Source organism: Streptomyces sp. NPDC051563 (genome assembly GCF_044454225.1).
In the GTDB taxonomy this organism is placed as follows: Bacteria; Actinomycetota; Actinomycetes; order Streptomycetales; family Streptomycetaceae; genus Streptomyces.
In genome coordinates, this window is the sequence record NZ_JBITDL010000033.1 from 1 (window position 1) to 56755 (window position 56755).

48 protein-coding genes, 1 tRNA gene and 2 pseudogenes (1 of these 51 cut by a window edge) are annotated in these 56755 nt (G+C 73.1%); 26 read left to right on the forward strand and 25 right to left on the reverse strand.

Going from position 1 to position 56755, the window contains the following annotated elements:
• Positions 1-98: 98 nt before the first annotated feature.
• On the reverse strand, positions 99-347 hold the full coding sequence (locus tag ACIA8F_RS31410) for a WhiB family transcriptional regulator (protein ID WP_383952893.1): 249 nt from the start codon (positions 345-347) through the stop codon (positions 99-101).
• Between the two features lie 100 nt (positions 348-447).
• Here ACIA8F_RS31410 and ACIA8F_RS31415 point away from each other — a divergent pair, with 100 nt between their 5' ends.
• Complete coding sequence (locus ACIA8F_RS31415; RefSeq protein ID WP_399383873.1) at positions 448-1188, forward strand: TetR/AcrR family transcriptional regulator; 741 nt, start codon at positions 448-450, stop codon at positions 1186-1188.
• Here the strand turns inward: ACIA8F_RS31415 and ACIA8F_RS31420 are convergent.
• Both ACIA8F_RS31420 and ACIA8F_RS31425 read right to left on the reverse strand, forming a co-directional pair.
• Positions 1145-2662, reverse strand: coding sequence for a DHA2 family efflux MFS transporter permease subunit (locus ACIA8F_RS31420; protein WP_399383875.1), 1518 nt, complete (start codon positions 2660-2662; stop codon positions 1145-1147). The genes ACIA8F_RS31415 and ACIA8F_RS31420 overlap by 44 nt on opposite strands.
• Positions 2659-3549: an alpha/beta fold hydrolase gene (locus ACIA8F_RS31425; protein WP_399383877.1), complete on the reverse strand. Its 891-nt coding sequence runs from the start codon at positions 3547-3549 to the stop codon at positions 2659-2661. Before ACIA8F_RS31425 ends, ACIA8F_RS31420 begins: the two co-directional genes overlap by 4 nt.
• 350 nt (positions 3550-3899) lie before the next feature.
• On the opposite strand from ACIA8F_RS31425, the gene ACIA8F_RS31430 reads away from it, so the two are divergent.
• The 3 genes from ACIA8F_RS31430 (at position 3900) to ACIA8F_RS31440 (ending at position 7424) form a co-directional block, all read left to right on the forward strand.
• The gene (locus tag ACIA8F_RS31430) at positions 3900-5384 is read left to right on the forward strand and encodes a S41 family peptidase (RefSeq protein WP_399383879.1); all 1485 of its coding nucleotides are present in this window, start codon (positions 3900-3902) and stop codon (positions 5382-5384) included.
• Positions 5385-5493: 109 nt separating this feature from the next.
• Entirely contained in the window at positions 5494-6699 is a 1206-nt protein-coding gene (locus ACIA8F_RS31435) for a sensor histidine kinase (RefSeq protein ID WP_399383881.1), read from the forward strand.
• Between the two features lie 35 nt (positions 6700-6734).
• The gene (locus ACIA8F_RS31440; RefSeq protein ID WP_399383883.1) at positions 6735-7424 is read left to right on the forward strand and encodes a response regulator; all 690 of its coding nucleotides are present in this window, start codon (positions 6735-6737) and stop codon (positions 7422-7424) included.
• Between the two features lie 115 nt (positions 7425-7539).
• Here ACIA8F_RS31440 and ACIA8F_RS31445 read toward each other — a convergent pair whose 3' ends face one another.
• The 3 genes and pseudogenes from ACIA8F_RS31445 to ACIA8F_RS31455 all read right to left on the reverse strand — a co-directional run.
• Positions 7540-7926 (reverse strand): peptidoglycan-binding protein, encoded by a 387-nt coding sequence (locus tag ACIA8F_RS31445; protein WP_399383885.1) that lies wholly within the window; start codon positions 7924-7926, stop codon positions 7540-7542.
• Positions 7927-8357: 431 nt separating this feature from the next.
• Complete coding sequence (locus tag ACIA8F_RS31450) at positions 8358-8561, reverse strand: hypothetical protein (RefSeq protein WP_399383887.1); 204 nt, start codon at positions 8559-8561, stop codon at positions 8358-8360.
• Positions 8552-9364: pseudogene (locus ACIA8F_RS31455) on the reverse strand (patatin-like phospholipase family protein); the annotation flags it as partial. The gene ACIA8F_RS31450 and the pseudogene ACIA8F_RS31455, both read right to left, overlap by 10 nt.
• A gap of 92 nt (positions 9365-9456) precedes the next feature.
• On the opposite strand from ACIA8F_RS31455, the gene ACIA8F_RS31460 reads away from it, so the two are divergent.
• Entirely contained in the window at positions 9457-10008 is a 552-nt protein-coding gene (locus tag ACIA8F_RS31460; protein ID WP_399383889.1) for a TetR family transcriptional regulator, read from the forward strand.
• A gap of 34 nt (positions 10009-10042) precedes the next feature.
• Here ACIA8F_RS31460 and ligD read toward each other — a convergent pair whose 3' ends face one another.
• A complete protein-coding gene (gene ligD, locus ACIA8F_RS31465) occupies positions 10043-11062 on the reverse strand; it encodes a non-homologous end-joining DNA ligase (RefSeq protein WP_399383891.1) in 1020 nt (339 codons plus the stop codon).
• A gap of 75 nt (positions 11063-11137) precedes the next feature.
• Between ligD and ACIA8F_RS31470 the strand changes: the two genes are divergently transcribed.
• Entirely contained in the window at positions 11138-12208 is a 1071-nt protein-coding gene (locus tag ACIA8F_RS31470) for an ATP-dependent DNA ligase (RefSeq protein ID WP_399383893.1), read from the forward strand.
• A gap of 110 nt (positions 12209-12318) precedes the next feature.
• Here the strand turns inward: ACIA8F_RS31470 and ACIA8F_RS31475 are convergent, their stop codons facing one another.
• Positions 12319-13719: an NAD(P)/FAD-dependent oxidoreductase gene (locus ACIA8F_RS31475; RefSeq protein ID WP_399383895.1), complete on the reverse strand. Its 1401-nt coding sequence runs from the start codon at positions 13717-13719 to the stop codon at positions 12319-12321.
• 217 nt (positions 13720-13936) lie between these two features.
• Between ACIA8F_RS31475 and ACIA8F_RS31480 the strand changes: the two genes are divergently transcribed.
• On the forward strand, positions 13937-14500 hold the full coding sequence (locus tag ACIA8F_RS31480) for an NUDIX hydrolase (protein WP_399383897.1): 564 nt from the start codon (positions 13937-13939) through the stop codon (positions 14498-14500).
• Positions 14501-14525: 25 nt separating this feature from the next.
• Here the strand turns inward: ACIA8F_RS31480 and ACIA8F_RS31485 are convergent, their stop codons facing one another.
• The 4 genes from ACIA8F_RS31485 to ACIA8F_RS31500 form a co-directional block, all read right to left on the reverse strand.
• The gene (locus ACIA8F_RS31485) at positions 14526-15194 is read right to left on the reverse strand and encodes a GPP34 family phosphoprotein (protein ID WP_399383898.1); all 669 of its coding nucleotides are present in this window, start codon (positions 15192-15194) and stop codon (positions 14526-14528) included.
• Between the two features lie 147 nt (positions 15195-15341).
• Entirely contained in the window at positions 15342-17456 is a 2115-nt protein-coding gene (locus ACIA8F_RS31490) for an MDR family MFS transporter (protein ID WP_399383900.1), read from the reverse strand.
• A gap of 38 nt (positions 17457-17494) precedes the next feature.
• The gene (locus tag ACIA8F_RS31495; protein ID WP_399383902.1) at positions 17495-18844 is read right to left on the reverse strand and encodes a 6-phospho-beta-glucosidase; all 1350 of its coding nucleotides are present in this window, start codon (positions 18842-18844) and stop codon (positions 17495-17497) included.
• Positions 18845-18908: 64 nt separating this feature from the next.
• The gene (locus tag ACIA8F_RS31500; RefSeq protein WP_399383904.1) at positions 18909-19898 is read right to left on the reverse strand and encodes a helix-turn-helix domain-containing protein; all 990 of its coding nucleotides are present in this window, start codon (positions 19896-19898) and stop codon (positions 18909-18911) included.
• Between the two features lie 224 nt (positions 19899-20122).
• Here ACIA8F_RS31500 and ACIA8F_RS31505 point away from each other — a divergent pair, with 224 nt between their 5' ends.
• The 3 genes from ACIA8F_RS31505 to ACIA8F_RS31515 all read left to right on the forward strand — a co-directional run bounded on the left by ACIA8F_RS31505 (position 20123) and on the right by ACIA8F_RS31515 (position 22588).
• Positions 20123-20791 carry a helix-turn-helix transcriptional regulator gene (locus ACIA8F_RS31505; RefSeq protein WP_243338946.1) on the forward strand — a complete coding sequence of 223 codons (669 nt, stop codon included), beginning with the start codon at positions 20123-20125 and terminating at the stop codon, positions 20789-20791.
• Positions 20792-20855: 64 nt separating this feature from the next.
• Positions 20856-21413: a toxin-antitoxin system, toxin component gene (locus ACIA8F_RS31510; protein WP_399383906.1), complete on the forward strand. Its 558-nt coding sequence runs from the start codon at positions 20856-20858 to the stop codon at positions 21411-21413.
• On the forward strand, positions 21410-22588 hold the full coding sequence (locus ACIA8F_RS31515) for an MAB_1171c family putative transporter (protein WP_399383907.1): 1179 nt from the start codon (positions 21410-21412) through the stop codon (positions 22586-22588). The genes ACIA8F_RS31510 and ACIA8F_RS31515 overlap by 4 nt, the downstream gene beginning before the upstream one ends.
• A gap of 64 nt (positions 22589-22652) precedes the next feature.
• Here the strand turns inward: ACIA8F_RS31515 and ACIA8F_RS31520 are convergent, their stop codons facing one another.
• Positions 22653-23429, reverse strand: a complete 777-nt coding sequence (locus tag ACIA8F_RS31520) for a hypothetical protein (RefSeq protein WP_399383909.1) — start codon at positions 23427-23429, stop codon at positions 22653-22655.
• A 75-nt stretch (positions 23430-23504) separates the two neighbouring features.
• Complete coding sequence (locus tag ACIA8F_RS31525) at positions 23505-24104, reverse strand: hypothetical protein (RefSeq protein WP_399383911.1); 600 nt, start codon at positions 24102-24104, stop codon at positions 23505-23507.
• Between the two features lie 306 nt (positions 24105-24410).
• Between ACIA8F_RS31525 and ACIA8F_RS31530 the strand changes: the two genes are divergently transcribed.
• Both ACIA8F_RS31530 and ACIA8F_RS31535 read left to right on the forward strand, forming a co-directional pair.
• Complete coding sequence (locus tag ACIA8F_RS31530; protein WP_399383913.1) at positions 24411-25826, forward strand: M20/M25/M40 family metallo-hydrolase; 1416 nt, start codon at positions 24411-24413, stop codon at positions 25824-25826.
• A 26-nt stretch (positions 25827-25852) separates the two neighbouring features.
• Entirely contained in the window at positions 25853-27382 is a 1530-nt protein-coding gene (locus tag ACIA8F_RS31535; protein WP_399384018.1) for a YfcC family protein, read from the forward strand.
• Between the two features lie 128 nt (positions 27383-27510).
• Here the strand turns inward: ACIA8F_RS31535 and metG are convergent, their stop codons facing one another.
• The gene (metG, locus tag ACIA8F_RS31540; protein ID WP_399383914.1) at positions 27511-29226 is read right to left on the reverse strand and encodes a methionine--tRNA ligase; all 1716 of its coding nucleotides are present in this window, start codon (positions 29224-29226) and stop codon (positions 27511-27513) included.
• 254 nt (positions 29227-29480) lie between these two features.
• The gene (locus ACIA8F_RS31545; RefSeq protein WP_399383916.1) at positions 29481-31727 is read right to left on the reverse strand and encodes a hypothetical protein; all 2247 of its coding nucleotides are present in this window, start codon (positions 31725-31727) and stop codon (positions 29481-29483) included.
• Between the two features lie 312 nt (positions 31728-32039).
• Here ACIA8F_RS31545 and ACIA8F_RS31550 point away from each other — a divergent pair, with 312 nt between their 5' ends.
• Together ACIA8F_RS31550 and ACIA8F_RS31555 are read left to right on the forward strand one after the other, a co-directional pair.
• Complete coding sequence (locus tag ACIA8F_RS31550) at positions 32040-32567, forward strand: RNA polymerase sigma factor (protein WP_399383918.1); 528 nt, start codon at positions 32040-32042, stop codon at positions 32565-32567.
• Positions 32568-33379: 812 nt separating this feature from the next.
• Positions 33380-34126: pseudogene (locus ACIA8F_RS31555) on the forward strand (IclR family transcriptional regulator C-terminal domain-containing protein); the annotation flags it as partial.
• A gap of 412 nt (positions 34127-34538) precedes the next feature.
• Here the strand turns inward: ACIA8F_RS31555 and ACIA8F_RS31560 are convergent.
• Positions 34539-36347, reverse strand: a complete 1809-nt coding sequence (locus ACIA8F_RS31560; protein ID WP_399384020.1) for a protein kinase — start codon at positions 36345-36347, stop codon at positions 34539-34541.
• 198 nt (positions 36348-36545) lie between these two features.
• Between ACIA8F_RS31560 and ACIA8F_RS31565 the strand changes: the two genes are divergently transcribed.
• From ACIA8F_RS31565 to ACIA8F_RS31575, 3 genes are all read left to right on the forward strand, one after another.
• Positions 36546-39761: an NACHT domain-containing protein gene (locus ACIA8F_RS31565; RefSeq protein WP_399383920.1), complete on the forward strand. Its 3216-nt coding sequence runs from the start codon at positions 36546-36548 to the stop codon at positions 39759-39761.
• Between the two features lie 84 nt (positions 39762-39845).
• Positions 39846-40409, forward strand: coding sequence for a TetR/AcrR family transcriptional regulator (locus ACIA8F_RS31570; protein WP_399384022.1), 564 nt, complete (start codon positions 39846-39848; stop codon positions 40407-40409).
• A 146-nt stretch (positions 40410-40555) separates the two neighbouring features.
• Positions 40556-41731 carry an agmatine/peptidylarginine deiminase gene (locus ACIA8F_RS31575; RefSeq protein ID WP_399383921.1) on the forward strand — a complete coding sequence of 392 codons (1176 nt, stop codon included), beginning with the start codon at positions 40556-40558 and terminating at the stop codon, positions 41729-41731.
• A 69-nt stretch (positions 41732-41800) separates the two neighbouring features.
• On the opposite strand, the gene ACIA8F_RS31580 is transcribed toward ACIA8F_RS31575, so the two are convergent.
• Both ACIA8F_RS31580 and ACIA8F_RS31585 read right to left on the reverse strand, forming a co-directional pair.
• Positions 41801-42400, reverse strand: a complete 600-nt coding sequence (locus ACIA8F_RS31580) for a GNAT family N-acetyltransferase (RefSeq protein WP_399383922.1) — start codon at positions 42398-42400, stop codon at positions 41801-41803.
• Positions 42401-42470: 70 nt separating this feature from the next.
• Positions 42471-43043, reverse strand: a complete 573-nt coding sequence (locus tag ACIA8F_RS31585; RefSeq protein WP_399383924.1) for a TetR/AcrR family transcriptional regulator — start codon at positions 43041-43043, stop codon at positions 42471-42473.
• A 242-nt stretch (positions 43044-43285) separates the two neighbouring features.
• On the opposite strand from ACIA8F_RS31585, the gene ACIA8F_RS31590 reads away from it, so the two are divergent.
• The 7 genes from ACIA8F_RS31590 (at position 43286) to ACIA8F_RS31620 (ending at position 51074) form a co-directional block, all read left to right on the forward strand.
• Positions 43286-44299 (forward strand): agmatine/peptidylarginine deiminase, encoded by a 1014-nt coding sequence (locus ACIA8F_RS31590; RefSeq protein WP_399383925.1) that lies wholly within the window; start codon positions 43286-43288, stop codon positions 44297-44299.
• Positions 44300-44413: 114 nt separating this feature from the next.
• Complete coding sequence (locus tag ACIA8F_RS31595) at positions 44414-46138, forward strand: ABC transporter substrate-binding protein (RefSeq protein ID WP_399383926.1); 1725 nt, start codon at positions 44414-44416, stop codon at positions 46136-46138.
• Positions 46135-47094 carry an ABC transporter permease gene (locus ACIA8F_RS31600; protein ID WP_399383928.1) on the forward strand — a complete coding sequence of 320 codons (960 nt, stop codon included), beginning with the start codon at positions 46135-46137 and terminating at the stop codon, positions 47092-47094. The genes ACIA8F_RS31595 and ACIA8F_RS31600 overlap by 4 nt, the downstream gene beginning before the upstream one ends.
• Positions 47091-47945: an ABC transporter permease gene (locus tag ACIA8F_RS31605; protein WP_399383930.1), complete on the forward strand. Its 855-nt coding sequence runs from the start codon at positions 47091-47093 to the stop codon at positions 47943-47945. The genes ACIA8F_RS31600 and ACIA8F_RS31605 overlap by 4 nt, the downstream gene beginning before the upstream one ends.
• On the forward strand, positions 47942-49006 hold the full coding sequence (locus ACIA8F_RS31610; RefSeq protein WP_399383932.1) for an ABC transporter ATP-binding protein: 1065 nt from the start codon (positions 47942-47944) through the stop codon (positions 49004-49006). Before ACIA8F_RS31605 ends, ACIA8F_RS31610 begins: the two co-directional genes overlap by 4 nt.
• A complete protein-coding gene (locus tag ACIA8F_RS31615) occupies positions 49003-49854 on the forward strand; it encodes an ABC transporter ATP-binding protein (RefSeq protein ID WP_399383934.1) in 852 nt (283 codons plus the stop codon). Before ACIA8F_RS31610 ends, ACIA8F_RS31615 begins: the two co-directional genes overlap by 4 nt.
• 77 nt (positions 49855-49931) lie before the next feature.
• Positions 49932-51074, forward strand: coding sequence for an agmatine/peptidylarginine deiminase (locus ACIA8F_RS31620; RefSeq protein ID WP_399383936.1), 1143 nt, complete (start codon positions 49932-49934; stop codon positions 51072-51074).
• A 90-nt stretch (positions 51075-51164) separates the two neighbouring features.
• Here ACIA8F_RS31620 and ACIA8F_RS31625 read toward each other — a convergent pair whose 3' ends face one another.
• Positions 51165-51575 (reverse strand): DUF4440 domain-containing protein, encoded by a 411-nt coding sequence (locus ACIA8F_RS31625; RefSeq protein ID WP_399383938.1) that lies wholly within the window; start codon positions 51573-51575, stop codon positions 51165-51167.
• Positions 51576-51749: 174 nt separating this feature from the next.
• Positions 51750-51834: transfer RNA gene (locus ACIA8F_RS31630), tRNA-Leu, on the reverse strand.
• Positions 51835-52126: 292 nt separating this feature from the next.
• Between ACIA8F_RS31630 and ACIA8F_RS31635 the strand changes: the two genes are divergently transcribed.
• Complete coding sequence (locus ACIA8F_RS31635) at positions 52127-53377, forward strand: low temperature requirement protein A (protein WP_399383939.1); 1251 nt, start codon at positions 52127-52129, stop codon at positions 53375-53377.
• Here the strand turns inward: ACIA8F_RS31635 and ACIA8F_RS31640 are convergent.
• Positions 53364-54305: a beta-ketoacyl-ACP synthase III gene (locus tag ACIA8F_RS31640; RefSeq protein ID WP_399383941.1), complete on the reverse strand. Its 942-nt coding sequence runs from the start codon at positions 54303-54305 to the stop codon at positions 53364-53366. The genes ACIA8F_RS31635 and ACIA8F_RS31640 overlap by 14 nt on opposite strands.
• Before the next feature lie 205 nt (positions 54306-54510).
• On the opposite strand from ACIA8F_RS31640, the gene fdhD reads away from it, so the two are divergent.
• Positions 54511-55344 carry a formate dehydrogenase accessory sulfurtransferase FdhD gene (gene fdhD, locus ACIA8F_RS31645; RefSeq protein ID WP_399383943.1) on the forward strand — a complete coding sequence of 278 codons (834 nt, stop codon included), beginning with the start codon at positions 54511-54513 and terminating at the stop codon, positions 55342-55344.
• A 75-nt stretch (positions 55345-55419) separates the two neighbouring features.
• Here fdhD and ACIA8F_RS31650 read toward each other — a convergent pair whose 3' ends face one another.
• The 3 genes from ACIA8F_RS31650 to ACIA8F_RS31660 form a co-directional block, all read right to left on the reverse strand.
• Positions 55420-55695 carry a hypothetical protein gene (locus ACIA8F_RS31650; protein WP_399383945.1) on the reverse strand — a complete coding sequence of 92 codons (276 nt, stop codon included), beginning with the start codon at positions 55693-55695 and terminating at the stop codon, positions 55420-55422.
• Positions 55696-55822: 127 nt separating this feature from the next.
• On the reverse strand, positions 55823-56254 hold the full coding sequence (locus ACIA8F_RS31655; protein WP_399383947.1) for a (2Fe-2S) ferredoxin domain-containing protein: 432 nt from the start codon (positions 56252-56254) through the stop codon (positions 55823-55825).
• Positions 56255-56263: 9 nt separating this feature from the next.
• On the reverse strand, positions 56264-56755 hold the final stretch of the coding sequence (locus ACIA8F_RS31660) for a bile acid:sodium symporter family protein (RefSeq protein WP_399384023.1). Its footprint extends 582 nt past the window's final position; 492 of the gene's 1074 nt are visible here — the last part of the coding sequence; the start codon falls outside the window, past its right edge; it ends in the stop codon at positions 56264-56266.

Sequence of the window (56755 nt, forward strand, 5' to 3'; positions counted from 1 at the left end):
GTTCGCGTACTGGGCGTACGTGGTCGCCCCGGCAGTGCGGCCGGGTGCGGTGCCGGGCGTCGCGGGCCCGGCAAGATCCGAAAGAGACGGCCTAGGGGTCAGGGCCGGCGGCGCAGGGCCTGGCGCTCGGACTCGGACAGGCCGCCCCAGACGCCGAAGCGTTCGTCGTTGGTCAGGGCGTAGTCCAGGCAGGCCTTGCGGCCCTCGCAGGCCCCGCACAGCCGCTTCGCGTCGCGCAGCGAGGAGCCGGGCTCCGGGAAGAAGAAGCCCGGACCCGTCTGGGCGCAGAGGGCGAGCTCGTACCAGGCCGGGGCGGCGGTATCGGTAGCGGTGGTGTTCATCGACATGCCGCAGAGCCTGTCCGCCGGTGATGGACGTCCGATCAACGCCTGATCAACAGCACAGAGTGAACGACCGTGCGTGCGATGACTTGGGTACCATGGCGGTATGGCAGACGGACGCGTGGAGCGCGGGAACCAGACGCGGCGGACCGTCCTGGAACGGACGATGAGCATCGCCTCGGTGGACGGCCTGGAAGGGCTGTCCCTGGGGAAGATCGCCACGGATCTGGGACTGAGCAAGAGCGGCGTGTTCGCCCTCTTCGGCTCCAAGGAGGAGCTGCAGCTCGCCACCGTGCAGGCCGCGCGGGCCGTCTTCGTCGACCGGGTCGTACGGCCCGTGCGGGACGAGCCCGCCGGACTCGCCAAGGTGTGGCGGCTGTGCGAGAGCTGGCTCTCCTACTCCGGCCGGCGGGTCTTCCCCGGCGGCTGCTTCTTCTACTCCGCCTCCGCCGAGTTCGATTCGCGTCCCGGGCCCGTCCGCGACGAGATCGCCAGGATCCGCGGCGACTGGACCCGGTACCTCGTGCGGCTGCTCGACGAGGCCCGGCTGGCGGGCGGGTTCCGCGAGCCGGCCGGGGTCGACGGCGAGGCCGTCGAGCAGCTGGCCTTCGAGATCATGGCGATGATGGAGCTGGCCAACGCGCACTCCGTGCTGCACGAGGAGACCACCTCCTACGACCGGGCCGCCCGCGGCATCCTCGCCCGGCTGCGCGCGGCGACGGCCGCCCCGGAGGAACTCCCGGAGCGGCCGCCCGTACTCGCCTTCCCGGCCGCCGGCTTCTCCGCCGGCGACGCCCCGGCCGTCAGCCTGCCGAGCGCGACCGCTCCGGCCCCGACCGGCCGCTGAGCCGCATCGCGGCGCCCACGACCGCCGCGGCGAGCGAGGAGAGCCCGATCAGCAGGAAGATCCCGCTCCAGTGCTCGCCGGGGCCGCCCCGCGTGAGCAGGGCCGCCGTACCGGCGACGCCGAGCGCCCCGCCGAGCTGGCGGGCCGTCATCAGCAGGCCGGTACCGGCCGCGAAGCGCTGCGGCGGCAGTCCGGCCGAGGCCGTCGTCGACAGGGCGGTCAGCACGACTCCGATGCCGAGACCGCCGAGCAGCGCGGAGGGCAGGAAGATCTGGGCGTACGAGGTGGACTCCGCGACCCAGCCCCACATCAGCAGCCCGTTGGCGGCGAAGAGCAGCGATCCGACGGTGACTGCGGCCCATTGGAGGCGGGCGGGGACCCGGCGGCCGACGACGAGGGCACCGGCCATGGCGAGGACCGCGCCCGGGGTGACGCCGAAGCCGGCCTGCAGGACCGAATAGCCCCAGCGCTCGACCAGGTAGGACGGGCCCATCAGCAGCCACGCGTACATGGCGACGCCGAAGAGCAGGGCCCCGATGTTGGCGCGGGCGAACAGCGGGTCGCGCCACAGGTCGCGGTCGACGGCCGGGGCGGGATGACTGCGCGAGCGGCGCAGCGCGAGGGTGCCCGCCAGGGCCCCGCCGATGACCAGGACGGGCACCTTCGGGTCGGTCCAGCCCCACTCCGTGCCCTGGGAGAGCCCGGCCACCACTCCCCCGATGCCGAGGGCGAGGGCCGTCGTGCCGACGGGGTCGGGGAGGCGGCGTACGGTGCGCGGCTCCTTGGGCATGACGCGGGCGCAGGCCCAGGCCACGGCCAGTCCGAGCGGGACGTTGATCAGGAAGATCGCCCGCCAGTCCCACCAGTCGACGAGCAGTCCGCCGATGCTCGGGCCGACGGCGGCGGCCAGTGCGCCGGCCGCCGACCAGGCGCCGAGGGCGGCGGCCCGGCGGGCGGGCGGGGTGTGGGCGAGTACGAGGCCCAGCGCGGCCGGGATCATCCCGGCGGCCGCCGCTCCCTGGAGGGCGCGGGCCACGATGAGCAGCTCGGCGCTGGGGGCCGCGCTGGCGGCGAGCGAGGTCAGGGTGAAGGCCAGGGTCGAGCCGAGGAAGAGGGTCCGGCGGCCCAGGGTGTCCGCGAGCCGGCCGGCCGCGGCGAGCAGGGCGGCGAACAGCACGGCGTAGGCGCTGACGACCCAGGTCAGGCGGGCCAGCGACACCTCGGGGAAGGCGCGGCGCAGGTCGGGGAAGGCGACGTTGACGACGGTGGCGTCGAGGAAGGCGAGGAAGGTGACGGCGCCGGCCAGCCAGAGCACCCGCCCGGCGCCGGGACCCTCCCCGGCCCCCGGCCCGGACCCGGGGAGGGTCCCGGGCGCGTAGCCGGGCGCGGGCACGGAGCCGGGCCCTGGCTCGGAGCCGGAGCCGGAGGTGGCGAGGGGCGCGGGTGCGCCGGGTTCGGGTCGGGTGGAGGTCATCGGCCGGCTCCTGCGGTCTCGGCCGGGCCGGCCGAACGGGTCTGTGACGGGGTGGCGCTGAGGAACTCGACGGCGGTGGCGATGACTTCCGGGTCGAGGAGGATGCGGCGGTGGCCGAGGCCGGTCGTCTCGACCAGGCGGGCCCGCTCCCCGTAGGCCGCGGCGATGGCGCGGGACTGGGCGGGGGCCGCGGTGTCGTCGTCCGCGTCGTGCACGAGCAGGATCTCCGAGGGGACCTCCTCGGGACGGCTGCACGCGTCGAAGCGGGGCCAGACATCGGGTTCGCCGGGGAAGAGCCGGCGCTGGACGTGGCGCCGCAGGGCGTCCTCGACGGCCTGGTTCAGGCCGAGCATCGTGCGGAACCGCGCGGCGAGGAAGTCGAAGTCGGCGATGGCGCCGATCCCGACGATCCGGTCGGCCCGGATCCCGTCCCGCAGTGCGAAGAAGGTGGACACCACCCCGAAGGAGTGGGCCAGGACGGCCGAGAACTCCCCGTACTGCGACCGCAGTCGGCGGATGATCTCGCGCTGCCGGCGGATGGTGGTGGCCCGGCCGCCGGACGCGCCGTGGCCGGGGGCGTCGAAGGAGACCACGGTCAGGCCCTCGGCCAGCAGCGCCTCGATGAACCCGGCGAAGCGCGAGGCACGCGAGGTCCAGCCGTGCACGATGAGGACCGGCCGGCCGCCGTCGCCCCAGCGGTACGTGGTCACGGGTATCCCGTCCACGACGAGCCGCCCGGTCACGGCCCGGGCCATGACCCCGGCCTCGCCCGGCTTCACCGTCGGCCGGCCGAGCGGCCGCACGAACAGCGCGAACGCCACCCGCCCGACCGGGCCCGGGGCGACCCGGGCGGTGATGTTGAGGGTGGTGCGCAGGAGTGAAGCCATGGGGTGCATGCCCGGTTCTCCGGATCTCCTCAGAGTGGCCAGACGGTGCCGGCTGGCCAGGATGATGGCCAAATATTAGCACGACCGTTCGTGTTGTTATGGATGGATCACGCGGGCAAGCTTCCGGCCAGGGCTGTCCCCGCCCACGAAGGCAGACGACGCCGATGCGCGAACCGGGACGAACTACCCGCCGCATCATGGAATTTGATGACCCCCTCACCGGACGGCCCGGCCGCAGCAGCGGGGGGTAGCCCCCCTCGAGACGGGTGGGCCGCCGGATGTCCCCGGCCCACGGCCGCACCGGATCCTGGCCTGAGTCAAGGAAGACTCAGGCGAACGGGGACAGCACCATGACCGATACGGACACGGCCACAGGCACGGACACAGGCACCCGCTCACGTACCCCCTCACGGAGCGGCCCTCGGCTACGGCGCGCGGCCGCGGCGGCGGTGCTCCTCGCCCTCGCGGTCGCCACCGCAGGCCCCGCCGCGGCCGCCACCGCCGGCGCGGGCCGCCCGTCCACCGGACCGGCCTCGCCGGCCGGACCGGTCGGGATCTGGCGGCTCGACGGCTACGGCACCGTGCTCCGCGTGGAGTCCGGACGGCTCCAGGAGTACCAGGTCACCGGGATCAGCTGCCTGCCCGGCGCCAGCGCGCGGCGGGTACCGGGCAGCGGGAGCTCGGCAGCCTTCCGCTACGCCACCGAGGACGGCGAGGTGCTCACCGTGCGCCCCGGATCGGTGCACGTCGAGGGCTCGGTCGGCGACCGCGCGACCCGGCGCCTCACCTCCCTGCCCGAACGCTGCCGCGAGGCCCCGGAGCCCGGCCCCGCCGCCGACCCGGTCGCCACCTTCGACGTGTTCTGGCAGACCTTCGCGGAGAACTACCCCTTCTTCGCCGTCAAGGGCGTCGACTGGAACGCGGTACGCGCGAGCCACCGCCCCCGCGTGCACGCCGACACCACCGAGGACGAACTCTTCGCAGTCTTCAATGAGATGCTCGCCCCGCTGCACGACGCACACGTCCACCTCTCCGACGGCGGCGACCGGTTCTTCGGCGAAGTACGCCCGGGCACCGTGATGCCGACCCTCGAACTCGAAACCCGCGTCAAGGCGTACATCCAGGAGGTGGCCCTCGGCGGCCGGGCCCCGCAGGAGTTCGCCCAGGGGCGCATCTCCTACGCCGACCTGCCCGACGGCCGCGGCTACCTGCGCCTCTCCGGCTTCGGCGGCTACACCAGGAGCGGTGACTTCGCCTCCGAGAGCGCCGAGCTCGACCGGGTCCTGGAGAGCGTCTTCACCGCCGAGCGCACCGCCCGCCTGCGCGGACTGGTCATCGACCTGCGCATCAACGGCGGCGGCTCCGACGAGCTCGGCCTGCGCCTGGCGGCCCGGCTCACGGACCGCCCGTACTTCGCCTACGCCAAGCGCGTGCGCAACGACCCTGACGATGCGCGCCGGTTCACCCGTCCGCAACCCCTGTACGTCCAGCCCGCGCGGGGCCCCCGCTACACCGGACCGATTGCCGTGCTCACCGGTGGTTCCACCGTGAGCGCGGGCGAGACCTTCACCCAGGCCCTCCTGGAGCGCCCCGGCCGGACGGTGCGCATCGGCGAGCCGACCCAGGGGGTCTTCTCCGACGTCCTCGGCCGCACCCTCCCCAACGGCTGGGAACTCGGCCTGCCCAACGAACAGTTCCTGACCCGCACCGGGAAGACCTTCGACGGCCCGGGCATCCCCGTCGACGTCACCACCCCGGTCTTCACCGAGGAGGAGTTCGCCACCCACCACGACGCCGCCTTCACCGCCGCCCTGCGCCGCCTCCCCCGGGCGTAGGGCCTGTCTTCCGGATCCTGCGGGGTCCGCGTCGGGGGTGGTCGGTGGCGCCCGTGGGGTCAACCCTCGGTTGGACGACGCCTCGGGCGGCGGGCCCTACCCTTCGGGGATGCAGGTAGGCAGACGGCGGATACGCGTCGACCCGCTGGTGATCGACGGCTTGCTCGGGTGTGCCATGGCGGTCGGGACCGTCGTGTACGGGTGGCAGGCGTACACCGCGCTGTACCGGGCCCAGGGTTGGCCCTCCTTCGGCCTGTCGGCCGTCGCCCTCACCCTGGCGGTCAACCTTCCCCTGGCCCTTCGGGGGCGGGCCCCCTGGACGGCGTTCGCCCTCTCGTGCGGCGCCCTGGCCCTCTACACAGTGGCCGGCTACCAGCCGTCGGCGAACCTGTGGGCGCCGCTGCTGGCCTGCTACACGGTGATCGTGCGCCACCCCGCGCGACGCGCGGTGTGGGCGGCGGCCGCGCTCGCGGTGACGTGGGTGGCGGCCGCTCTGCGGGCCGGCCTGTCGGTGGAACTGTCCGTGGCCCAGACCGCGATCGCGGTCGGGGTCGTCTGGGGGTGGGCCGCCGGCCGCCGCCGCCTGGTGGAGAGCAATGTGCGACTCGCCGAACTGACCGTCCAGTTGCGGCGGGAGCAGGAGCTGCGGGCGCAGCACGCGATCGCTCGGGAGAGGCTGCGCATCGCCCGCGAGCTCCACGACGCCGTCGCGCACCACCTCTCGGCGCTCGCGATGCAGGCGGGGCTGGCCGAGTACGTCTTCGCCTCCGATCCGGCGGCGGCCCGGCGGGCGGTGGTGTCCGTGGGTTCGAGCAGCCGGCAGGCGCTGGAGGAGATGCGCGGGCTGCTCGGGGTCCTGCGCACCGGTACGGAGGACCCCGACGAGGAGGGCCTGTACCGGTCCGCGCCCAGACTGGCGGCACTGGAAGACCTGGTGCGGCGGACCCGGGAGGCCGGGCTGGATGTCGCGTGGGCGGTTTCAGGACACCGGCGGCCCCTGCCGTCGGGGGTGGAGCTGTGTGCGTACCGCATCGTCCAGGAGGCGCTGACCAATGCGGTGAAGCACGCCGGCCGTGGCGCCCGGGTCCGCGTCGGCCTGGACTTCACCTCCGGTGCGCTGACCGGTGAGGTGATCAGCCGGGGCGGTAGCGCGGCGGTGGCCGAACTGCCGTCGAGCGGACTCGGGTTGCTCGGCATGCGGGAACGGGTGAGACTCTACGGCGGGTCACTGCGGGCCGGGCCGACGGCCGAGGGGGGTTTCGAGGTCGCCTTCACCATTCCACTGGCCCCGCTCGACGCAGCCGGGGGCGCGTGACACCTCCCCCGCACACATGGGGGGAGAAGGCCGCGATGACACGGCTGCTGATCGTGGACGACCAGGTGCTGATACGGGCCGGACTGGCCGCGCTGGCCACGGCGGCACCCGGCCTGGAGGTCGTGGGGCAGGCGGCGACGGGCGAGGAGGCGGTCGAACTCGCGGCGGCCCTCCTGCCGGACGTCGTCCTGATGGACATCCGCCTGCCCGGGATGAGCGGCATCACCGCTCTCCAGCACATCCTGGACCGGGCGCCGCTGCCCAAGCCGAAGGTCGTCATGCTCACGGTCTTCGATCTGGACGAGTACGTGTACGCCGCCCTGCGGGCCGGGGCCAGCGGGTTCCTGCTCAAGGACACACCGCCGGAGCGGCTGTTGGCGGCCGTGGCGCTGATCGCCGAAGGCGAGATGCTGTTCGCTCCCACCGTCACCCGAAGGCTCGTCGAGACCTTCGCGCACCAGCCGGAGGCGCGGGGTGCGCGGCCCGCCCGTCTCGCCGAGCTGACGGAACGCGAGACGGAAGTCCTGCGACTGGTCGGGCAGGGCCTCGCGAACGAGCAGATCGCCCGGGGCCTGGTGGTGAGCATCGCCACCGTCAAGACGCATGTAAATCGCATCATGTCCAAGCTCGGCCTGCAAAGCCGGGCACAAGCCGTAGTGGTGGCCTACGAGAGCGGCCTGCTGTCGCCGGGCCAGGCGGGTGCGCCGCGGCCCTCGACCGGGTAGCGACGTGAGCGGGGTCGTTCACTGCGCGCATGCCGTTCCGGTTCCGGTTGATGTGCCGACCCGCCGATGGCGGGCCGGCACATCAACCACCGATCAGATGATCCGAAGAAGACGCCTAGCCCCGCAGCCTGGCCCAGGTGTTGGGGCCGACCTTGCCGTCGGACGACAGGCCCCGACTGCGCTGGAAGGCCTTCACCGCGTCTTCCGTGGCCTTGCCGAAGTCGCCGTCGACGCCGGTCTTGCCGATGTTGAAGCCCCAGACGTCCCGCAGGAGGCACTGCACCTCGCGCACCTTGTTGCCGGAGTCGCCCCGGTCGGTGTACGGGGTGCCGTACTCGTAGCCGCAGTACCAGCCGGAGGGCAGCTTCGAGACCGCCGTGACAGCCGCCCCCGCCCCCGCTCCCGCCGGGGCGGCCGAGGCGATGCCCGCCGTGCCCATCAGGAGGGCGGCGGCCAGGGCGCCGCCGGACAGCAGAACGGCGGACTTCTTGGTGGTGATCACGTTTCTCCCTTTCGTGATGTGACAGGTCTCCGGGACCGGCGGGCCCCAGCGCGCCCCTCGCGGGCGCGGGCCGGGACGCGTCCCCCTCGCGTCGAGATGTCGCCCGCCCCGGGCGTCGGACGCCGGGCGTCTGGTGCCTCGCCGGTGCCGGGTGTGACAGAAGGAACGGTAGGCGGGTGGCCGGTGCCCGCTCGTCGGCCGAGGGGTTGATCCCCCGCCTCAACCCCTCGGCCCAGTCCCGCCGGAGGTACAACCACGGCATGAGAGCGCATCGCGGCTCGTACAACCATGGCCGCAACGCGATCCGGCGGGCAGGCCTCGCGGGCCACCTCTGCGCCCTCTTCATCCGGTCGGCGAGGTGATCCGAAGGACACGCCTCAAGGGCCGTCCCGCAAATGATCTCTGGGAAGTGGCGTAGGCCTTGTCGGCGGCTACGGGGCGTGCTGTCCGGCGATGTTGAGGTTGTGCAGGCGGGCTGTGCCGAGCATGGCGTAGCGAACGCCCTCGCCTCGTAGGCGGCAGTCGCGGAGGATCTTGTACGTCTTCATGCGGGCAATGCAGTTCTCGATGCGGGCTCGGATCTGCTTGTGACCTGTGTCGGCACCCTCGCGTTCGGCGCCGTGGTTCAGCTCCACATCCGCTTGATGTCGGCGGCGAGGGTGCGGCCTTGGCGGCGGCCTGCGTCGGCCGCCGCGCGGGCGCGGGTGGGGTCGTAGGGGTTGGGGCCGATGGCGTCGCGGGCGGCGGCGTCGGGGGCGGCGAGGAAGGCGTGGGCACCGGCGCTGTTGAGGCGGGCGACGTCGTCCTCGGCGCTGGGGATACCGGCGTGGCCCTCGGGCATGGGGGCGAGGACGACGATGCGGTCGTGTCCTGCGGCCAGGGTGGCGTTGGCGGCGGAGACCATGCCGGCGTCGATCCATTCGCGGCCGTCGAAGTGGACGCTGGGCCAGATGCCGGGCACGGCGCCGCTGGCGGCGGTGGCGGTCTCGATGTCGATGCCCGCGTCGGGGCCCAGCAGGCGCAGCCGGCCGGTGTCGGCGTCGGTGACGGCGACCCGCATGGCGGCGGGCCACTGGGCGGTGCGCAGGCGGGAGCGGACGACCGCGCGGCGGGTCTCGGTGTCGACGCCCGCGCCGAAGGTGCGGGCGACCCGGCCGAATCCGGCACCCACCGCTTCGGGGTCCCCGGCGCCGGTGATGAATGCCTGGGTCCAGCCTTCGTAGACGGCCGGGTCGGTGTGCATGACGGGTTCGTTCTCGCCCGCATGGTCCTGGTCGGAGAAGAGAGTCTCCCAGTCGGTGCCGGAGGTGTAGTTGGTGCCGATGAAGGAACCGGCCGAGGTGCCGATCACGGTGTCCGCGTCGCGCAGGTCCACGCCTTCGTCGAGGAGCCCGGCCAGGACGCCGATCTCCCAGCCCATGCCGGTGACGCCGCCGCCGCCGAGGACGAGTGCGCGAGTGGGGGGGCGGGGATCATGACAGCACCTTTCCGATAATCACCATTTCCGATAATCGACGTTACCGTAAGAGGATGGAGAACGCACAGCGCGGCCGCAGGCGCCACCCCGACATCGCCCCCCTGGCCCTGGAACAGACCCTGATCCTGCTCCAGGCCCATGGCTACGAGGGCCTGCGGATGAAGGACGTCGCCGCGGCCGCCGGAGTCGGCCTCGGCGCGCTCTACCGCCGCTGGCCGGGCAAGGAGGAGATGGTCGCGGACGCCTTGCGAGCCGACCGGTCACTGCACGCCACACCCGACACCGCCGACCCACTGGCGGACCTGACCGCATCCGTCGAACGCATCATCACCGCACTGCCCCAAGGACTCGGCAGACTGATCGCCGCATGCGTGAATGAGCCCGACTCCGCACTGGCACGCGTGACACGGCAGGCGAAACTCACCCCCATGATCGACACACTGACCGCCCGCCTGGAACGCGTGACCGCACCCGCACCCCACACTCGCCGCCGGGCCGAAAGCGGCCTGTCCTACATCCTGTGGAAACGCGCCTTCGAAGGAGAAGCTGCCGACCCCGCCGGCCTGTGCGACGAGGCACTCACCATCATGGGTGCACGGCCCTGATGCCCAACGCCAACAGGCCCGGCGTCCCGGCCGGTCAGTCCTCGTGCTTCGCGCGGCTCGGCTGGACCCGCTTGGGCTCGCCGGGCATCTTCGGGTAGTCCGGGGGGTACGGCATGTCGCCGAGGCCGTGGTCGCGTTCGTGACGGTCCGCCAGTTCCAGGGCGGCGTCCAGGGTGAAGGCGTGGTCGTCCATGTCCGCGTGCAGGTCGCCCAGTTCGGCGAAGCGGGCCGGCATCGTCACGATGTCGAAATCGCGCGGCTCCGCCTCGTCCAACTCCTCCCAGCGCAGCGGCGCGGAGACCGGGGCGTGCGGGCGCGGGCGGATGGAGTACGCCGAGGCGATGGTGCGGTCGCGCGCCGTCTGGTTGTAGTCGACGAAGATCCGCTCACCGCGCTCCTCCTTCCACCAGGCGGTGGTGACCTTCCCCGGCATCCGGCGCTCCAGGTCCCGGCCGATCGCGATGGCACAACGGCGGACCTCCGTGAAGGTCCAGCGCGGCGCGATCGGCACGAACACGTGCAGGCCGCGGCCACCCGAGGTCTTGGGCCAGCCGCGCAGGCCCAGCTCCTCCAGCAGGACGCGCAGTTCGTGGGCGACGGCGACCGCGTGGTGGTAGTCGGTGCCCGGCTGCGGGTCCAGGTCGATGCGCAGCTCGTCGGGACGGTCGGTGTCCTCCCGGCGGACCGGCCAGGGGTGGAAGGTGAGGCAGCCCAGGTTGGCGGCCCACAGGACGGCGGCCGGCTCGGTCGGGCAGATCTCGTCGGCGGTGCGTCCGCTCGGGAAGGCGATGTGGGCGGTCGGGATCCAGTCGGGCAGGTTCTTCGGGGCCCGCTTCTGGAAGAAGGACTCCCCCTCCACCCCGTCGGGGAACCGCTCCAGGGTCGTGGGGCGGTTGCGCAGGGCGCGGGTGATCCCGTCCGCGACCGCGAGGTAGTAGGCGGCCACGTCCCCCTTGGTGAGGCCGCGCTCGGGGAAGTACACCTTGTCGGGGCTGGACAGCCGGACGGTCCGGCCGCCCGCCTCCAGCTCGATCGCTTTGCCCGCTGCACCCATGTGCGCCACGGTAGGCGGACCCGCCCGGACCCGCACACCGAGCGGGCCCGGGCGCGGCGCCCCAGAATCGGAGACATGGATCTGCCGGTCATGCCGCCCGTGAAGCCGATGCTCGCCAAATCCGTGTCCGCGATCCCGCCGGGCATGCAGTACGAGGCCAAGTGGGACGGCTTCCGTGCGATCGTCCACCGGGACGGGGCGGAGATCGAGCTCGGCAGCCGCACCGGCAAGAGCCTGACCAGGTACTTTCCCGAGCTGGTGACGGCGCTGAAGGATAATCTGCCGGACCGCTGCGTCGTCGACGGGGAGATCGTCGTCATCCAGGGCGGGCGGCTGGATTTCGACCGGCTCAGTGAGCGGATCCATCCCGCGGCCTCCCGGGTGAAACTGCTCGCCGAGACGACCCCGGCCTCGTTCGTGGCCTTCGATCTGCTCGCCCTGGGCGACGAGGCCCTCCTCGACGCGCCGCTCGCCGACCGCCGCACCGCCCTGACCCGCATGCTCTCCACAGCCCGGCCCCCCGTACACCTCGCGCCCGCGACCACCGATCCCGCGCTCGCACGGGAGTGGTTCGAACGGTTCGAGGGCGCCGGACTCGACGGGGTCGTCGCCAAACCCCTCGATCTCCCCTACCGGCCCGACGCCCGCCTCATGTTCAAGATCAAGCACGAGCGTACGGCCGACGCCGTCATCGCGGGTTTCCGTTTCCACAAGAGCGGTCCGATTGTCGGATCGCTGCTCCTGGGGCTGTACGACGCCCACGGCACCCTCCAGCACGTGGGCGTCTGCGCCGCCTTCCCGATGAAGCGCCGCGCCGAGCTGATCGACGAGCTCGAACCGCTCCGGATGCCCGACCCCGCCGGCCATCCGTGGGCCGCCTGGGCCGAGGAGTCCGCCCACGAGAGCGCCCGGCTGCCCGGGGCGCAGAGCCGCTGGACCGGAAAGAAGGACCTGTCCTGGGTACCGCTGCGCCCCGAGTGGGTCTGCGAGGTGGCCTACGACCACATGGAGGGCGACCGGTTCCGGCACACCGCGCAGTTCCGCCGCATGCGGCCGGACCGGGAGCCGCGCAGCTGCACGTACGCCCAGCTGGAGGAGGTCGTCGGCTACGACCTCGCCGAGGTGCTGGGCGCGGGCCCGGCCTGAGACCGGTGCCAGTGACGGTGCCGGGGCCGGTGCCGGATCCGGCACCGGTCTCAGGCCGGGCCCGGTGTCGTGGCCGGTTCCGGCACCGTGGCCGCCGGGGGGTCCCGCCGTCAGCGGCGCGTCAGTTCCTCCCACTCCGCCCGGCTCGGGCCGGCGGTGTGGGGCGCGTAGCCGGGCCGCGCCGCCAGCCAGCGCGCCACCCGTGCCCGGATCTCCGGGTCGGCGTAGGCCCGCTCCGGCGGATCGGCCAGGTGCCGGACCCTGGCGCGCGCCCGCATCACCTCCGGGTCCTCCAACGCGCAGTCGAAGAGCGCGGCCACCTCGCGGGCCGTCCCGGCGCGCGCGGCACGGGTCGCGAACCTTTCCCCCACGGCCCCGTCCGCGACCACCTGGAAGTCGAACCACGGCTTGAGGGTGCGCACCGCCCACGCGTGGTACTCGGCGGCGAACCGCACCGATCCCGGGTCCCGGTGGGCCGTACGGGCCACCCTGCGGGCGGCCCACAGGGTGAGGGAAGTCCCCTGGCCCAGGGTCGGGTTGGTGTGGGTGACGGCGTCCCCGACCGGTACGAGCCCGCTCACCACCGGCCCCCGCTCGTCGGCGAGGGCGCTCCAGCGGTTGTCGAGGCCGGCCGTGGCCAGTACCTCGGACAGCGGTTCGGCGCCCAGTCCCAGCCAGGCCGCCCCGGGCGGGAAGGTTCGCGCGGCGGCCTCGAACACGGCCGGATCGCGCAGCGCGGAACGCGTGGCGTCCCCGGTGTGCACGAACAGCGTCACGGCGAACAGCCGGTTGTCGGCCGGGAAGACCGCGCACCCGGCGAAGCTGCCGCCCGTCACCGCCCAGGGGCGCCGCGGACCTTCCTCGCGGCCCCCGGGCAGCCGGTACCAGCGGCAGAAGTAGGCGAGGCCCGTGCGGTGCCGCTCCACGATGCCCGGCCGGCAGCCGATCGCCGCGAGCCACCGTTCGGAGCCGCCGCGCCGGCCGCCCGCGTCCACGACGAGGTCTCCCTCGTACGCCCCCGCCTCCGTGGTCACCCCCGTCACGCGGATCCCGGCATCAGCGGCCCCGTCCCCGGCCGCGATCAGACCGCCCACCGGCTCCCCGTACCGCGCGACCACCCCGGGCTCGGCCCGTACCGCCGTGGCGAGCGCGCTCTCCAGCACGATCCGCCGGGCCTGGAGCATCACCAGGTCCTCGTCGCCGGGCCGCGCGGGCGGGCGTACGTCGAACCAGTCCAGCTCGTGCCGCTCCCGGGCGCCGAGCCGGAGCATCTCCGCGTGGACGTCGGGCAGTTCCTCGCGCAGCACGCCGCGTGCGGCCCCGAGCAGCACGTGCGGCTGGTTCGCCTGGGGCACCGACGCCCGGTGCCAGCCGAAGAAGTCCCGGTCGAGCGCGGTGCCGGGGGCGCGCGCATCGCGTTCGAAGAGCTCGGCCGTGTGTCCGTGGCGCGCCGCGAGCAGTGCGGTGGCCAGCCCTCCTATGCCTCCGCCGACGACCAGCAGGTGTGCCATAGAGCCCCCTTGAGCCGATCGGACCGGTGGAGCGGCCGACCGGTGAGTCGACGAGCCGATGCGCCGTACGACGATCGGACCGCGGGAAGCCTGCGCGGACGGCGGTCGGCCGAAACCCGGGCGCCCGGCCGAAACCCCGCAGGCCCGGCCGGGACGTAAGGTCACAGCCGGGCCGCTCCGCACGCGGCCCCGCACACCGATCCACCGAAGGACGCCCATGAGCACAGGCACAGGCACAGGCACCGGCGAACCCGGCGCACGCGCCGTCCCCCGCCCCCACGCCATCGTCGGAGTCGGCGTGGTCGTGATCGACCCTCACGGCCGGGTCCTGCTCGGCCAGGCGCACGACGGCCGCTGGGAACTGCCCGGCGGCAAGGTCGACCCCGGGGAGGGCTTCGAACAGGCCGCCTCCCGCGAACTGGCCGAGGAGACCGCGCTGCGGGCCGCCCCCGAGTCGATCCGGATCGTCTCCGTCCTGCTCAACGCCGAGGCCGACCCCGGCTCCGGTTCCGTGTCCGGCCTGACGCGGCTGACGGCCGCCGCCGTCACCTCGGCGGCCGAGGGCACCGCCACGGTCACCGAGCCCCACAAGATCGCCCGCTGGTCCTGGTTCGCCCCGGCCGAGATCCCGGCCGCCCTCTTCGCCCCGTCCGCGGCGGCCCTGCGCGCGTGGCGGCCCGACCTGGTGCCGCACCTCCCGCACGTGGCCTCGTACGGCTATCCGACCACCGCCGCCCCGGACCCGACGGACGCTCCCGTTCCGGGTCCGGGCCCTCGCTGACGGCCCACGACCACGGCGGAGGGTCTCAGACCGCGGTCGCCGCCGCCGTGGTCGTGGCCACGGCGACGGCGGCCATCGCCATCTGCATGTCACGGATGGCGGTGCGGATGCTCCCGGCCGCCCACTGCCCGTCGGCGATCGCCTCCGTACGGGCGGTGATCTCCTTGCGCGGGCTCCCCGGGAAGGCCAGCCCGTGCAGTCCGGCGGCGTGGATCACCGCGATGAGGCTCGCGGTGCGCTCGTCCGGTTCCGCGCCCTCGACGACAGCGGCGGCGAGCCGCTCGCGCAGTGCGCGCTCGGCCGTCCCGTCGGCCTCGGGATAGCGGCGTACCGGGAACACCCCGAGGGCCTTGCGCCGCTCCTCGACGACCACCCCGCGCCCGACGAGCCGCTCCACGACCGGGGCGACGGCCTTGGCCTGGTCCTTCGTCAGCCATTCAGTCACCCGGCGCCTGTCCCGGCCGCCCACCCAGGCCCGGAGCAACTCGACCCGGCCGTCCAGGAGTTCCTCACCCGTGGGCGGGGCGTCCGCCAGCTCGAGGTACTTGCCCGAGACCCGTACCCGCTCGGCGAGGACCAGTTCGAGCAGGAGGGCGCCCGCCACGGCCCAGCCCACCACCGCCCGCTGCTTGACCGACCCGGACTCGTCGTCCAGCGACAGCAGCATGATCTCTTCAGCCAGCGTGACCTGCATCCGGCACCCCCGCACCCGTAGAACCTGTACATCCCGCAAAAACCGCAGAACCGCAGAAGCAGAACTGCAGAAACTCTAGAACCTCTTTCCCCACCTTTCCCCACCAGACGCCCGAACCCACCAGGAAGTTCCCCGGTCCGGTCCGCCCTACGGCCGCCCCGCCATCGCGCGCGGGGCGAAGTTCCCGTCGCCGAGGTCCTCCGCCAGCAGGCGCTTGGCGATCGCGTCCGCCGCCGCCCGCAGCTCCGCGCTGCGCGGCCGGCCCCGATCCTTCTCCAGCTGGTCGCCGAGCCACGTGGCCCAGGCGTCCGAGATGACGGCCGCTTCCCGCTCCCCCGCCGGGGTCTGCGTGTAGAAGCCGTTCTGCCGCGTCATGTAGCCCTCGTCCACCATCCGTTCGAAGACCGGCAGCAGTACCTCCGGGGGCAGGTGCCGGCGCGAGGCGATGAGTCCCAGGCTCGCGTAGCCGACGGTGCGGGTCATCAGGTCCACCTGCATCACCGCCCACGCGCCCGCCATGTCCAGCCGGGTGTCGGAGGAGTTCACGATCCCGCGCGCCGTCTCGGGCCCCATGCTCCGCACCAGCTTGCCGACCGCCAGCTCCAGCAGCTTCGCCGAGTCCCCGGAGGCCGTGGCGGGCGAGCCGAAGCCGTCGCCCATGTCCGTGGAGCCTGCCCGTGCGCTGTCGCGCAGCTTGACCTGCTTGAGGAAGAGCGCGACGACGAATCCGACCACCGCCACCGGCACGGTCCACAAGAACACCGTGTGCAGGGTGTCGGCATAGGCGTTGATGACCGGCCCGGCCGCCGCCGGGTCCAGCCCGTGCACGCCCTGCGGGCTCTGCGCGGCGACGCCCAGTTGCCGCGGGTCCTGGCCGGTGGCACGGGCGGCCTCCGCCACCCCCTTCGTCAGGGCGGGCTTGAGGGTGTTGGCGTAGATCGTGCCGAAGACGGCGGTGCCGAAGGCGCTGCCGAGCGTACGGAAGAAGGTGACGCCGGAGGTCGCGGTGCCGAGGTCGGCGTAGTCGACGGTGTTCTGCACGGCGATGGTCAGGACCTGCATGCACAGGCCGATGCCGGTGCCGAGGACGAACATGTACAGGGATTCCAGCCAGGCGCCGGACTGCGGTCCCATCCGCGACAGCAGGTAGAGCCCGAGGCCCATCACGGCGCAGCCGACGATCGGGAAGATCCGGTAGTGGCCGGTCTTGCTGGTGACGTTGCCGCTGAAGACCGACGCGATCAGCAGGCCGATGACCAGCGGCAGGGTCCGTACGCCGGAGACGGTGGCCGAGTCCCCGTCCACGTACTGGAGGTAGGTGGGCAGGAAGGTCATCGCGCCGAGCATCGCGAAGCCGACGACGAAGCTGAGGACGGAGCAGACCGAGAAGACGGGGTTGCTGAACAGCCGCATCGGCAGCATCGGCTGGGCCGCACGCGTCTCCACCAGGCAGAACAGCCCCAGTGCCACGACTCCGCCCACGAAGAGCCCGACGATGAGCGGCGAGCTCCAGGCGTACTCGTTCCCGCCGAGGCTCGTGGCCAGGATCAGCGCGCTCGCGCCGATCGCGACCATCGCGATGCCCAGGTAGTCGATGACCGGCTTGCCGGAGGCGCGTACGGAGGGGATCGTCTTCGCGGCCGCCACCACGACGAGGATGGCGATCGGCACGTTGACGTAGAACGCCCAGCGCCAGGTCAGGTGGTCGGTGAAGAGTCCGCCGAGCAGCGGGCCGATCACCGTGGCGACGCCGAAGACGGCGCCGATCGCGCCCTGGTACTTTCCGCGTTCGCGCAGGGGGACCACATCGGCGATGAGTGCCATCGCGGTGACCATCAGTCCGCCGGCGCCGATGCCCTGGATGCCGCGCCACACGATCAGCAGGGTCATGTTGCTCGCGAGGCCGCACAGGAACGAACCGGTGATGAAGACGATGGCGGAGACCTGGAAGACCAGTTTCCGGCCGAAGAGGTCGCCGAACTTGCCGACGAGGACGGTCGCGACCGTCTCGGTGAGCAGGTAGGAGGTGACGACCCACGACATGTGGTCCCCGCCGCCGAGGTCCGCCACGATCGTGGGCAGGGCGGTGCCCACGATCGTCTGGTCCAGTGCCGCCAGCAGCACGCCGAGCATGATCGTGCCGAACACGATGTTGCGCGAGCGCCGGTCGAGCACGGGTGGCGCTGCGGCGGGTATAGCGGGGGCTGTGCCTTCGGCTGTGGTCACATCTCGCACTCTCACAGCGCGCCCGCCCGGCCGCATGCGGCGTTAGCCCATCCGTGGGGTGGGTGCGACGGCCGTCAGCGCAAGTAGTCCAGCCCCGGATGCTCCGCCGTGTACCCGGCGACGAGCCGCCGGGCCACGGCGACGGAGTCCACGAGCGGATGCAGGGCGAAGGCCTTGACCGCGTCCGCCCGCGATCCGCTCGCCGCCGCGGCGAGGACCTCCCGCTCGGCGGCCTTGACCGAGGTCACCAGGCCCACCGCGTGCAGCGGCAGCGGGTCGACGGCGACCGGGTGGGCCCCGTTGGCGTCGACCAGGCAGGGCACCTCGATGACGGCCCCGGCGTCGAGCACCGAGAGGGTGCCGCGGTTGCGGACGTTGAGGATCAGGGTGGCGCGTTCGTCGCGGGAGATGGCGCGCATCAGGGCGAGGGCCACCTGCTCGTACCCGCCCGACTCCAGGTCGCTCTCCTCGCGCTCGCCGACGCCCGCGACCTCGCGGTTCTCGGCCATGTACGTGGCTTCGCGCTCGGCCCGGGTCCGGTCCCAGGCGGCCAGCGCCGCCCCGGGTGCCTGATCCGGCCGTCCGGCCTCGGCGTAGAACCCGCGCTGCTGGTCGCGCAGGAACGCCCCGCGCGTCTGCTTGACCTCCTGGTAGGCCCGTACGGTGTCACGGTTGAAGTAGTAGTAGTGCAGGTACTCGTTCGGAATCGCACCGAGCGAGCGCAGCCACTCGGCCCCGAACAGCCGGCCCTCCTCGAAGGACTCCAGCGCCTGCGCGTCGGCCAGCAGCCGCGGCAGTTCGTCGCGGCCGCCGATCCGCAGCCCGCGCACCCAGCCCAGGTGGTTGAGGCCGACGTAGTCGATCCAGGCCTCCTCGGGCCGGGCGCCGAGCAGCCGGGCGATCCGCCGCCCGAGCCCGACCGGCGAATCGCAGATGCCGATGACCCGGTCCCCGAGCTCGTCGGCCATGGCCTCCGTGACCACGCCGGCCGGGTTGGTGAAGTTGATCACCCAGGCCCCGGGGGCGGTACGGGCCACCCTGCGCGCGATCTCGCGGGCCACCGGCACCGTCCGCAGGCCGTAGGCGATACCGCCCGCGCCCACCGTCTCCTGGCCCAGCACTCCCTCGGCCAGGGCGATCCGCTCGTCGGCGGCCCGGCCCTCCAGCCCTCCGACGCGAATGGCCGAAAACACGAAGTCGGCGCCGAGCAGGGCCTCGTCGAGATCCGTGGTGGCCGTCACCGCGGGGGCGTCCGCGATCCCGGCGGCCTGGTCCGCGAGCACCCGGGCCATGGCACGGAGCCGCCCGGAGTCCTCGTCGTACAGGGTCACGTGCGACACCCTGCCCTCGGCGTGATCGCCGAGCAGGGCTCCGTAGACGAGCGGTACCCGGAATCCGCCTCCGCCGAGGATCGTCAGCCGCACGCCCTTACCGCCTTTCGCTGTGCTCCGGTGCCAGGATGCCGTGGCACCAGTCTCCCCCGCCGGATCACTCCACCGGCGACGGCACGGCCCGCAGCCGCGGCGGCTGGTGCTGCTGCGCGCCCGGACCGCCCGGCAGCGGGCCCGTCGCCAGGCCCTGTGGCGTGGAGAGGACCAGCGTCATCCGGGTCAGCCCCATGCCGTCGAGCATCGGGCCGGATTCCGCCACCATCCGGCAGCGCACCAGGCCCCAGCCCGGGTCGGGGTGGCGCACGGTGCGCACGGCGCCGTCCTGTTCGGCGGCCTCGGTCCCGTGGGTCGTCAGCCAGTGCGGCACTCCGTACCGGTAGGCGGCCTCCATGAACGGGTCACGGGCCACCTCCTGGCGGATGCTGCGCAGTCCCTCGTCCTCGGGGTCGGCGGCCAGCGCGGTGGCGAAGCGGGCCAGGAGCGGTACGCACCAGGCCGGTTCGTGGTCTTCCAGCACGGCCGCGGCGTCCGGGTGGAACAGCACGAAGCGCAGGAAGTTGTCGTCCGGCAGGGCGGTCGGATGCGGGCGCACCGACTGGAAGAGCCGGTCGAACGCCGAGTTGGTCAGGGCCACGTCCCAGCGGTGGTCCACGAGGAAACTCGGGTAGGGCACGGCCTCCATGAGGGCCGCGTAGTCGCACAGGTAGTCGCGCTGGGCCGGGTCGTCCGGCAGCCGGCTGTCCTCCGAAGCGCGCCAGGTGGGCGGCGGGTCGCGGTCGACCATGATCCGGAAGAGCCAGAAGCACTGCCGCTCGCTCATCTCCAGGGCCTCGGCCAGGGCGAGGAGCTTGCGGTCCGTCCACTCCTTGACGAGCCCGCGCTCCCAGTTCCCGTACGCACGCACGCTGATGCGCAGCCGCGCCGCCAGGTCTTCCTGGCTCAGCCCCAGTTCCTCCCGGCGCTGGCGCAAAATCTCCTTGCGTCGCTCCGACCGCACGGCGCCGCGTGCGGACTCCTCGCCCGCGAGGCGCTCCCCACCGATGTGGGCGAGGCCATCGGACGGGCCCACCGCTGCGAGATGTGGCACCGAGAGCTCCCCCCTCTTCCTTACGGTCTGGATCTTCATTTCCGTGTGGCGATCCTGCTACCGACTTCATTCGAGTGTCAACTATTGTGGCAATTCCAGCCTCTTGACAGCTCGTTCCCGCCACAGATGTGGCACGTTCTAGCCGTACGGACGGAGAACGGATAGATTCCAGTGGCCGACCACGTGCCCGTACCCCGACCTCGCGCGATCTAGGAGAACCACTGGTGACAGACGGCTTCCCGGCTCCCGTCGCGGTGGCCAACACGCTCCTGGCAGCCACCGTCACGCGGGTCGCAGAACTCGCGGGCAAGCTGGGCCGCGACCTGAACCAGGTCTTCGACCTGCGCCGCCTCTCCGAGGCCTCGGGCGTACCCGCCGACGTGGTGCGGAGCCTGCTGGACGGCCGGCCCGCCGGTGAGCCCGATCTCCAGACCCGGTTCCTCCAGCGCCTCGACCTGCTGCGGCGCACCCGCGTGAAGCCCAACGGCCGCCGCTACACGCAGCAGGAGATCGCCGACGGCGCCGCCATGTCGCGCCAGCAGGCCGGGGCCCTGATCAACGGCGACCGGCGGCCGACCATGGAACACTGTGACGCGATCCAGCGGTTCTTCGGGGTGCACGCCGGTTTCCTCACCGCCCATGACGCGGACGCGCTCACGGACGCCCTCCAGCGCACCGAGCAACAGCTGCTCCAGGACTTCGCGGGCCGCGCGCGGGAAACAGCACCCGCTCCGGCCGCTTCGGCGGGCGATCCGCTGGCAAGACTTCTCCAGAACCACGGCGTACGGGGCATCGCCTGGCGCGCCGCCCAACTGCCCAGCGACAAGCACCGGGACAAGGTGACCGAATGGCTGGACATGCTTCTCGAAAGCGTCAAACCGAACGAATCCTGACCCAGTCGAAAGTCTGGGTCTGATCCTTGAGTCCTGATCCGGATCCGCGCCGACGGGGAGAACGGTGAGCATAGGCAGAGAGCAGCGGCGGTTGTGCGGGGAATTGGTGGCAGGCATCAGCCTGCCCGCCCCCGTGGAACCTGTGGACCTCTACGCCGCCCTCTGCGAGGGCATGAGCAAGCACCGCGGCCGCCCGGTGGAGTTCCGGATGGCCTCGTTCCCGCCGGGAACGGCCAGCGGCCTGTGGCTCGACATGGCGGACCGCGATCTGGTGGTCATCGAGGAACGCACCGCACCCGACCACCAACTGGTGATCCTCGGGCACGAGCTGTGGCACATGAAGGCCGGTCACTGCAGCCACCACGTCGACGGCGCCGCCGTCGCCGCCCGGCTGCTGTCGGACAAGGCCGACATCGGCGAGACCGTGCGCCGGGTCGCCGCACGCACGCGCGCCGACGTCCAGGAGGAGACCGAGGCCGAGACCTTCGGTCTGCTGCTGGGCAGCCGGTGCCGCCCCTGGCTGGTCGGATCGGCCGGCCACCGCGCACCGGCACAGCGGGACCAGTTGGCCGGCCGCATCGAGGCCGCGCTCGGATACCGGGGGCACAGGAACGACCGTTGAAAGGCCAGGACTACTACACACCGGCAGCCGCGATGGCGATCGCACTCGCCTTCAAACTGCCGACGCTACGGAACAACTGGCGCGATCCGCTCCTGCGGTCGGTCTGCTCCCTGCTCGCCCTGGCCGGCGCCGTCTTCACCTTCGCCGCCCCGCCCACGATCGAGGCGGTCAACCGCTGGACCGGCGTAACCAACTTCTCCGCCCCGTTCGTCTACTGCCTGATCACCGCCTTCAGCGCGGCCTGCCTCGTGCTGATCGTCAACTGGCGCGGCGGTCCCCCGGAGGAGACCCGGCGCATCGCGCGCGCCTGGATCCTCGGCTACTCCGCCGTGATCGTGGTGCTGATGGTGCTGTTCGCCCTCGGCGACACCCCGGTCGAACGGCTGCGGGACTTCGACACGTACTACGCCAACACCCCCTTCATCCGGGAGCTGATCGCCCTCTACCTGCTGGCCCACAACGTGGCGGCCATCGTGATGGTCGCGATGTGCTGGCGCTGGTCCCTCCAGGTGCGCGGCTGGCTCCGGGTCGGCCTCGTGATCATCGTCATCGGCTACGTCTTCAACCTCTGTTACGACGCCACCAAGATGACCGCCGTCGTCGCCCGCTGGACCGGCCACGACCTGGACTGGCTGAGCACCTCGGTGGCGCCGCCCGTCGCCTCCATCGGAGCCAATGTCAGCGCCATCGGCTTCGTGCTCCCGCTGGTGTTCCAGCGGCTGAGCGACAGCTGGCGGTTCTGGTCCACGTACCGGCGCCTGGGCACGCTCTGGCGCGAGGTGCGCAGCTGCGGTCCGCAGCCGGTGCCCAGCGTGCGGATGTCCTGGTGGTCCGCCGCGGAGCTGCGGATGATCCAGCGCGAGTCGGACATCCACGACGGCTTCCTGCACCTCGGCCCGTACTTCGACCAGCGCCACCGGGACGACGCCCTGGAGCGGGCGCTGGGGACCGGCGCCGACGAGGAGACCGCGCGGGCCGTCGCCGACGCGGCCATGGTCGCGGCCGCCGTGCGCGCCCGGGCGGCCGACCCCGAGGGGCGGGTCATCGGGGCCAGCGACGAGGGGGCTCCGCCGCCCGCCGACGGGCCCCGCGACCTGGTCCGGATCTCGCACGCGCTGCGCAACTCCCGCGTGGTGGCCGAATGCCGGCGGCAGTCCTCCCTGTCGGGGAGCTGATCCCGCGGCCACGGGGCCGCCGCCGGCGCGCGGTGATCGGCTGGCGGGGATCAGCTCCCGGTGATCAGCTCCCGGCGGCCAGGGCCAGTGCCGGGAACAGGTCCTGGAACGGCGCCGCCGAGTCGATCCCGTCCCGGCCGAAGGGCGCGTCGAAGCTCCACACCATGAACAGCAGGAACACGATCAGCGCGCTGAACAGCCCCGCGAGCAGCAGCTCCCGCCCCGACCGGCGGATCTGCAGGGTGAAGATCAGCCCGACGGTGACCAGCCCGCCCGCGACCAGCCCCAGCCAGACCACCCCCGGCAGCGTGGACTCGTCGCTCTGCGTCCGCTCGTGGCGGGCGTCGTCGGCGGCGGCGATGTGGTCCAGCAGCGGCTGGTAGGCCTGGGCCTGGAGCTCGTTGCCCGGGCTCTGGTGGGTGACGTCGGTGCGCAGCTTGCCGAGCAGTTCGCCGCCCTCCGTGGAGACCGGGGCCCCGGAGGTCAGCCGCGGCCAGTCCACGCTGACGGTGTGGGACACGTAGGCGTCGACCTCGCCGCGGATCCGGTCGCGCACGGCGGCCGGGTAGACGTCGGCCCGCTGGGTGACCTCGTACAGGGACTGGGCCTCGCGGCGCACGCTGTCCTCGGCGGCGCCGCGCGCCTCCCAGACGCCCGCGATGGCCAGGCCGAGGACGATCGCGTAGACCACGCCGACCATCATCACCATGTATTCGAGGACGTCGGGGGTTTCGCTGGTGTCCTCGTCGGCGGCGACCCGGCGGTGCCGGATCGCGGTGAAGGCGAGGACGAGGGCGCAGACGAGCGCCATGGCGATGGCCAGGACCAGCCATTCGGACACGGGGGTTCTCCATAGGTCGAAAGGAGCGGACTGGGCGGACCGAGCGGACTCGGCGGACTGAAGCGGGCGGTTCGGCTAGCCGCGGCTCCGGGAACGGGGCCGCAGTGCGACGGCCGCGAGCACCGCCGGGGTCGTGACGACGACCATGAGCATGAGGGTGGACATACCGTCCGGGCCGCGCCGCGCCAGGGCCGCCGAGTGGTACGGGCGCACGTGGAAGCGCCCCGCCCCCGCGGCCCCCGCTGCGGCCCGCTGCGGAGCCGCCGCTCCGCCCGGGGCGGCCTCCGCGACCCCGGCCCGCCCCGCCGCGGCCGCCCGCGGCTGCGCCGCCGCAGGCCCTGCCTGCGCCGTCGGCCCCGGGCCGGGCTCCGCCGCCGGGCCGGGCCGGGCGGGAGCGAGCGGCCCCAGCCCCGGGTGACGCACCGTCGGCGCGGCCGGGCCGGGCAGCAGCACCCGCGGGGTGGACCGGGCGGACGGCCGCACGGCCGGAGCCGGACCGGGACCCGGAGCGGACGCGGAGGGCCCCCCGCGCGGCCGCGGCTGCGACCCGGCGGGAACGCACAGGTCGACCCGGGCGCCCCGCCCGTGGCCGTCTCCGGCGACCGCCACGTGACCGTGCAGCGGGCAGAGCGCCGCCACCAGGCCGGCCCCGGCGAAGTACTGCCAAGCGGTCACCGCGCGTTCTCCCGATTCCGCAGCAGGGATGAGGACTACGCCTGAAGAAACGATCACGGCGGTGCTTCGATACGCGGCAGACAGTCAAGATCAGCCCTAGGGGGTGTCCACTTCAGGCCACCGCGGGGCCGTCCAGTACCCGTCCCGATCCGGCCCCGGCCCGCCCCGGCTCCCGGACCCCCGCGGCCTCCGTTCACCCGTCCGGTCCACTCCGTCACGGCGCGGCCCGCTCCGCCCGCCGATGATCGGAGAACCCGATCCCGCAGCTCAGCGGGGTCGCCCCGGGGAGCACAGGGACGGTGGCAGGTGGACGCGGACGGCTCGCAGACCCTCGAAGCACAGGTCGACGCCCTGATGGACGGCCTCCGGGCCGACCTGGAACGGCTCGCGTCGATCCCCTCGGTCGCCTTCCCGGGATACCCGCCGGAGCCGGTCCTGGAGGCGCACGACCTGATCGTCTCCCTGCTGCGCGAGGCGGGCGTCCCCTCCGTCGAGCGGATCGACCTCCCCGACACCGCGCCGGTGATCTATGGCGAGATCCCGCCCCCGCACCCGGGCGCACCGACCGTCCTGCTCTACGGCCACTACGACGTGCAGCCCGCCGGCGCCGCGTCCCTCTGGCTCTCCCCGCCCTTCGAACCGACGCCCGTCGACGGGGTCCCCGGAGCCCTGCGGGCGCGCGGGATCGCCGACGACAAGTCGAACGTGATCGCCCACCTGGGCATGCTCCGGGTCTACGGCGGCCGGCCGCCCGTCGGGATCAAGCTGGTGATCGAGGGGCAGGAGGAGTACGGCAGCCCCTTCGACGACTACCCGCCCACCGATCCGGACCGGTTCGCCTGCGACGCGATGGTCATCGCCGACCTCGGCAACCTGCGCCCCGGCACCCCGACCCTGACCACCGGTCTGCGCGGCGCCTGCGAGGTCGTGGTGGAGGTGCGCACCCTCGCGGAGGCACGGCACAGCGGGGAGTTCGGCGGAGCCGCCCCCGACGCCCTGCTGGTGCTGCTCCGGGCACTGGCCACCCTGCACGACGAGCACGGGGACGTGGCGGTGCCCGGGCTGCGCCGCGATCCCTGGGAGGGAACCACCTACACCGAGGAGGAGTTCCGCGAGCTGGCCTCCGTCCGGGACGGGCTGCCGCTGATCGGCACGGGCTCGCTCGGGGAGCGGCTGTGGAGCGGGCCCGCCGTCACCGTCATCGGGCTGGACGCCCCGGACGTGGCGGGGGCCGCCTCGGCCGTGGTCCCGTACGCGCGGGCCAAGCTCAACCTGCGCTTCCATCCGCTCCAGGACCCGAAGCAGGCCCGGGCCGCGCTCGTGGCACACCTGCGCGCGCAGCGCCCCTTCGGGATCCCGCTCACGGTCACCCCCGGCGACACCGGCCCCGGCTTCGAGGCCCGCACGGGCGGGCCGGCGTACCGGGCGGCGCTGACCGCGCTGAAGGAGGCCTGGGGCACCGAGGCCTCGTACGTGGCCACGGGCGGCTCCATCCCGCTGGTGAACGGCCTCGCGCGGGCGGCTCCGGGCGCGGAGGTGCTGCTGTTCGGCGCCCAGGACAGCATGTGCAATCTGCACGCGCCGAACGAGCGGGTGCTGCTGTCGGAGGTGCGCAACACGGTGGTGGCGATGGCCGCCTTCGTCCGTGAGTACGCGGCGGACTTCGGCGCGGACTCCTCCCGGCCCGCGCGGGCCACGGAGTCCGCGGGAGGCGAGAAGTGACTACGACGCCTCCGGCCCCGCCCCGGATCCCGACCGTTCAGGAGCCGCCGCAGGAGCCGCCACCCGCGCGGAAGTTCTCCTTCCCCAGCGCCCTGACCATCCTGGCCGTCGTCACCGTCGGGATCTGGCTGCTGGCCTTCCTCGTCCCGGCCGGCGAGTACGACCGCAGCGACAGCGGGGCGCCCGTCTCCGGCACCTACCACCGGGTCGAGGGCACCCAGAGCTTCACCGACCGCCTGAACGACCTGTTCCTCTCCCCCGTCAACGGGCTCTACGGCCTCCAGGACCCCAAGACCGGCCAGGTCGGGCCCACCTTCAGCGGTGACCTGTACGGCAGCGCGGGAGTGTTCCTCTTCGTGCTCGCGATCGGCGCCTTCATCACCGTCGTGTTCGCCACCGGGGCCCTCGACCGCGGCATCGCCCGGCTGGCCCACCGGCTGCGCGACCGCGGGGCGCTGCTGATCGCCGCCGTGATGGTGGTCTTCTCGATCCTGGGCACCGTGGAGGGCTTCGCCGAGGAGACCCTCGGGTTCTACGGACTGCTGGTGCCGATGATGCTGGCCCTCGGCTACGACCGGCTGGTCGCGGTCGGCGCCGCCATCCTCGGCGCGGGCGTCGGCGTGCTCTGCTCGACGGTGAACCCGTTCGCGACGGGCGTGGCCTCCTCGGCGGCCGGCATCTCGCTCGGCGACGGGATCGGGCTGCGCTTCCTCATGTGGATCGTGCTGACCGCGGTGACCGTGCTCTACGTGATCCGGTACGCGCGGCGGGTCCAGAAGGACCCCGCCAAGTCGATCTGCGGGTTCCTGCCCGGGGACCGGGAGCAGAAGGCCACCGGCGCCGAATACCCCGAGGGCGCGGAACCGGAACTGACCGGGCTGCACAAGACGGTGCTGGTCCTGCTGGTCCTCGTCTTCGCCTTCATGATCTTCTCGGTGGTGCCCTGGTCGAGCGCGCTCACCGGCGATGCGGACGCGACCCCGTACGCCTGGGAACTGGACTGGTCCTTCGCCCAGTTGGCGGCGCTGTTCATCTGCGCGGCCGTGCTGATCGGCCTGGTCGCCCGGATGGGCGAGGCCAAGCTCAGCTCCACGATCATTCAGGGTGCCGCCGACTTCATCTCGCCCGCCCTGGTCATCATGCTGGCCCGCGGGGTCACGGTCATCATGAACAACTCGCAGATCACCGACACCGTGCTGCACTCCATCGAGGGCGTGGTGAAGGGGACTTCGTCCGGGGTCTTCGCGATCATCGTCTTCCTGGTGAACCTCCCGCTCGCCTTCCTGATCCCCTCCACCTCGGGGCACGCCACGCTCACCATGCCGATCCTGGCCCCGCTCGCCGACTTCGCGGGGGTCTCCCGCGCGCTGATGGTGACGGCCTGGCAGTCGGCGAGCGGCTGGATGAACCTCTGGGTCCCGACCACCGCCGTCACCATCGGCGGTGTCGCACTGGCCAAGGTCGGCTACGACAAGTACCTGCGCTTCGTCTGGCCGTTGCTCGGCATCCTCTTCGTGCTGATCTGCGGGTTCCTGGCCCTGGGCGCCGCGATGTGACGGCGCCGGCGCGTGCGGCGGCCCGCTCAGCGCCGTGAGGAACGCGCGCAGGGGCGCGACCCCGAACAGGTCGCGCCCCTGCGTGTGCAGATGCCCTGGAGCAGTGGTGCTCCGGAGGCCGGTACGGCTCAGGCCTCGGGGTTGCCGCCGAAGCGCTCGCGGTAGGACTCCAGGTCCTCTTCGGTGATCCTCGGGAAGAGCACCGGCGGAACCGTGAACGGCGTACCCGCCGGCACCGCGTCGAGGGACGCGGCCTGCTCCGGGGTGACCCAGGTGGCCGTGTCGTCGGCGAGGTCGAACGAGGAGCGCATGGCGCGCGCCGAGGCCGGGATGAACGGCTCGGAGACCACCGCGTACAGGTGGATGAGGTTCATCGCCGTGCGCAGGGTGAGGGCCGCACCGTCCAGGTCGGTCTTGACCTCCGTCCAGGGCGCCTTCTCGTCGAGGTAGGCGTTTCCGGCGGACCACAGGGCGCGCAGCGCGGCCGCGGCCTTGCGGTACTGGAGCGTGTCCATGTGGAGTTCGTACTCGGCCAGCAGCTCGGCGATCTGCGCGCCCAGCTTGGCCTCGCTCTCGCCGGCGGGGCTGCCGGCGGGGACCTCGTCGCCGAACTTCTTGCGGGAGAAGGTCAGTACGCGGTTGACGAAGTTGCCGAGGGTGCCGCCGAGGTCCTTGTTGACCGTGGCGGTGAAGTGCTCCCACGTGAAGGAGGAGTCGTCGGACTCGGGCGCGTTGGCGATGAGGAAGTAGCGCCAGAAGTCGGCGGGGAGGATCTCCAGCGCCTGGTCGGTGAAGACGCCGCGCTTCTGCGAGGTGGAGAACTTGCCGCCGTAGTACGTCAGCCAGTTGAAGGCCTTGACGTAGTCGACCATCTTCCACGGCTCGCGGACGCCGAGCTCGGTGGCGGGGAACATCACCGTGTGGAACGGGACGTTGTCCTTGGCCATGAACTGGGTGTAGCGGACGTCCTCGGCCTTGTACCACCAGGACTTGTAGTCGCGGTTGGCCGGATCGGCGTCCGCCCACTCCTTGGTGGAGGCGATGTACTCGATCGGCGCGTCGAACCAGACGTAGAACACCTTGCCGTCGGCGGCCAGCTCGGGCCACGTGTCGGCCGGGACCGGGACGCCCCAGTCGAGGTCGCGCGTGATCGCGCGGTCGTGCAGGCCCTCGGTCAGCCACTTGCGGGCGATGGAGGACGCGAGCTGCGGCCACTCCTCCTCGTGCTCCGCGACCCAGGCCTCGACCTCGACCTGGAGCTTGGACTGGAGGAGGAAGAGGTGCTTGGTCTCGCGGACCTCCAGCTCGGTGGAGCCGGAGATCGCCGAGCGGGGCTCGATCAGGTCCGTGGGGTCCAGGACGCGGGTGCAGTTCTCGCACTGGTCGCCGCGGGCCTTGTCGTAGCCGCAGTGCGGGCAGGTGCCCTCCACGTAGCGGTCCGGCAGGAAGCGGTCGTCGACCGGCGAGAAGACCTGCCGGATCGCGCGCTCCTCGATGAAGCCGTTCGCCTGGAGCTGGCGCGCGAAGTGCTGGGTGATCTCGCGGTTCTGCTCCGAGGAGCTGCGGCCGAAGTAGTCGAAGGACAGCTCGAAGCCGTCGTAGACCGCCTTCTGGGCGTCGTGGGCCTGCGCGCAGAACTCGGCGACCGAGAGGCCGGCCGCCTTCGCGGCGAGCTCGGCGGGGGTGCCGTGCTCGTCGGTGGCGCAGATGTAGAGGACGTCGTGGCCGCGCTGGCGGAGGTACCGGGAGTACACATCCGCCGGAAGCATCGACCCGACCATGTTGCCCAGGTGCTTGATCCCGTTGATATAGGGAAGCGCGCTGGTGATCAGGTGTCGAGCCATCCTCGGATGCTCCATTTCATATATGCCGGTACAACGTGACGTGCGGTTCATCGTATCGAACCGCCGAAACGCCACGCGCCGCATTTCTTCGGGGTGGACTGGGGGGTACAGCGCAGAACTGACGGGTGCAACGCAAAAGCGAGGACTGTGACCTCTGCGTCACGGCCCTCGCGCTGCGGTCATGGTACAGCGGGCCGGGCAGCCCCCGAACCGCCGTCCGCCCCGGTGGAACACCGTCCCACCGGGGCGCGCGGTCAGTCGCGGCCACCCCGGGCGCCGTCGATCGCGGTGATCCGGACGCCGCTCGCGAGCCTCGCCGTCAAAGTGGCCGCCGGACCCTGCGGACCGGCGACGGGGACGGTCAGGGTCCGGCCGACGGCCTCCGCGCGGACGGCGCCGGCCGCCGTGATGCCCGCGACCTCGCGGCTGCCGGCCGCCAGCAGGTACCAGCGGCCGGCCGGGGACCTCCACCGGGTGCCCGCGAGCAGGTGCTGTCCGAACCGTCCGCACGCGGCCGTCTCCCGGGCCCGCGCCACGTCCTGCGGAGCTCCGGAGGGCAGGCGCAGCTGGACCAGGACGTCGCCCGGACCCGCCCAGCCGGAGGCCCGGGTGCAGGTCCAGACGGCCCGGCCCGCGCCGTCGGGGAGTTCGGAGCCGGCGAAGTCCCAGATGTTGACGGCCCGCACCCCGCCGGCCCGGTACTCCCGCAGCCGGCAGGCGACCGGCGCCCACGCCGCCCGCGCGGCCGGTCCGGTGGCCTCGCGCGGCTGGCGCGCCGCCACCGCCGCCGGGCCGTCGGGAAGGGGCGTGTAGGTCAGGTGTACGGGGGTCAGCGCGCCCAGGTCGGCGAGGACGAAGGCGTGCTTCTCCACGATGCGGGCGGAGGAGGTCAGCTCCAGCACGGGCCACGCCGCGCAGGCTCCGCCCGGGTCGCCGGAGCCGGCGGAGCTGCCGCCGTCGTCCGTACGCGGGACCGCGGTCTCCTCGGTGACCCCGTCGGCGGAGACGGGCAGCGGCGTGGTCCCCTCCCCCGTCCGGAGCAGGTCGCGGGTGCCGGCCCGGGCGATCCACGGCGCGAGCAGGTACCTGGCCCGGCCGCCGTCCGTGCTCCCGCCGCCGCTCGCCGGGGACCGGCTGAGGACCAGCGCCGCGGCGGTGGTCACGTTCGCCTCGTCGGTACGGGCGAAGGCGAGCTCCCGGCCGCGCGGCCCGTCGGCGGCTTCGCCGTAGCGCACCACCCGGTCCCCGTCGAGCAGCAGGACGACCGCCCGCCCGGCGACGTCCCCCGCGTACAGGAGCTGCGGGGCGCGCAGCGGAGGGTCGGTGGCCGTGCCCGGCGCGGCCGTCACCGCCACCTCCCGGGGCCGGGCGGCCCAGGCCGCGAGCGCACGGGCGAGCAGACCGCGGTCGGCGGTGCGGGCGCCGCGCGCGGGCCAGGCGGTGAAGTCGACGCGGGCGGTGTCCGCCCAGGCCTCGGCGGGGACCCGGACCAGCCGGGCGGGGTCCAGCGCCCCGGCGACGGCCGGTCCGGCGAGCGGGGAGGCCTCGGGGCGGGGCGGGGAACCGTCGGCCGCGAGGATCACGGCGGCCAGGGCCAGCGCGGCCGCGGCGGTCCAGGCGGCCCGGGTACGGCGCCGTCGGCGCAGCAGGTCGGTGGGGCGGGCGCTGACCACGGCGGCATCGAACTCGGCGCCGCCCGGGCCCCGCAGGAGCGTTTCCCCATCGGTGCTCCCGCCGGCTTCCCGGGCGGCGCTCCCGGCGGCACCGCCGAAGCCGGCCCCGCTGAAGCCCGCCCCGCCGAAGCCGGCAGCGCCGAAGCCGGCCCCGCCCGCCGCCCCCGCCGGTGCTCCGCGGCCCGGCGGCGGAGCACCGCCGCGCACCGCACCGGGCTCCGTGGCGGCCCGCGCCTCCGGCGCCCGGGGCCCGGCCCCGCGGCCCGCTTCCGAGCACCCGGGGCCGCCCGCCCACTCCCGCCAGGCGGCCAGCGCCTCGCGCACGGCGTCGGCCGGGTCGGCCACCCCCGCCGCGCCGAGGAGCCGGGCCACCGCCTCCTCCGGGAGGCCGTCCATGCCGTGCAGCACGAACGCCGCCCGGACCGGCCCCGGCGCCGCGCCCAGCACCCGGGCCGGCTCGTCGATCCCGCCCGCCGGAGGCCACAGCCGCAGCCCCCAGACGAAGGGCGGCACCGGCGGCCACCCGAGCCCGGCCGCGGCGATGCGGGCCCGGCCGGACGGGGCCAGGCTCGCGCGCAGGACCCGTACGCGCACCTCGGTCAGAGGGCCGCCCGGCCCGTCGGGACCGGCCGGAGCCTGGGTACTTCCGCGCCCGCCGCGCGGGAGTGCCCGCTGGACGGCCTTGTGCGCGAGGAGTACCCGGGTATGGCGGCCCAGGGTGACCGGGAGCGTCACGTAGGAGAGCCGCACCAGTTGGGGGTAGTGCTCGACGAGGACGGCCTCGGCCTGCTCCACGGCGGTGGAGCCGAATCGCTGTGTTGTACCCACCCTCCGACAAACGAGTGAATCTTGGGATGGTCACATGCCGTGCTTTCCCGAGGGGCGCATATCGGGCGCATGAGAGAACGGCATATGCGTTTGCGCTGGTTGAGCGCGCGTGCGATCGACATCGATCAGCACATGATCATCACCGAACGTAATTCTTCCAGCTTTCGTCTCTGCGCCCTCCGAGTGCGCCCGCGCTGATTTCCTTGCCCCGCACACGGGATGGGGTGAGCGGTGAGCGATGGCAGCGGTCTTCCGGAGGAGTCCGGTGGCGGGGCCGTGGGTCTGCCGAGCCGGCGAAGGCGGCCCGCGCCCATGAGCCAGTGGAACGCGCCGGCGCGCCTGTCGTACTGGGCCTTCCACGCCGACCGGCGCCCGGCCTACATGCGGTTCGCGTACCTGCAGCTGGGCTCGGACGCGGCGGCCGAGGAGACGGTCGACGCCGCCTTCGACTCGATCATGGGCGAATGGCTGCGGATGCTGCACATGGACCGGCTCGACGCCTACGCGTGGACCGTCCTCAAACAGCGGCTGATAGACCGCCAGTTCCGCCGCAGCCCCTGGCCGGAGCCCATGGACACCAGTGCGTTCGAGGCGGCGCTCAAGGAAGCCCACGCGGAAGCCGACCAGTACGAGGTGCTCACCGACGCCATCCGCTTCTACTCCGCCGTCTCCCGGCTCGCCGAACGGCAGCGCGACGCCGTGCTGTTGCGGTACGGACTCCAGTGCACGCCCGGCGAAGCCGCCGCGATCATGGGGGTGGACGAGGCCACCGTCCGCTCGCAGCTCGGCCAGGCCCAGCGGCGGCTCGCCCGGCTGCTCGACGCCTCGGCCGAGTCATGAACCGCAACACGGGCCGCGGAACCCGCCGCGAGGACGGCGGACTCCCGCGCCCCCTGGAGCAGTTCCTGGCCCGGGCCGGCGTCCGCGACCGCTATCCGCACTACGACCTCGGCGCGGCGGAGGCCCGGCTGCTGCGGGCCGCCGACTCCACCGCCTCCGGCGCCCGGCCGCTCCCCGCTCCGGCCCCCCGGCGCGGCGGCACCCACGCCCGGCGCCGCACGCTGGGCTGGAGCGACCCCCTGCGCGACCTGCCGGTGGACTCCGAACGGGCCGGACGGGACCTCAAGGCCGCCTGCCTGGCCTCCGTGTGCACCACCGGGGCCCGGGAGCAGCTCGACGCCTTCGAGAGCGGCGGCCACGCCGACCTGCCCGGAGCCGTGGTCTTCGGCTGTCTGCTGCACCTGGCCGGACTGCGCGAAGGCGCCCGGTTCTGGTGGCAGTTCGCCGCCGGGTCCGGGCACAGTCGCACCATTCACGCCGCGTACTGCCTCTTCCTCGACCACTCCCGGCGCGGCGAGCACCACGACGCCCGGGTCTGGGCCCGGGAGCTGGGCCGGCGCCGCTTCCGGCCGAGCGGCCGCCGGGAGCTGCGCGAGGTACGGCTGTGCGCGCAGGCGGCCGTCCTGCGCTACGTCGACCAGCTCGACGACCCCGACCTGGGCCCGGTGCCGCTGCCCAGGCCCGGGGTGTCCCGGGCGCTCGACGCGTTCCGGCCGCCGGCCGCCCCGGCGCGGCCGCCCCGGCCGGGGGCGGGCCGCCTGGGGGCGGGTCCGCTGCGCCACCCCGCGCTGACGGCGGCGGCCCGCGGGACCGTGGTCCAGCCCGGCGGGAGCGAGGCCCTGGAGACCGCCCGGCGCGCCCTGGCCGTCGTACGGGTCCTGCAACGGCGGCCGCTCGGCGTACGGGCCGGCCGGCTCGGGCGGGAGGCCGGCCTGGCCGGGGCGGAGCTCCGGCCGCTGCTGTCCATGCTCTGCGAGGAGGGGTACGCGTACCGCCCCGGCGTCGGGGTCTACGCCCCCGGGCCGGCCCTCGACCTGCTGGCGGCCCCGGGCGGCCGGGGGCTGGCGGCCCAGTTGCAGCGCACGCTGGCCCTGGCGCGGGACAGCGCGGGGGCTGCCGTGTACCTGAGCCGGTACGCGGAGGGGGAGGTCCGGATCACCCAGATGGCGGACGGCCCCGGCGCCCCGCCGGTGCGGGAGTGGGTGGACTTCCGGGACGCCGCGCACGCCAGCGCGGTGGGCAAGTGCCTGCTGAGCCAGCTCGATCACGACGGCCGCGCCGACCACGTGGCCCGGCACCGGCCCGCCCGGCTCACCGAGCGGACCATCACCGACAGCCGGGCCCTGTTCAGCGCGCTCGACGCGGTGGCCCCGGGGGCGCCCGTCTTCGACCTGCGCGAGTACGCCCCGGGCGTGGTGTGCGCGGCCGTCCCCCTGGCGCTCGGCGACGCGGCGGGCAGCCTCGCCCTGTCCCTGCCCGGCGGGCACGCGCACCGGCTGGGCCGGGCCACGCAGGCGCTCCGGCTGAAGGCCGTCCCGGTGCTCCTCGCGCTGCTCCTGGCGGGGGCCATCCCGCCGGACGGCGCGGCGCAGGCCTCGGAGGACGGCGCGGCGGAGACTGCGGGATCCACCGGGACCCACGGGCCGCAACCGCGGCCGGAACCGCAAGCCGGGCCGCTGCCGGTCCCGGTGACGGCGGAGACCCTGCGCCAGCTGCGCCGGGTCTTCCGGACCCCGCTGCCGCGGGCCGCCACCGGCGGGGCGGAGGGGCCGCACCTGGTCAGCGACAGCGACTCGGAGGCGGCGTACCTCTTCGATGCCCCCCGCGGCGACGGGGCCCCGGGCCTGGCGCTCCCGCGCACCTTCGGCCCGCTGGTCCCGGGCAGCCTGCGGACGGCCGACGGTCAGGACGGGCTGGTGGTGCTGCGCACCTGACCGGGGAGGAGACCGGGTCGGGTGCGGGCCGGCGTGGTCAGGGGGCGACGGTGCCGGGTGCGCCGGGCACGAAGGTGGCCACGGCGGCGTCGAAGTGCCGCTTGGCAGCGGGGAGTTCGTCGACCGGAGCGGAGACCCAGATGTCGTACATCCGGCCGTTCTGGTCCCAGCAGAGGTCGTAGGTGTGCCGGGGGCCCTCGGCCGCGTCGAAGCCGTTCCAGGTGAACTCCCACAGGGCCGCCGGAAGTTCGCCGTAGGTCGTGGCGAGGACCGAGCCGCCGCGGTAACCGGGGTTGGTTTCGGGGCCCTTGGCGTGGGCCTGCCGCATCACGCCGAGCGGACCGCCGGGCACCGGCATCTTCACCCGGATCCCGACGCGGAAGGCCCCGTCCGGGGAGACGTAGAAGACCCGCTGGTCATCGGTGGCCCGCTGGTACCCCTCGGGCACGGCGATGGTGAAGCCCTGCGGGTCCACGAAGGTCCGGTACCCGACGGGCGGCCCGCCCGGGGTGGCACCCGCCGGACTCGGGGCCGGTCCGGCCCCGCTCGGGGTACCGCCCACCGGACTCGGGGCCGTCAGCGGGCCCGCGGAACCGCCGGGAGCCTCCTGCACGCTCCGCGAGCCCTGCTCCGCCTCCCCCGCTCCGAACAGCGAGCGCAGCGGGTCGACGCCCGCCACCAGCCCGCCCGCCACCAGGACGACGGCGGCCGCGAGGGCTCCGAGGCCCAGGCCCCGCCGGGTGGCGACGCGCTGCCTGGCCGTCGGGCGCGGGGCCACGGCCGGGGCCGTCAGCCCTTCGGACTCCGGCCCGGGCGCGGGGGCCGGCGCGGGGGCGGGCCCCGCTACGGGACCGGCGACGGCCCCGCCGCCGGGGCCGGAGCCGTCCGTCCGCTCGGAGCCCGGACGCCCCTCGGCGTCGACGGCCCCGGGCACGCGGTCGCCCGGCGCGGGGACGCGATCGGCCTGCGCGGGGACGCGATCGGCCTGCGCGGGGACCCGGTCGGCCTGCGCGGGGACGCGATCGGCCTGCGCGGGGACCCGGTCGGCCTGCGCGGGGACCCGGTCCGCCTGCGCCGGGACCCGGTCGACCGACACCGGGCCGCCGCCGGCCAGGTACGCCGACAGCAGCCGGTCCGCCTCCGCCGCCGCCATCCTCCGCTCCGGATCGCGTTCCAGCAGGCCCCGGATGACCGGCAGGAGCGGCCCCGCCTGCGCGGGCGGGCGGATCTCCGCGGTGACCACGGCGTGCAGGACGCCGCCGAGGGAATCGCGGCGGAAGGGCGATTCCCCGGTCAGCGCGGTGCACATGAGCGCGCCGAGCGACCACAGGTCGGCGGCCGGCCCGGCAGCGGCTCCCTGGATCCGCTCGGGGGCGGTGTACTCCGGCGAGCCGACGAAGGCGCCCGTCTCACTGATGGTGGTGGCCCCGGAGAACCGGGCGATGCCGAAATCGGTGAGCACCACCCGGCCGGTCCCCGACTCCATCAGGACGTTGGCCGGCTTCACGTCCCGGTGGAGCACTCCCCTGCCGTGCGCCGCGGTCAGGGCGCCGAGCAGGGCGAGTGCCGTACGGGCCGTCTCGACCGGGGTGAGGGTCTTCCCCGCGGAGATCAGGTCGGCGAGCGAACCACCGTCGACGAGTTCCATCACGATGCAGGGGCGCCCGCGGTGTTCGACGACGTCGTGGACCACGACGACGTGGGGGTGGCGCACGTGGGCCACGGCCCGCGCCTCGCGCAGCGCCCCCGCGCCCGCACCGTCCCCGTCGTCCTCGCCCGCGTGCAGTTCCTTGACGGCGACCGGACGCCCGAGCAGTTCGTCGGCGGCCCGCCAGACGGTACCCATCCCGCCCCGGCCCAGCCGGTCTTCCAGGCGGTACCGCCCGGCCACCACGACAATGCCGTGCGCCTCGTCCTGTGCCACCGCGATCCCCCCTCACCCGATCCCGGAGCCATGATGCCGTAGCCCGCTCCCCCATCGGCCGAGCCCGCCGCACTCTAGAATCGCGTCGGGCGGCACCGGCACAGATCTACGGGGGAACACGTGGAACCCACGGCCATCGGCCTCAAGTTGGCGACGGCCGTGATCGGCCCCCTCGTCAGGAAGTTCTTCGTCGCCGACGCTCCGGGGGCGGGGCTGGTCGACAAGCCGGTCCGGCTCTCCGGGTACGTCTCGTTCAGGGGCGAGAAGCGCACCCTCACCGAGTCCGACGTACGCACCCTGGCCGCCACCCTCGTCCGGCAGGCCCTGAGCCCCGGCGAACGCCGGATCCCGGCGGACGAGGAGAACGCCGTCACCGACGCCCTCGCCGCCACCCTGCACGCCCTGGGCGACCTCACCATCACCGACGTCGACGCCGTCCGGCTCGGCCCGGAGGCCTTCGCCCGCGAACTGCGCCGCGCGGCCGACCGCCCGGAGCGCCACCTCTCGGCCGACGCCACGCACTTCTACGAGGCCCTGCTGGGCGCCGCCTGCCTGCACATCCTGGAGTTCTTCACCCAGCGCAAGACCTTCACGGCGCACGCGCTGGTCGGCCAGACCCGGGCCGTCCACGAACTGACGGCGAAGACGGACGAGTTGATCCGGCGCACGCCGCTCCCCGACGCGACGGACGCCGCGTTCGAGGCGACGTACCTCCCGTACGTGGCGAGGAAGCATTCCAAGCTCACCATCTACGGCATCGACTTGAGCAACTCTCCGGGGCGCTGGCCGCTGGACGTGGCCTACCTCAGCCTGGAGGCGGCGCCGCTGGGGCGCGCGGGGACTTCCTGGGACGCCTACGAGACCGCGGAGGACTTCCTCGCCTCGCAGCCCGTCCTGGAACCCCAGCCTGCTGAGCAGGCATTGGCCCGCACCCCGCGCGTCCTCCTGCGGGGCGAGGCCGGTTCGGGCAAGACCACGCTCGTCCAGTGGCTGGCCGTCACCGCCGCGCAGCAGGACCGGCCGGACCGGCCTGCGTACCTCCGCGGCCGGATCCCCTTCGTGCTCCCCCTCCGCACCCTCACCCGCCATGGCGAACGCCTCCCCGCCCCCAAGGACTTCCTCGCCGCGATCGGCTGCCCCCTCGCCGGCTCCCAGCCCGCCGGATGGGAACACCGGGTGCTCGCCGCCGGGCGGGGACTGGTCCTGATCGACGGCATCGACGAGATCCCGGAGCCCGAGCGCGAGCGGACCCGCCGCTGGCTGCGGGACCTCATCGACACATACGGCGACACCGGCAACCGCTGGCTGGTCACCTCGCGCCCCTCGGCCGTCGGCCAGGACTGGCTCGCGGAGGAGGCCTTCAGCGAGCTGACGCTGTCCTCCATGGGGCGCGCCGACACCGCCACATTCATCAGGCGCTGGCACGCGGCCACCCGCGACGGATCCGAGGCCAACGCCGAACTCGACGCGTACGAGGCGCAGCTGCTCACCGCCGTCCGAACCAAGCCGGACCTCGGCCGGCTGGCCACCAACCCCCTGATGTGCGGCCTGATCTGCGCCCTCCACCGCGACCGGCGGGGTTATCTCCCGCACGGCCGGAAGGACTTGTACGAGGCCGCGCTCTCCATGCTGATCAGCCGCCGTGACCGGGAGCGGGACATGAACGTCCCCGACCTCCGGGAGGAGCCGCAGCTCGAACTCCTCCAACGGCTCGCTTACTGGCTGATCAAGAACGGCCGTACGGAGATGGACCGTTCCCAGGCCGAGGACATCATCGGCCGGGCCCTGCCCGCCGTCCCGGAGGCGGCAGCGCTGGGTGAGGCACCGGCCGTCTTCGACCACTTCCTCCAGCGCAGCGGCCTGCTCCGCGAACCGGCCCCGGGGACGGTGGACTTCGTCCACCGGACCTTCCAGGACTTCCTGGGCGCACGGGCGGCGGTGGAGGAGGGCGACTTCGGCCTGCTCGCCGCGCACGCCGCAGACGATCAGTGGGAGGACGTCATCCGCATGGCGGTCGCCCTGGCCCGGCCGCGCGAGCGGGTGGCCCTCTTCGAGGACATGCTGGGCCTCGGTGACCGCACCCAGGACGAGCGCGCCCGCTTCCGCGTCTACCTCCTCGCCGCGGCCTGCCTGGAGCACGCCACGACGCTGGAGCCGGCCGTCCGCGCGGCAGTGGAGGAACGCACCGCCAGGCTGATCCCGCCGAACAGCGAGGACGAGGCCCGCGCCCTGGCGCACGTGGGCCCCTTGATCCTGGACCTGCTCCCCGGCCCGGACGCCGTCGGCCCATCGGACGCGCGCCACGTGGTCATCGCGGCCTCCCACGTCGCGTCCGACGCCGCCGTCCCCTTCCTGGCGCAGTACGCCGCCGGACGGGACGCGCCCCTCGACATCCGCAGCCAGCTCGTGTGGGCCTGGTCGCGCTTCGACACCGTGCGGTACGCGGAAGAGGTCATCGCGCGGCTGAACCCGGCGGGACTGAACCACACCGTCACCTCCGACGAGCAGATCCACCTCCTGGAGCGACTGGGGGTGCCCGTGGAATCCCTGGACGTCAGGAGCGGCCCGACGGGGGAAGTCCTCGCCTCCTACCTCTCCCGGCACGCGCTGACGGCCTTGCACCTCTCGGATCGCAACGTTCCGGACCTGTCCTTCCTGGTCGGCCAGACGCGGCTGGAAACGTTCACCGCCGCGCGGTGCGCCCCGGTCTCCGATCTCTCTCCGCTCGCCGGGCTTCCCCTCCAGCGGCTGGTCATCGACATCGGGACGGACGTGGTCCTGCGTCCGCTGTGGCAGCTGCCCGGCCTCCGCAGCCTCTCGGTGTTCGGCGTGGACCTCCAAAGCTGGACGCCGGCCGATTTCCCGCCACACGCTCCCCTCCGGCAGCTCCATATGTACAGCCACCTCCCGCACCGGTCGCAGCTCACGGGGATCAGCCGCTTCCCCCTGCTCGAATCCCTCGGATTCTCCGGCTCCGCGACGGCCGAGGACTGGCGGGAGTTCGCCGGCCTTCCGGCGCTCTCCCACCTCACCGTGGAGGCGGACTCCTTCCGCGCCCTTCCGCCGGACGTCGTGCTTCCGGAACTCACACGCCTCGACGTGAGCGACCTCGAGGAGACGGTCACCGGGCAGAAGATCATCGACAGGCTGCCCCACGCCTTCCCCCGGCTCACCCACTGCAGGCTCTGGGGCGTGCCGGCCCTGACGGGTACCGTCGACCTGTCCCCCCTGGCAGGCGCGCGCGCCCTCGAGGACCTCGGCATCGGCTTGCCCGCGGCCCAGCTGGACGGTCTCGCCACGCTGCCCTCCCGGATCACCGTCACCACCGAATTCTGACTGGACTTTCGGTCACCCGTCCACGCGTGCCGCCCGGCCCTCCGGGTAAGGTGTCGGACCGTGGCTGATCGTCGAACGGCAATCATGGAAGGCGCCGCGCGGGTCATCGCCCGGCGCGGCGTCCGCGGCCTGCGCGTGGAGGAGCTCGCCGCCGAGGCAGGCGTGTCCACGGCCCTGATCTACTACCACTTCAAGGACCGCGCGGGGATCCTCCGCGCCACCCTGGAGTTCATCAACGACCGCGCCGGCCGGTACACCGCGGAGCGGGACCCCGCCGATCCGGTGCTCGACGCCCTGGGCGAGCTGGAGCAGACGCTGCTGCTGGAGTTCCAGGACGACCCCGCGGTCCGGGAGAACAGCACCGCCTGGGGCGAGCTCCGGGCCAGCGCCGTGTTCGACCCCGACCTGCGGGAAGACCTTGCCGGCGCCACCCGGGTGTGGATCCTGGAGGTGAGCGAGCTGCTCGGGCAGGTCCACCCGATGGCCCCGGCCGCCACCCTCACCGGCGCCGCCGAGCGGCTGACCGCCCTGGTCGAGGGGCTGAGCTCGCGCTGGCTCAGCGGCAGCCTGCCGCTCGCGCACGCCCGTGAGTTGATGGTGTCCTCCATCGGCGCCGAGCTGGACCGCCTCGCCCGCGACGCCGCCTGAGCCGCAGGTCTCGTAAGGCAGTTTCACCAGACACCCCTCCTCCCCCAGGGGGCACGCACGGCCCGCGCCTTGACTGAATTTTCAGTCAGTGACAGAGTTCCCGCCATGGCCGCTCTCGGCACCCCACCTGCTCCGGAGGCTCACCGATGCACGAATCCCCCGACGACAGCCGCTCGCTCCTCGGCCGTTTCTTCGGCTCCACCCCCTCCCGACGACGCGTCCTCGGGGCGGCCGGACTCGGCGCGGCAGGCGTCGCGCTCGGCACCGCGGCCGCCGCGGCTCCGGGGGCGCTGCGTGCGCCGAGCCCGGCGGTGCAGCGCTGGCGGGTGGACCTCGACGACGTTCCCCACACCCGTACGTGGATGTCCTGGCCCTCCCGCTCCTCGATCTGGGGCGGCCGCGCGCTGACCGGGGTCCAGGAGGACATCGCGCTGATCGCGAAGACGATCGCGCGCTACGAGCCCGTCGTGATGTGCGCACCGGACTCCTCGACGGCCGCCACCGCCCGCTCCTGGTGCGGCCCGGGCGTGACCGTGACCACCGCCATCGGCACCGACGACCTCTGGATGCGCGACATCGCCCCGGTCTTCCGCCGGGACGGCCGCGGCGGGCTCGACGCGATCGGCCTGAACTTCAACGACTGGGGCAACAAGCAGGCCCACTCCTACGACGCCCACGTAGCGGAGAGCGTCGCCTACGAGGCCCATCTCCCCTTCAGCAAGACGGACTTCGTCGGCGAGGGCGGGGCGATCGAAACCGACGGCGACGGCACCGTGATGGCCACGGAGAGCAGCCTCGTCAACAAGAACCGCAACCGGGGCTGGAGCCGTGCCGAGGTCGAGGAGGCCGTTCTGTACGCGTACGGCGCCGACAAGATGATCTGGGTGCCCGGCATCAAGGGCAAGGACATCACCGACGACCACATCGACGTGACCTCGCGCTTCGTCCGGCCCGGTGTGGTGATGGTCCAGGTGCCGCCCGCGGGACGCGACGACGCCTGGGCGCGCGATGCCCGCGAGCAGTTCGCCATCCTCTCCGCCGCCACGGACGCCCGGGGCCGGCGGCTGACCGTCATCAAGGTCGACGGCCCCGACACCACGCGCTCGAAGAACGCCGAGTTCGTCGACTCGTACATGAACTTCCACGTGGTCAACGGGGCTGTCATCACGGCCCAGTTCGGGGACTCCGCGAAGGACGCGGCGGCCAAGCAGGCGCTGGCGGCCGCGTTCCCCGGCCGGACCGTGGTGCAGCTCGACGTCGACCGCCTGATGGCCGGCGGCGGTGGCATCCACTGCTCCACGATGGCCGAACCGCGCGCGTAGGCACCGCCGTTGCACGTCCTGCCGGTCCTGCCGAAGCCCCCGGCACCGGCAGGACCGACCGGACCCCCGCTAAGCGACGCCGGAGGGCGCGTCCCCCGGGACCTGCGGGCGGAGGTCCAGCATGCAGAGCACCTTGTCGTAGCGGCGTTCGCCGACCGCGACGAAGCGGGGCAGTCGCCCGTACTCGGTGAACCCGAGGGAGGAGTAGAGCCGCAGGGCCCGGGTGTTGTCGCCCCGCGCATCCAGCGTGAGGACCTCGATGCCGGCCCTGCGGGCGTCCTCGACGAGAGCCGCGGCCAGTGCCCGGCCTAGCCCGAGTCCGTGGGCCTGCGCGGCGACGGCGAGCTTCTCCAGGTCCGCGTGCGGCCGGTGGGTGGGGCGGGCGTAGCGCTGCCAGTAGCCGAGGCCGACGAGCCGGTCTCCGAGGCAGGCGGCGCGCAGGGCCGCGTCCCCGGTCCGTACGGCGGCCAGGACCCCGTCGAGGAGCTCCGCCACCTCGTCCCGCCCGGGCGGTTCGACCCAGCCCAGCGCGGCGCCCCCGGCGACGAGCTCGGCCAGGATCCGGTGCGCCGCCCCGGCGAACCGGGCTGCCCCTTCCGGGTCGGACACCAGCTCCAGGGCGTCGACGACCACCGCTCCGGCGGCCGCGCCGCCCGTCTCCCGATCCATGTCCGGCAGCCTAGGGGGTCTCTTTCGGATCTTGTGCGCCGCTGGCCCGGCCCGATCGGCATGGCGCTCCTTAAGCGGCCAGTTCCCCGTCGATCGCGTCGGACATGAGCCGGCGTGCGTGCTCCAGGGGCAGCGAGCCGCTCAGCCACCGGACGCTGAGGCCTTCGAGGAGGGCCGTCAGGCGCTCGGCGGCGGCCGCGTGCTGGGGCGCCGTGCCGGCGGGGTGGGCCTGGGCGAGGAGGTAGGAGATCTCGTGGACCCAGCTGTGCGTGGCCTTGGCCACGTCCTCGCGCAGGTCGGGATCGAATACGGCGCTGGCCCGCAGCTCGCCCCAGGCGGTGCTGTTCTCCCGCACCTCCGGGGTTTCCTGGAGTTCGAGGAGCAGGGTCCGCTTGAGCTCGTCACGGGGGCTCTCGGGATCGTCCGAGCCGTCCTCGCGCTCGGCCGTGTACCGATCGGCGCGGTCGCTGATGAACTCCAGCGTGCGGCGCAGGATCCCGGCGCGGTCGGTGAAGTGGTAGTAGATCAGCGAGGTGGACACGCCCGCTTCGGCGGCGAGCTCCCCCACCCGGAGCCCGCGCACGCCGCGGCGCGCGATCACTCGCGTGGCGGCTCTGAGTATTTCCGTTCGACGGTCTGACACGAAGGGTCACTCTACCCGTCGACTCCGTCACCTGGGGCTTTTCCTGACCGTAACATCAGGCGCCCGTTTCGGCGGGAAAGCCGTGATCATGCCGGTTCAGGGGCCCCGCACCACCCCGCTCGATACGCGGTGTGACCGATTCCGCATCAGCCTGGCCAGAACCATTGACTGAATTTTCAGTTTGATGGACGATGCGAACACCCCTTACGAACGCTGACTGAATTTTCAAACAGGAGTGGATCATGACCAGTTTCCGCATGCCGGCCGAGTGGACGGACCACGAGGGCTGCCTGATGGCGTGGCCGACCCGGCAGGAGCTGTGGGGCGAGGTCTTCGACGAGGTCAAGGTCGAGTACGCCCAGGTCGCCGGTGCGATCGCGGAATTCGAGCCGGTCACCATGGTCGCGCTGCCCGGCAGCGGCGACGAGGCCCGCGCACTGTGCGGTGAGGGCGTCGAGGTGATCGAGCTTCCGATCGACGACTCCTGGTTCCGGGATTCCGGGCCGATCTTCGTGCTCGGACAGGACGGCCGGCGGGCGGGCGTGGACTTCCGCTTCAACGCCTGGGGCGGCAAGCACTTCCCCTACGACACCGACGACAAGATCGCCGCGGCCCTGCTGGCGCATCTGAACGTGGACCGCATCGACTCCGGGATGATCCTCGAAGGCGGCGCGATCACGGTCGACGGCGAGGGCACGCTGATCACCACCGAGCAGTGTCTGCTGCACCCGAACCGCAACCCCGACATGACCAAGGAGGAGATCGAGGCGGAGCTGATCGCCCGCCTCGGCGTCACCAAGGTCATCTGGCTGCCGTACGGCGGTCTGCTGGACACGGAGACCGACGGGCACGTGGACGGCGTCTGCGCCTTCGTCGCCCCCGCCACCGTCGTCGTCCAGCTCCCGAGCGATCCCGCGCACCCCGACTACGAGCGCATGCGCGTCAACCGCGCCGTCCTGGAGGGGTCCCTCGACGCCGCCGGCCGCCCCTTCACGATCATCGACCTGCCGCAGAGCAACCTCGTCGAGGTGGACGGCAAGGAGACCGAGGTCGGCTACCTGAACTTCTACATCGCCAACGGCGGGGTCGTCGTCCCGATCGCCGGCACCACCGAGGACGAGGGCGCCCTCGCCGTCATCGCGTCCGCGCTGCCCGGCCGCAAGGTCGTCGGAGTCCGCTCGCGCGTGATCGCGTACGGCGGTGGCGGCGTGCACTGCATCACCCAGCAGATCCCCGCCGCCGGCCGCACCGCCTGACCGGCTCGCCCCCTTCGCCGTGCCCGGGCCGGCGGCCCGCTCCCGAGCCTCCCCTCCTCGATCCGCGCGCCGCCCGCCCGTACCTCCCCGCCCCGCATGGAAGAGAGAGCACCGATGCCCAGATCCCTTCCCTGGTCCAGAGCCGCCAGGTCCGCCGGCACCGCCTCCGCCGGCCGCACCGCCTCCGGCGGCGCCCCCGCCGCCCGCCGCTCCCCCGCCCGCCGGTACGCGCTGCCCGTCGCCGCGCTGGCCGCCCTGGGCCTGGTCGCCGCCTGCGCCGGCCCGCCCAAGGGCGGCGGGAGCGGGAAGGACACGGCCTTCAAGCTGTCCGCCGGCACCCCCGCCGCCGCGGGTGAGATCGACTCGTTCACCTGGGCCGTGTACGCGGAACCGCCGACGCTGGACTACATATCGGCCTTCGACTACCCGGCGAACACGATCCTGTCGAACGTCTGCGAAAGCCTGATGCGGTGGACCCCGCAGCTCACCATGGCTCCGGGGCTGGCCGAGAAGGCCACCAACCCCAATGACCTGACCTGGGTCTACGACCTGCGCGCGGGCGTGCATTTCCACGACGGCGGCACGATGAGCGCCGACGACGTGGTCTACAGCCTGGGCCGTCAGATGGACCCGGCGAACGGGGCCGCCTGGAACAGCAACTTCTCCAACGTCGAGGCCGTCACCAAGACCGGCCCGCTCCAGGTGACCGTCAAGCTGAAGCAGCCCGACTCCCAGTTCCCCCAGTACATGGCGACCGCCGCCGGCGTCGTGGCCTCCAAGGCCGGGGTGGAGAAGGCGGGCGAGGACTACGGCACCACCGGCAGCCTGGACTGCACCGGCCCCTTCAAGCTCGGCACCTGGAACAAGGGCCAGTCCATCGAGCTCCAGCGCTTCGACGGCTACTGGGGCACCAAGGCCAAGTCCGCGAAGGCGGTCTTCACCTTCCTCACCGACGCCTCCGCCCGCACGAACGCCATGCTGAGCGGCGAGGCCGACGGCGGCTACCTGATCCCCACCGAGAGCTACGACCGGCTGCGCGCGAGCGGCGCCGGCACGCTCTACTTCGGCGAAGGACTCAGCACCGTCAACGTCAACGTGACCAGCATGAAGGGTGCGCTCGGCGACGTCCGCGTCCGCCGGGCCCTGTCCCTGGCCCTGGACCGCCGCGGCTTCGTCAAGGCGGGCCTGGGCGGGGCGGGCACCGTGACCAGCGCGCTCACCACCAAGGCGATCTGGGCCGGGGCGCCCGCCGCCGTCCGCGCGTCCGCCTTCGACACCCTGCCCTCCCCCGACCAGAACGTCGAGGCGGCCAAGCGGATGATCGAGGAGGCCGGCGCCACCGGCAAGACGCTGACCGTGGCCACGAGTTCGATCGGCCAGGACGTCTCGGTGCTGGCCACCGCGGTTCAGGACGCCGGCACCAAGATCGGCCTGAAGGTCCAGCTGAAGACCATCGCCCCCAACGCCTTCACCTCGCTGTTCACCGACCCCGCCGCGCGCGAGGGCATCGACATGTTCCCGGAGACGTACTACGACTCCATCACCGACCCGATGGACATGCTGAGCAACTTCCAGACCGGGGCCTACCAGAACTACGCCGGCTACAGCGACGAGGCCTACGACGCGCTGGCCGAGAAGGCCCGGGCCGAGTCCGATCCGGCCAAGCGGTTCTCCGCGGCCGCCGAGCTCCAGAAGAAGGCCTCCGACCAGGTCCTGTGGATCCCGGTCGCCGAATGGCCTACCGCGGTCTTCCTGAACAAGCGGATCACCGGCGCGCCCACCACCATCTCCTACCTCTACTACCCGTGGGCCGCGGACATCGGGGCGGCCGCGCGATGAACTTCCTGCGCTTCGCCGTACGGCGGCTGGCCGAAATGGCCGCCACCCTGCTCGGCGCCTCCTTCGTGATCTTCGGCGCGCTGTACCTGGCTCCGGGCAATCCGGCGAGCTTCCTCCTGGGCGGCCGCTCGGCCTCCCCGGAGGCACTGCAGGCGATCAACGAGCACTACCACCTGAACGACCCCTTCGCCGTGCGGTACCTGAACTGGCTCGGCCAGGTGGTCCAGGGCGACTTCGGCCGCTCGATCACCTACCGCACGGACGTGTCGCGGCTGCTCGCGGACCGGCTGCCCAACACCCTGATGCTGATGTCGATGGCGCTCGTCCTGGTCCTCGTGTTCGGACTGCTCCTGGGCTGGATCGGCGCCGTCCGCGGCGGGGCCGCCGACTCCGCGATCCTGGTGACGACCACCGTCGCCATCGGCACCCCGTCCTTCGTCGCGGCGGTCCTGCTGCAGGGCCTGTTCGCCGTGAAGCTGGGCTGGTTCCCCACCGGCGGGGCCGGCGAGGGGTTCGGGGGGATGCTCTGGCACCTGACCCTGCCCGCCGTCGCCCTGGCGCTCTACCTGATCGGCATGCTCGCCCGGGTCACCCGGGCCGCGATGCTCGAAGTCCTCGGCCAGGAGCACGTCACGGTCGCCCGCAGCCGGGGCGTGTCCGCGAGCCAGGTCATCCGGCGGCACGTCTTCCGCAACGCCCTGGGCACCGTGCTCACCACCGGCGGGCTCATCGTCTCCACCCTGCTGGTCTGCACCGTCCTGGTGGAGTCCGCGTTCAGCGTGGGCGGCATCGGCCAGCTCCTCGAACTCTCCACCACCACCAAGGACTTCCCCACCGTGCAGGCCATCTCCCTCATCATGGTCGCGCTGTTCATGACGGTGAACCTCGTCGTCGACCTGCTCCATCCGCTGGTCGATCCCCGGGTCACCCTCGGCTCAGCGAAGAAGGCCTCGTGAGCTCCGTCCTGGTGCGCCGGCCGGGCCTCGCCCGGCTCCGGACCTCCCGCGCCCCCCTCTCCCTGTTCTGTACGGGGTTCGTCACCCTCGTCGTCCTCCTCGCGGTGCTGGCCCCCTGGATCGCGCCCTACGATCCCAACGCGGTCGACCTGGCCAACGCCCTCGCGGGCCCCTCCGGCGATCACCTGCTCGGCGTCGACGCCTCCGGGCGCGACACCTTCTCCCGGCTGGTCCTCGGAGCCCGTACCTCGCTCCTCGGCCCGCTCGGCGTGGTCGTCTTCTCCACCGTGGCCGGCGTGGCGATCGGCACCGCCGCCGCCTGGCGGGGCGGCTGGCTGGACTCGGTCCTGTCGCGCAGCACCGAGCTGGTCTTCGCCTTCCCCGGCATGCTGCTGGCCATCCTGATCGTCTCGGTCTACGGCGAGGGCCTGCTCGCCCCCGTCATCGCCCTGGCCATCGCGTACCTGCCCTACGTCAGCCGGCTGACCCGCTCCCTCGTGCTCGCCGAGCGCGCCCGCCCGTACGTGGAGGCGTACCGCGTGCAGGGACACTCGGGGGCGCAGATCTGCCTGCGCCACGTGGTCCCCGCCGTCATGCCCGTCGTCCTCGCGCAGTCCGCGATCAACTTCGGCTACGCCCTGATGGACCTGGCGGGCCTCGCCTTCCTCGGGCTGGGCGTACCGGCCCTGACCCCCGACTGGGGCCGCATGGTCTTCGACGGCAACGCCGCCATCCAGGCCGGCTATCCGCTCTCCGCGATCGTGCCGTGCGCGGCCATCGTGCTGACCGTGGTCGCCTTCAACGTCGTCGGCGAAACCTGGGCCGACAAGGTAGCCGGGAGGTCCCGATGACCATGCCGACCACGCAGCCGGCGCCGACCGCGCCGCCCCTGCCGAACACCCTCGAGATCGAGGGCCTGCGACTGCACCTGCCGGGGGCCGTCCGGCCCGTCCTGGACGGGGTCGGGCTCACCGTGGGCGCCCGGGAGACCGTGGCCCTGGTCGGCGAGTCCGGCTCGGGCAAGAGCCTGACCTCGCGCAGCGTGCTGCGGCTGCTCCCCGAAGGGGCCCGTACCGAGGGCGAGGTACGGGTCGCCGGAGACGACGTGCTCACCATGTCACCGGGCCGGTTGCGCGTCCTGCGCACCAGCACGGCGGCCATGGTCTTCCAGGACCCCCGGGCGGCGGTCAATCCGATGCGCCGCGTCGGCGACTTCCTCACCGAGAGCCTGCGGCTGAACGCCAAGGCGAGCAAGGCGGTCGCCGAGGAGCGGGCGGTGGCCATGCTGGAGGCCGTCGGCCTCACCGCGGACGCCCTGCGCAAGTATCCCGGGCAGTTGTCCGGCGGCATGCTCCAGCGGGTGGTGATCGCCGCCGCGCTGATGGGCGACCCGGCCCTGATCCTCGCCGACGAACCCACCACGGCACTGGACGTCACCACCCAGGCCGAGGTGATCGGCCTCCTGGGCGATCTGCGCGAACGCTTCGGGACGGGGCTGCTGTTCGTCACCCACGACCTCGGCCTCGCCGCCGCGATCAGCGACCGGGTGTACGTGATGTACGCGGGCCGGATCGTGGAAACGGGCCCGGCCGCCGAGCTGTTCGCCCGGCCCCGCCACCCGTACACGGCGGCGCTGCTGGACTCCACCCCCCGCCTGGACGCGCCCCGCGGGCGGCTCGCCGCGATCGAGGGCCGGCCGCCGAGCCTGCGGGAGGAACTGACGGGATGCCCCTTCGCCGCGCGCTGCGTGCTCGCGACCGAGGTGTGCACCCGGGAGGCTCCGGCCCTGCTCCCGGTCGCCGGGCAGCCGCACCGGCTCTCCTCCTGCCACCACGGCGAGCTGATCGCCGGGCAGGAACGCGCACGGGAACAGGAACGGGCGGGAACGGAACGGAAGGAACTCCACCGATGACGACCGCTACCGGCACGAGCGCCGGCCCCCTCGCGGGCACGGCGAAGACCGTCCTGGAGGTCCTGGGCCTGCACCGGGCCTACGGGAGCGTCCGGGCCGTGGACGACGTGTCCTTCCGGCTGGCCGAGGGCGGCTCGCTGGGCATCGTCGGCGAATCCGGTTCGGGCAAGACGACCACGGCCCGCATCGTGGTGGGTCTGGAACGCGCGGACGAGGGCCGGGTGCTGATCCACGGCCGCGACCGCAGCGACGGGGCGCACGGCACGGCGCGCGGCAAGGCGGGCCGGCTCGCTCGGGCCCGCGAGGTCCAGATGGTCTTCCAGGACCCCTTCCTGTCCCTGGACCCGCGCACCACCGTGGGCGCGGCCCTGCGGGAGACCCTCGCCCTGCACTTCCCCGGCGCCGACCACGCCCGCCGGATCACCGAACTGCTCGACCAGGTCGGCCTCGGCTCCCGCGAGGCCGACGCACTGCCCCGGCAGCTGTCGGGAGGACAGCGCCAGCGCGTGGCGATCGCCCGTGCGCTGGCGGTGGAACCGGCCGTCCTCGTCCTCGACGAAGCGGTGGCCGCGCTGGACGTCTCGGTGCAGGCGCAGATCCTGAACCTGCTCTTCGACATCCGCGAACAGACCGGCATCGGCTACCTGTTCATCACCCATGACCTCGGCGTCGTGCGCTGCGTGACCGATGACGTGATCGTCATGCGGAGCGGCCGGATCGTCGAGTCGGGGCCGACCCAGCAGGTGCTCGCCGACCCCCAACACCCCTACACGCGCCTGCTCCTGGAGTCCGTACCCCGCCCGGGGTGGGATCCGCGGAGCATCGCCGCCGCGCGCCGCGCGCTGTAAGGGGGGCCGTGGGAGCGGCGGCTCCCACGGCCCGGCGGTTCCTCACCCATCCAGGCAGCACTGATCGGAGATCAGAGATGAACGAGCACATCGCAGGGAAGCTGGACAGACGAAGGTTCCTGGCCGCGGCCGGTCTCACGGCCGCGGGCGCCGCTCTGGGGTCGGTCGGCGGGCAGGCCTTCGCGGCCGGCCGGCCGGCGGCCGCGGCTGCCGGGGCATTCGCCGTACCGTGCGAGACCGTCCGGCACACCCGGACCTGGATGGCGTGGCCCGACCGGACCTCCATCTGGGGCAACCAGCTCTCGGGGGTGCAGGCGAACATCGCGCTCATCGCCAAGACCATCGCGAAGTACGAACCGGTCGTGATGCTCGCCAATCCCGCGAGCCTCTCCAAGGCGAAGAGCGCGTGCGGGACCTCGGTCACCGTGATCAGCTCGATCCCCGTCGACGACTGCTGGATCCGTGACAGCGGCCCGGTGTTCCGCACCAACGGGGCGGGCGGGATCGACGCGTTCGGCACCAACTTCAACGGCTGGGGCAACAAGCAGAGCCACGCCAAGGACGCCCTGGTGGCAAGCCGCGTCGCCGCCTACGCCGGGGTGGCGTTCAGCACCGCCTCGTACGTCGGGGAGGGCGGCTCGGTGGAGACGGACGGCGCCGGCACGCTCATGGCCACCCGCAGTTCCCTCATCAACTCCAACCGCAACCCCAACACGAGCCAGGCGCAGCTGGAGGCGTCCCTGTGCGCCGCCTACGGCGCCTCCAAGGTGATCTGGTTCAAGGGGATAACCGGCCAGGACATCACCGACGACCACGTCGACGCCACGTCCCGGTTCCTCGAACCGGGCCGGGGGCTGGTCCAGTTGCCGCTCGCGAGCGACAACGACGTCTGGGCCAAGGACGCGCGCGATCAGTTCCAGATCCTGTCCACCTCCACCAGCGCCCAGGGCAGCCCGATCGCGGTCACCAAGCTCCAGGGCCCCGACTACGACAAGATCCGCTCCACGAACCCCGACTTCGTGGGCTCGTACGCCAACTACTACGTGTGCAACGGTGCGGTGATCTCCTCGCAGTTCGGCGACACCCGCGCCGACGCCGCGGCCAAGGCCACCCTCCAGCAGCTCTTCCCCGGCCGGGTCGTGGTCCAGCTGAACATCGACAGCCTGGGCGGCGGCGGTGGCGGCATCCACTGCGTGACCCAGCAGCAGCCGGTCGCGTAACCGCTCCCTCCACAGGTCCGGCCCCCCGCTGTCCGCGGGGGGCCGGATCGTTTCACGGGCCGCGCCGCGGGGGCGCCACGGCTCTGCCTCCTAGGGAGCGACGTCGTCCCAGGCCATCGCGCTCATCCGCCAGCCGTCGGGGGTCCGGACGTACTGGGTGGTCTTGTGGCCGGTGCCCTCGAACCACGTGCCGTCGAGGTAACCGGACTTGCGGTACTGGCTGAACCGGTGTGCGATCGAACCGAAGACCTCGGTCCGTTCGGCGACCTCCCACTCGCGGAACTCCGTCAGCGTGCCGTCGGTGAGGATCTTCAGCCGCGGCTCGATGAACCCGTCGAGGTCGTAGATCACCGGGTCGCCCCCGATGTTCTTGATGATCATCCCCTGGGGGATGAACACCTCGCGGACGGCGTCCAGATCCGGCCGCCCGCCGTCGGCGTTGGTGAAGGCGCCGAGGAAGATGCTCATCAACCGGTCCAGCTCGGCCTTGACTTCGGACACGCATTCCCTCCCGAGGGCGAAGATTCCCGGCCGATCTTCGCCTACCGCCCGGCGCGAGGGCAATGGCCCGCGGAGCGCTGAGCGCTCGGCCGGGCGGGTCCGGGTACGACGAAAGAGCCGGTCAAAGCGACGTGATGTCACTTTGACCGGCTCTGTCCTGCCTTGCGGCCTTTGTGTCCGAGGGGGGACTTGAACCCCCACGCCCGATAAAGGGCACTAGCACCTCAAGCTAGCGCGTCTGCCATTCCGCCACCCGGACCAGGTGGTCGGCCCCGGTTTCCCGCGGCGACATGGACAACAATAGCAAAGGTTCGGCGGGGTTCCGACCAGGTATTTCACCCGGGCCGGGTCCGACGCGCCGCGCTGACCTGCGGGCATGTCCGGGGGCGGGTGCACCGGCCGGGCGAGACGCGGTGTCTCGCCCGGCTGGGACGCGCGGTGCGCGCGCTCTCCGCGGCGCAGGGGCTCCCGGATGCTGGTACCGGCTGGACACGGGCGGGCCGGGGCGATCGGATGGGCGCCGCACGTTCGAGTCCTGGGGGGAATCGCATATGGAATCCGAGCACCGCGTCAGCACGCTGGAGCTCTTCTTCGACCTCGTCTTCGTCTTCACCATCACCCAGCTGACGGTGCTGCTCGCGGACGACCTCACCCTCCGCGGTGCGGGACGGGTGCTGCTGATCTTCACGGTGCTGTTCTGGATGTACGGCGGCTACGCCTACCTGACCAACCAGGTACCGCCCGACCGGCCCGTGCGCCGCTTGCTGATCCTGCTCGCCATGGGGGCGTTCCTGGTGTGCGCCCTGGCCGTGCCGACGGCCTTCGGCGACGGCGGGGTCGCCTTCGGGCTCGGCTACCTGGTCGTCGTGATCATGCACAGCGCCCTGTACAGCCAGGCCCACGGGCGCGGGGTGCTGTGGTTCGCGCTGCCGAACGCGCTGTCGGCGCTGTCGGTGACGGCCGCCGGGCTGTTCGACGGGGCGCAGGCCCTGGGCCTGTGGGGCCTGGCGCTGCTGTTCCAGTTCGTCACGCCCGCCATCTCGCGGCGGGCGGCGGCCTCCGGAGCCGACGCCGCCGAGGGGACGACCATCGAGGAGCAGCTCGGCGGGATCGGCGCCGCGCACTTCGTCGAACGGCACGGGCTGCTGCTGATCATCGTGTTCGGCGAGTCGATCATCGCGGTCGGCATCGGTGTGGGCTCGCTCCCGCCGACCTTCGGGATCGTCGTCGGCGCGTTCCTGACGCTGGCCGTCGGGGCGACGCTGTGGTGGATGTACTTCGTGCGCGACGAGGGCCGCGCGGAGCACGTCTTCGCGAGCTGCCCTCCGGACCGGCGTTTCAAGCTGGCGCTGCGCGCGTACTACTACTGCTTCATCCCCATGCTGCTGGGCATCGCCGCCTTCTCGGCGGGCGTGAAGAAGAGCATCGGGCACCTGGGCGAGCAGCTTCCGGCCGGGCCCGCCCTCGCGCTCGCGGGCGGGGTGGCCTGCTATCTGGCCGGGGACGTCGCCTTCCGGCTGGTGCTGGGGATCCGGCCGGTACGGTTCCGGGCGCTCGCGGTGGTGCCCGTACTGGCGACCGCCGCGGCGGGCCTGCGGATCGGCGCGGTCTGGCAGCTGACCGCGCTGGTGGTGGTGCTCGTGGCCGCGCTGGCGGCGGAGTCCCGCAGCGCGGGGGCCGGTGCGGCCCCGGCCGGGTCCGGGCCCGCGGGCGGGCCGGCGGCCACATCCGCGGACGAGCCCGCGGCCCGGCCCGTGACGGGCACCGCCGCGGGCTCCGGGCCGGGGGTTACGGGCAGCTGATGACCTGGCCGGCGTAGGAGAGGTTGCCGCCGAAGCCGAAGAGGAGGACGGGCGCGCCCGAGGGGATCTCGCCGCGCTCGACCAGCTTGGACAGGGCCATCGGGATCGAGGCGGCCGAGGTGTTGCCGGAGTCGACGACATCGCGGGCGACGACGGCGTTGACGGCGCCGATCTTCGCGGCGAGCGGCTCGATGATCCGCAGGTTCGCCTGGTGGAGGACGACCGCGGCCAGGTCCTCGGGGGTGATCCCGGTCTTCTCGCAGACCTTGCGTGCGAGCGGGGGGAGCTGGCTGGTGGTCCAGCGGTAGACGGACTGGCCCTCCTGGGCGAAGACCGGCGGCGTTCCCTCGATGCGGACCGCGTTGCCCATCGAGGGCACCGAGCCCCACAGGACGGGGCCGATGCCGGGCTCCTCGCAGGCCTCGACCACGGCCGCGCCGGCGCCGTCGCCGGTCAGGACGCAGGTGGTGCGGTCGCTCCAGTCGGTGATCTCGGTCATCTTGTCCGCCCCGATGACCAGGGCCCGGGTGGCGGCGCCGGCCCGGATGGCGTGGTCCGCGGTGGCCAGGGCGTGGGTGAAGCCCGAGCAGACGACGTTGATGTCCATCACGGCGGGGCTGGAGCCCATGCCGAGCTTGGCCGCGACGCGGGCGGCCATGTTGGGGGAACGGTCGATCGCGGTGGAGGTGGCGACGAGGACGAGGTCGATGTCGTCCGGGGTCAGACCGGCACTCGCGAGCGCCTTGCCCGCGGCCTGGTAGGCCAGCTCGTCGACCGGCTCGTCGGGTCCGGCCATGTGCCGGGTCTTGATCCCGACGCGGGAGCGGATCCACTCGTCGTTGGTGTCCACCATGGCGGCGAGGTCCTCATTGGTGAGCACCTTCGAAGGCTGGTAGTGCCCTAGCGCCACCACGCGTGAACCGGTCATGGGCGGGGTCCCCCCTTGTAAGGCAGTCAGGATGTACCAGCTTTGCCTGCTACTGATGGGTACAAGGGCGCGTGACCCGACAGGATTCAGTGCCCGGAATTTGGAGCTTCCCGAGGGTCTTCCAGCCGGGGAGGGGCGCGGAAGCGGATCCGGGAGAATGGGTCCTCCAGGAGTTCGACGAGGACAGAACAGGTGGACTGATCACATGGGACGGGTCACCGAACGCCGTCGCGTCGTCCGGATCCGGAATGGCGTGGCGGGGGCCCGGGCGGACACCCTGGTGGCCGAAGAGCCGCTGGAGATACGGCTGAACGGCAAGCCGCTGGCCATCACGATGCGCACGCCCGGTGACGATTTCGCGCTGGCCGTGGGCTTCCTCGCCAGCGAGGGCGTGCTCGCCTCGGCTGCGGACGTCCGGGCCGTGACCTACTGCGAGGGCGCCGCCGAGGACGGAACGAACACCTACAACGTGGTGAACGTCCAGCTCGCCGCCGGAGTTCCGGTGCCCGACATCACGCTGGAGCGGAACGTCTACACCACCTCCTCCTGCGGCCTGTGCGGGAAGGCCAGTCTGGACGCGGTGCGCACCGCGACCCGCTTCCCGGGGCTCGCCGCGGATCCCGTACGGGTGAGCGCGCGGCTCCTCGGGGAGCTGCCGGACCGGCTGCGCGCGGAGCAGAAGGTCTTCGACCGCACGGGCGCCCTGCACGGCGCCGGGCTGTTCTCGGCGGGGGGCGAGCTGATCGACGTACGGGAGGACGTCGGCCGGCACAACGCGGTGGACAAGATCGTCGGGCGGGCGCTGCAGGCCGGGCGGCTGCCGCTGGCGGGCTCGGTCCTGCTGGTGTCCGGGCGGGCCTCCTTCGAGCTGGCGCAGAAGGCCGTGATGGCCGGCATCCCCGTGCTGGCGGCCGTATCCGCCCCGTCCTCGCTCGCGGTGGACCTCGCGCTGGAGTCGGGGCTGACGCTGGTCGGCTTCCTGCGGGGCGGGGACATGAACATCTACGCGGGCGAGGAGCGGATCGACCTGACGGCGTGAGCCGCGGGCGGGGGCGGGGACGGGGTCTGCCCCCGCCCGGCCCGCCCCTGCCCGGCCCGCCCCTGCCCGTGCGGGCTACTTGTCGGCCAGGCGGCCCGCGCCGGTGTGCTCGGTGCCCACCGGGGCCTCGACGGTCTGGCTGTGGGGGTTGTCCTTGGAGGCGGGCTCGATCTTCTTCGCGGCCACGTGCGGGGTGCCCTTCGGGGCGTCGATCGTGTGGCTGTAGGAGGATCCGCTGCCGTCGGCGGCGCCGTTGCCGCCGTTGTCCGCGGCGTTGGCGGCTCCGCCGAGGGCGAGGGTCGCGAGCAGGGCGGCGGCGGAGGCGGCGGCGATGCGCTTGTTGAGCTTCATGAGGGGCTCCCTGGTGGTTCGAGTGTCTCGGGGTTTCTTGCTGACACCCAGAACCTAGAAGAACCGGACATTTCCTCGCTCTAACGCCTTCCGCCCCCGCACCCCCCGCCTCCTTACGGCGCCCCGATCAGCGCTTGCGGCGGCTGCGGCGGGAGGCGGGCTCGGCCGGCTTCGGCTCCGGGGGATCGATGCGGTGGAGGTCGAGGGTCGCCGGGAGCGGGGTCGCTCCGGGGCCGCCCGCCTCGGCCCAGGCGATGATCTCGTCGGTGGCCGTGTCGTCCAGGGCCCAGCCGAACCACACCGCACGGGCGCCCCGGCGCCGGGCTTCGGTGGTGGGCTGGACCACGATGACGTTGGCCTGGGCGCAGGGCCCGAGGCAGTCGGTCGTACGGACGGCCAGGCGCCCGTCGGAGGCCGCCGCGGCCTCGGTCAGCCGGGCCAGCTGTCCCGCGTGGTCGGTGCCGGGGTTCTTGCGGGGGTCGCCGCAGCAGCAGCCCCGGCAGACCACCAGGGTGCAGGGGCGCGGGGCATGGGCGGAGAGCGGGCGTATCCAGGTCACCGCCGCACGTTACCGGGCCTGCGGGACCGGGTGTTGAGGGGTGCGCGAGACCTCCGCCACATGCTCTGCGGCGCGTTCGGGCCGCTCCGGGGCCTGCTGCGGGGCCTGCGGGGCCTGCGGGTCGCGGGCGCGGCGGCGGGCCAGGACCGCGCAGACCATCAGCTGCATCTGGTGGAAGAGCATCAGCGGCAGCACGGCGAGGCTGGCCTGCGCCCCGAACAGCACGCTGGCCATGGGGAGTCCGGCGGCCAGGCTCTTCTTCGACCCCGCGAACTGGATGGCGATCCGGTCCTCGCGGGGGAATCCGAGGCGCTTGGCCCCGTACCAGGTGGCCGCCAGCATCACCGCGAGGATGACCGCTTCCACGGCCATCAGCCCGCCGAGGCGCGGGAGGCTGACCTGGTGCCAGATCCCGGCGACCATGCCCGCGCTGAAGGCGGTGTAGACGACGAGCAGGATCGAGCCGCGGTCCACGTAGCCGAGGACCTTCTTGTTGCGGAC

Coding starts and splice junctions, on each gene's coding strand:
- ACIA8F_RS31610 (WP_399383932.1), top strand. CDS start 47,942: ATGACCATGCCGACCACGCAGCCGGCGCCGACCGCGCCGCCCCTGCCG.
- metG (WP_399383914.1), bottom strand. CDS start 29,226: ATGGCTCGACACCTGATCACCAGCGCGCTTCCCTATATCAACGGGATC.
- fdhD (WP_399383943.1), top strand. CDS start 54,511: ATGGGACGGGTCACCGAACGCCGTCGCGTCGTCCGGATCCGGAATGGC.
- ACIA8F_RS31575 (WP_399383921.1), top strand. CDS start 40,556: ATGCACGAATCCCCCGACGACAGCCGCTCGCTCCTCGGCCGTTTCTTC.
- ACIA8F_RS31590 (WP_399383925.1), top strand. CDS start 43,286: ATGACCAGTTTCCGCATGCCGGCCGAGTGGACGGACCACGAGGGCTGC.
- ACIA8F_RS31420 (WP_399383875.1), bottom strand. CDS start 2,662: ATGACCTCCACCCGACCCGAACCCGGCGCACCCGCGCCCCTCGCCACC.
- ACIA8F_RS31440 (WP_399383883.1), top strand. CDS start 6,735: ATGACACGGCTGCTGATCGTGGACGACCAGGTGCTGATACGGGCCGGA.
- ACIA8F_RS31415 (WP_399383873.1), top strand. CDS start 448: ATGGCAGACGGACGCGTGGAGCGCGGGAACCAGACGCGGCGGACCGTC.
- ACIA8F_RS31480 (WP_399383897.1), top strand. CDS start 13,937: ATGAGCACAGGCACAGGCACAGGCACCGGCGAACCCGGCGCACGCGCC.
- ACIA8F_RS31600 (WP_399383928.1), top strand. CDS start 46,135: ATGAACTTCCTGCGCTTCGCCGTACGGCGGCTGGCCGAAATGGCCGCC.
- ACIA8F_RS31475 (WP_399383895.1), bottom strand. CDS start 13,719: ATGGCACACCTGCTGGTCGTCGGCGGAGGCATAGGAGGGCTGGCCACC.
- ACIA8F_RS31430 (WP_399383879.1), top strand. CDS start 3,900: ATGACCGATACGGACACGGCCACAGGCACGGACACAGGCACCCGCTCA.
- ACIA8F_RS31570 (WP_399384022.1), top strand. CDS start 39,846: ATGGAAGGCGCCGCGCGGGTCATCGCCCGGCGCGGCGTCCGCGGCCTG.
- ACIA8F_RS31410 (WP_383952893.1), bottom strand. CDS start 347: ATGTCGATGAACACCACCGCTACCGATACCGCCGCCCCGGCCTGGTAC.
- ACIA8F_RS31580 (WP_399383922.1), bottom strand. CDS start 42,400: ATGGATCGGGAGACGGGCGGCGCGGCCGCCGGAGCGGTGGTCGTCGAC.
- ACIA8F_RS31490 (WP_399383900.1), bottom strand. CDS start 17,456: ATGCGGCCGGGCGGGCGCGCTGTGAGAGTGCGAGATGTGACCACAGCC.
- ligD (WP_399383891.1), bottom strand. CDS start 11,062: ATGGGTGCAGCGGGCAAAGCGATCGAGCTGGAGGCGGGCGGCCGGACC.
- ACIA8F_RS31620 (WP_399383936.1), top strand. CDS start 49,932: ATGAACGAGCACATCGCAGGGAAGCTGGACAGACGAAGGTTCCTGGCC.
- ACIA8F_RS31615 (WP_399383934.1), top strand. CDS start 49,003: ATGACGACCGCTACCGGCACGAGCGCCGGCCCCCTCGCGGGCACGGCG.
- ACIA8F_RS31425 (WP_399383877.1), bottom strand. CDS start 3,549: ATGGCTTCACTCCTGCGCACCACCCTCAACATCACCGCCCGGGTCGCC.
- ACIA8F_RS31640 (WP_399383941.1), bottom strand. CDS start 54,305: ATGACCGGTTCACGCGTGGTGGCGCTAGGGCACTACCAGCCTTCGAAG.
- ACIA8F_RS31550 (WP_399383918.1), top strand. CDS start 32,040: ATGAGCCAGTGGAACGCGCCGGCGCGCCTGTCGTACTGGGCCTTCCAC.
- ACIA8F_RS31470 (WP_399383893.1), top strand. CDS start 11,138: ATGGATCTGCCGGTCATGCCGCCCGTGAAGCCGATGCTCGCCAAATCC.
- ACIA8F_RS31460 (WP_399383889.1), top strand. CDS start 9,457: ATGGAGAACGCACAGCGCGGCCGCAGGCGCCACCCCGACATCGCCCCC.
- ACIA8F_RS31560 (WP_399384020.1), bottom strand. CDS start 36,347: ATGGGTACCGTCTGGCGGGCCGCCGACGAACTGCTCGGGCGTCCGGTC.
- ACIA8F_RS31635 (WP_399383939.1), top strand. CDS start 52,127: ATGGAATCCGAGCACCGCGTCAGCACGCTGGAGCTCTTCTTCGACCTC.
- ACIA8F_RS31435 (WP_399383881.1), top strand. CDS start 5,494: ATGCAGGTAGGCAGACGGCGGATACGCGTCGACCCGCTGGTGATCGAC.
- ACIA8F_RS31595 (WP_399383926.1), top strand. CDS start 44,414: ATGCCCAGATCCCTTCCCTGGTCCAGAGCCGCCAGGTCCGCCGGCACC.
- ACIA8F_RS31485 (WP_399383898.1), bottom strand. CDS start 15,194: ATGCAGGTCACGCTGGCTGAAGAGATCATGCTGCTGTCGCTGGACGAC.
- ACIA8F_RS31650 (WP_399383945.1), bottom strand. CDS start 55,695: ATGAAGCTCAACAAGCGCATCGCCGCCGCCTCCGCCGCCGCCCTGCTC.